Annotated in this window: 44 protein-coding genes and 1 pseudogene (1 of these 45 cut by a window edge); 21 read left to right on the top strand and 24 right to left on the bottom strand. The window is 44.4% G+C overall.

What is annotated here, in order from left to right:
• The 3 genes from AB4351_RS04270 to AB4351_RS04260 form a co-directional block, all read left to right on the top strand.
• On the top strand, positions 1 to 1,719 hold the 3' portion of the coding sequence (locus tag AB4351_RS04270; protein WP_372125149.1) for a PhnD/SsuA/transferrin family substrate-binding protein. The gene continues 153 nt to the left of window position 1, outside the view; only the last 1,719 of its 1,872 coding nucleotides appear in the window; the start codon falls outside the window, past its left edge; its stop codon occupies positions 1,717 to 1,719.
• An 11-nt stretch (positions 1,720 to 1,730) separates the two neighbouring features.
• Positions 1,731 to 2,333 (top strand): response regulator transcription factor, encoded by a 603-nt coding sequence (locus tag AB4351_RS04265; protein ID WP_372125147.1) that lies wholly within the window; start codon positions 1,731 to 1,733, stop codon positions 2,331 to 2,333.
• Positions 2,334 to 2,685: 352 nt separating this feature from the next.
• Positions 2,686 to 3,921: a tetratricopeptide repeat protein gene (locus AB4351_RS04260; RefSeq protein ID WP_372125161.1), complete on the top strand. Its 1,236-nt coding sequence runs from the start codon at positions 2,686 to 2,688 to the stop codon at positions 3,919 to 3,921.
• 204 nt (positions 3,922 to 4,125) lie between these two features.
• Here the strand turns inward: AB4351_RS04260 and sstT are convergent, their stop codons facing one another.
• Positions 4,126 to 5,340 carry a serine/threonine transporter SstT gene (sstT, locus tag AB4351_RS04255; RefSeq protein WP_372125145.1) on the bottom strand — a complete coding sequence of 405 codons (1,215 nt, stop codon included), beginning with the start codon at positions 5,338 to 5,340 and terminating at the stop codon, positions 4,126 to 4,128.
• A 636-nt stretch (positions 5,341 to 5,976) separates the two neighbouring features.
• On the opposite strand from sstT, the gene AB4351_RS04250 reads away from it, so the two are divergent.
• The 3 genes from AB4351_RS04250 to AB4351_RS04240 all read left to right on the top strand — a co-directional run bounded on the left by AB4351_RS04250 (position 5,977) and on the right by AB4351_RS04240 (position 8,372).
• Positions 5,977 to 6,297 (top strand): hypothetical protein, encoded by a 321-nt coding sequence (locus AB4351_RS04250; protein WP_017072398.1) that lies wholly within the window; start codon positions 5,977 to 5,979, stop codon positions 6,295 to 6,297.
• Positions 6,298 to 7,521 (top strand): HlyD family secretion protein, encoded by a 1,224-nt coding sequence (locus tag AB4351_RS04245; protein ID WP_017081815.1) that lies wholly within the window; start codon positions 6,298 to 6,300, stop codon positions 7,519 to 7,521.
• 188 nt (positions 7,522 to 7,709) lie between these two features.
• The gene (locus AB4351_RS04240; protein ID WP_170967992.1) at positions 7,710 to 8,372 is read left to right on the top strand and encodes an OmpA family protein; all 663 of its coding nucleotides are present in this window, start codon (positions 7,710 to 7,712) and stop codon (positions 8,370 to 8,372) included.
• 56 nt (positions 8,373 to 8,428) lie between these two features.
• On the opposite strand, the gene AB4351_RS04235 is transcribed toward AB4351_RS04240, so the two are convergent.
• Positions 8,429 to 9,436 carry an AraC family transcriptional regulator gene (locus AB4351_RS04235; RefSeq protein ID WP_017072401.1) on the bottom strand — a complete coding sequence of 336 codons (1,008 nt, stop codon included), beginning with the start codon at positions 9,434 to 9,436 and terminating at the stop codon, positions 8,429 to 8,431.
• A 284-nt stretch (positions 9,437 to 9,720) separates the two neighbouring features.
• Between AB4351_RS04235 and AB4351_RS04230 the strand changes: the two genes are divergently transcribed.
• On the top strand, positions 9,721 to 10,689 hold the full coding sequence (locus AB4351_RS04230; RefSeq protein WP_102394267.1) for an alpha/beta fold hydrolase: 969 nt from the start codon (positions 9,721 to 9,723) through the stop codon (positions 10,687 to 10,689).
• Between the two features lie 148 nt (positions 10,690 to 10,837).
• Positions 10,838 to 11,029: a hypothetical protein gene (locus AB4351_RS04225; protein WP_102394268.1), complete on the top strand. Its 192-nt coding sequence runs from the start codon at positions 10,838 to 10,840 to the stop codon at positions 11,027 to 11,029.
• Positions 11,030 to 11,361: 332 nt separating this feature from the next.
• Here the strand turns inward: AB4351_RS04225 and AB4351_RS04220 are convergent, their stop codons facing one another.
• From AB4351_RS04220 to malT, 7 genes are all read right to left on the bottom strand, one after another.
• Positions 11,362 to 11,895 carry a DUF4136 domain-containing protein gene (locus AB4351_RS04220; RefSeq protein WP_372125143.1) on the bottom strand — a complete coding sequence of 178 codons (534 nt, stop codon included), beginning with the start codon at positions 11,893 to 11,895 and terminating at the stop codon, positions 11,362 to 11,364.
• A 387-nt stretch (positions 11,896 to 12,282) separates the two neighbouring features.
• The gene (gene rsgA / locus AB4351_RS04215) at positions 12,283 to 13,347 is read right to left on the bottom strand and encodes a ribosome small subunit-dependent GTPase A (RefSeq protein WP_017072405.1); all 1,065 of its coding nucleotides are present in this window, start codon (positions 13,345 to 13,347) and stop codon (positions 12,283 to 12,285) included.
• Positions 13,348 to 13,856: 509 nt separating this feature from the next.
• A complete protein-coding gene (locus AB4351_RS04210) occupies positions 13,857 to 14,315 on the bottom strand; it encodes a copper chaperone PCu(A)C (RefSeq protein ID WP_017061862.1) in 459 nt (152 codons plus the stop codon).
• Positions 14,316 to 14,399: 84 nt separating this feature from the next.
• Entirely contained in the window at positions 14,400 to 14,996 is a 597-nt protein-coding gene (locus tag AB4351_RS04205; RefSeq protein WP_182796044.1) for an SCO family protein, read from the bottom strand.
• A complete protein-coding gene (locus AB4351_RS04200; RefSeq protein WP_372125141.1) occupies positions 14,993 to 15,433 on the bottom strand; it encodes a hypothetical protein in 441 nt (146 codons plus the stop codon). The genes AB4351_RS04205 and AB4351_RS04200 overlap by 4 nt, the downstream gene beginning before the upstream one ends.
• A 203-nt stretch (positions 15,434 to 15,636) precedes the next feature.
• Positions 15,637 to 16,557 carry a DUF368 domain-containing protein gene (locus AB4351_RS04195; RefSeq protein ID WP_372125139.1) on the bottom strand — a complete coding sequence of 307 codons (921 nt, stop codon included), beginning with the start codon at positions 16,555 to 16,557 and terminating at the stop codon, positions 15,637 to 15,639.
• A 560-nt stretch (positions 16,558 to 17,117) separates the two neighbouring features.
• A complete protein-coding gene (gene malT, locus AB4351_RS04190; protein WP_050620425.1) occupies positions 17,118 to 19,826 on the bottom strand; it encodes an HTH-type transcriptional regulator MalT in 2,709 nt (902 codons plus the stop codon).
• 567 nt (positions 19,827 to 20,393) lie between these two features.
• On the opposite strand from malT, the gene AB4351_RS04185 reads away from it, so the two are divergent.
• The 3 genes from AB4351_RS04185 (at position 20,394) to glgB (ending at position 27,568) form a co-directional block, all read left to right on the top strand.
• Complete coding sequence (locus tag AB4351_RS04185) at positions 20,394 to 22,847, top strand: glycogen/starch/alpha-glucan phosphorylase (protein WP_136973658.1); 2,454 nt, start codon at positions 20,394 to 20,396, stop codon at positions 22,845 to 22,847.
• Between the two features lie 185 nt (positions 22,848 to 23,032).
• Positions 23,033 to 25,213: a 4-alpha-glucanotransferase gene (malQ, locus tag AB4351_RS04180; RefSeq protein WP_017067441.1), complete on the top strand. Its 2,181-nt coding sequence runs from the start codon at positions 23,033 to 23,035 to the stop codon at positions 25,211 to 25,213.
• A gap of 174 nt (positions 25,214 to 25,387) precedes the next feature.
• Positions 25,388 to 27,568, top strand: coding sequence for a 1,4-alpha-glucan branching protein GlgB (gene glgB, locus AB4351_RS04175; protein ID WP_017064240.1), 2,181 nt, complete (start codon positions 25,388 to 25,390; stop codon positions 27,566 to 27,568).
• Positions 27,569 to 27,666: 98 nt separating this feature from the next.
• On the opposite strand, the gene AB4351_RS04170 is transcribed toward glgB, so the two are convergent.
• The 6 genes from AB4351_RS04170 to AB4351_RS04145 form a co-directional block, all read right to left on the bottom strand.
• Positions 27,667 to 28,131, bottom strand: coding sequence for a TetR/AcrR family transcriptional regulator (locus AB4351_RS04170; RefSeq protein ID WP_372125137.1), 465 nt, complete (start codon positions 28,129 to 28,131; stop codon positions 27,667 to 27,669).
• A 223-nt stretch (positions 28,132 to 28,354) separates the two neighbouring features.
• Complete coding sequence (locus tag AB4351_RS04165) at positions 28,355 to 29,194, bottom strand: energy-coupling factor transporter transmembrane protein EcfT (RefSeq protein ID WP_017066577.1); 840 nt, start codon at positions 29,192 to 29,194, stop codon at positions 28,355 to 28,357.
• Positions 29,191 to 30,885: an ABC transporter ATP-binding protein gene (locus AB4351_RS04160; protein WP_017061873.1), complete on the bottom strand. Its 1,695-nt coding sequence runs from the start codon at positions 30,883 to 30,885 to the stop codon at positions 29,191 to 29,193. The genes AB4351_RS04165 and AB4351_RS04160 overlap by 4 nt, the downstream gene beginning before the upstream one ends.
• Positions 30,886 to 30,891: 6 nt before the next feature.
• Positions 30,892 to 31,440: an ECF-type riboflavin transporter substrate-binding protein gene (locus tag AB4351_RS04155; protein ID WP_017072411.1), complete on the bottom strand. Its 549-nt coding sequence runs from the start codon at positions 31,438 to 31,440 to the stop codon at positions 30,892 to 30,894.
• A 302-nt stretch (positions 31,441 to 31,742) separates the two neighbouring features.
• On the bottom strand, positions 31,743 to 32,873 hold the full coding sequence (locus tag AB4351_RS04150; RefSeq protein WP_017061874.1) for an HlyD family secretion protein: 1,131 nt from the start codon (positions 32,871 to 32,873) through the stop codon (positions 31,743 to 31,745).
• Positions 32,873 to 33,268 (bottom strand): DUF3302 domain-containing protein, encoded by a 396-nt coding sequence (locus tag AB4351_RS04145; RefSeq protein ID WP_017061875.1) that lies wholly within the window; start codon positions 33,266 to 33,268, stop codon positions 32,873 to 32,875. Before AB4351_RS04145 ends, AB4351_RS04150 begins: the two co-directional genes overlap by 1 nt.
• A gap of 250 nt (positions 33,269 to 33,518) precedes the next feature.
• Between AB4351_RS04145 and AB4351_RS04140 the strand changes: the two genes are divergently transcribed.
• On the top strand, positions 33,519 to 34,421 hold the full coding sequence (locus AB4351_RS04140; RefSeq protein WP_017061876.1) for a DMT family transporter: 903 nt from the start codon (positions 33,519 to 33,521) through the stop codon (positions 34,419 to 34,421).
• Positions 34,422 to 34,452: 31 nt separating this feature from the next.
• Here AB4351_RS04140 and AB4351_RS04135 read toward each other — a convergent pair whose 3' ends face one another.
• The 4 genes from AB4351_RS04135 to deoD all read right to left on the bottom strand — a co-directional run bounded on the left by AB4351_RS04135 (position 34,453) and on the right by deoD (position 39,951).
• Positions 34,453 to 36,033, bottom strand: coding sequence for a GGDEF domain-containing protein (locus tag AB4351_RS04135; RefSeq protein ID WP_017072413.1), 1,581 nt, complete (start codon positions 36,031 to 36,033; stop codon positions 34,453 to 34,455).
• Positions 36,033 to 37,502 (bottom strand): hypothetical protein, encoded by a 1,470-nt coding sequence (locus AB4351_RS04130; protein ID WP_372111991.1) that lies wholly within the window; start codon positions 37,500 to 37,502, stop codon positions 36,033 to 36,035. Before AB4351_RS04130 ends, AB4351_RS04135 begins: the two co-directional genes overlap by 1 nt.
• Before the next feature lie 186 nt (positions 37,503 to 37,688).
• Positions 37,689 to 39,158, bottom strand: a complete 1,470-nt coding sequence (locus AB4351_RS04125; protein WP_017061879.1) for a lactate dehydrogenase — start codon at positions 39,156 to 39,158, stop codon at positions 37,689 to 37,691.
• An 82-nt stretch (positions 39,159 to 39,240) separates the two neighbouring features.
• Positions 39,241 to 39,951: a purine-nucleoside phosphorylase gene (deoD, locus tag AB4351_RS04120; protein WP_017061880.1), complete on the bottom strand. Its 711-nt coding sequence runs from the start codon at positions 39,949 to 39,951 to the stop codon at positions 39,241 to 39,243.
• Positions 39,952 to 40,297: 346 nt separating this feature from the next.
• Between deoD and AB4351_RS04115 the strand changes: the two genes are divergently transcribed.
• Entirely contained in the window at positions 40,298 to 41,272 is a 975-nt protein-coding gene (locus AB4351_RS04115; protein WP_372111989.1) for a L,D-transpeptidase family protein, read from the top strand.
• A gap of 157 nt (positions 41,273 to 41,429) precedes the next feature.
• Here the strand turns inward: AB4351_RS04115 and AB4351_RS04110 are convergent, their stop codons facing one another.
• Positions 41,430 to 41,696 carry an Lpp/OprI family alanine-zipper lipoprotein gene (locus AB4351_RS04110; RefSeq protein WP_017061882.1) on the bottom strand — a complete coding sequence of 89 codons (267 nt, stop codon included), beginning with the start codon at positions 41,694 to 41,696 and terminating at the stop codon, positions 41,430 to 41,432.
• A 361-nt stretch (positions 41,697 to 42,057) separates the two neighbouring features.
• Here AB4351_RS04110 and AB4351_RS04105 point away from each other — a divergent pair, with 361 nt between their 5' ends.
• Entirely contained in the window at positions 42,058 to 43,389 is a 1,332-nt protein-coding gene (locus AB4351_RS04105) for a DEAD/DEAH box helicase (protein WP_017061883.1), read from the top strand.
• 115 nt (positions 43,390 to 43,504) lie between these two features.
• Here AB4351_RS04105 and AB4351_RS04100 read toward each other — a convergent pair whose 3' ends face one another.
• Positions 43,505 to 44,752, bottom strand: coding sequence for an SGNH/GDSL hydrolase family protein (locus AB4351_RS04100; protein ID WP_372074510.1), 1,248 nt, complete (start codon positions 44,750 to 44,752; stop codon positions 43,505 to 43,507).
• Between the two features lie 473 nt (positions 44,753 to 45,225).
• On the opposite strand from AB4351_RS04100, the gene AB4351_RS04095 reads away from it, so the two are divergent.
• Both AB4351_RS04095 and AB4351_RS04090 read left to right on the top strand, forming a co-directional pair.
• A complete protein-coding gene (locus tag AB4351_RS04095; RefSeq protein ID WP_372125133.1) occupies positions 45,226 to 46,167 on the top strand; it encodes a lipase family alpha/beta hydrolase in 942 nt (313 codons plus the stop codon).
• 38 nt (positions 46,168 to 46,205) lie between these two features.
• Positions 46,206 to 47,093: a lipase secretion chaperone gene (locus AB4351_RS04090; RefSeq protein WP_372074472.1), complete on the top strand. Its 888-nt coding sequence runs from the start codon at positions 46,206 to 46,208 to the stop codon at positions 47,091 to 47,093.
• Between the two features lie 107 nt (positions 47,094 to 47,200).
• Here AB4351_RS04090 and AB4351_RS04085 read toward each other — a convergent pair whose 3' ends face one another.
• Positions 47,201 to 48,844, bottom strand: coding sequence for a methyl-accepting chemotaxis protein (locus AB4351_RS04085; RefSeq protein WP_372074474.1), 1,644 nt, complete (start codon positions 48,842 to 48,844; stop codon positions 47,201 to 47,203).
• 480 nt (positions 48,845 to 49,324) lie between these two features.
• On the opposite strand from AB4351_RS04085, the gene AB4351_RS04080 reads away from it, so the two are divergent.
• From AB4351_RS04080 to AB4351_RS04060, 5 genes are all read left to right on the top strand, one after another.
• Entirely contained in the window at positions 49,325 to 50,146 is an 822-nt protein-coding gene (locus AB4351_RS04080) for a phosphate ABC transporter substrate-binding protein (RefSeq protein ID WP_017064254.1), read from the top strand.
• Between the two features lie 111 nt (positions 50,147 to 50,257).
• Positions 50,258 to 51,187: a phosphate ABC transporter permease subunit PstC gene (gene pstC, locus AB4351_RS04075; RefSeq protein ID WP_017064255.1), complete on the top strand. Its 930-nt coding sequence runs from the start codon at positions 50,258 to 50,260 to the stop codon at positions 51,185 to 51,187.
• Positions 51,188 to 51,202: 15 nt separating this feature from the next.
• Positions 51,203 to 52,066 carry a phosphate ABC transporter permease PstA gene (gene pstA / locus AB4351_RS04070; RefSeq protein ID WP_017064256.1) on the top strand — a complete coding sequence of 288 codons (864 nt, stop codon included), beginning with the start codon at positions 51,203 to 51,205 and terminating at the stop codon, positions 52,064 to 52,066.
• A 90-nt stretch (positions 52,067 to 52,156) separates the two neighbouring features.
• On the top strand, positions 52,157 to 52,906 hold the full coding sequence (gene pstB / locus AB4351_RS04065; protein ID WP_004737715.1) for a phosphate ABC transporter ATP-binding protein PstB: 750 nt from the start codon (positions 52,157 to 52,159) through the stop codon (positions 52,904 to 52,906).
• A 336-nt stretch (positions 52,907 to 53,242) separates the two neighbouring features.
• The gene (locus AB4351_RS04060; protein WP_372125130.1) at positions 53,243 to 55,387 is read left to right on the top strand and encodes a diguanylate cyclase; all 2,145 of its coding nucleotides are present in this window, start codon (positions 53,243 to 53,245) and stop codon (positions 55,385 to 55,387) included.
• Positions 55,388 to 55,456: 69 nt separating this feature from the next.
• Here the strand turns inward: AB4351_RS04060 and AB4351_RS04055 are convergent, their stop codons facing one another.
• A complete protein-coding gene (locus tag AB4351_RS04055; RefSeq protein ID WP_372125128.1) occupies positions 55,457 to 57,136 on the bottom strand; it encodes a BatD family protein in 1,680 nt (559 codons plus the stop codon).
• A gap of 2 nt (positions 57,137 to 57,138) precedes the next feature.
• Positions 57,139 to 57,671 (bottom strand): annotated as a pseudogene (locus AB4351_RS04050) (hypothetical protein); the annotation flags it as partial.

The raw sequence follows: 57,671 nt of genomic DNA, 5'->3' as shown, positions 1-57,671 counted from the left end.
GGTAAGCTTTCCGCTCAGCAGCGTTGGCAGCCGACAATGGATTGGCTGTCTGAGCGCATTCCCGGAAAACACTTTGTTCTCAAGCCTTTCAACTTGGAAGAGATGGCCGAAGCGGTAAAAGATGTCACTGTTGATTTTGTTATCACCAACCCCGGTCAGGCGGTTCGATTAGGACGTCAATACGCGCTCTCTTGGATGGCGACCATGACCAGTCACAATTACGACGATCAAGGTGTGAGCAGCACGCGCAGTATCGGTTCTGCATTAGTGGTCAGAAGAATGTCACCGTATATCTCGTTTGAGCAACTTAGTGGAAAGCCGATTGCTGCTGTCTCTGAAAATGCGTTTGGCGGTTACTTGACTATGCGTTACCAAGTAATGCAAGAAGGGCTGAACCCCAACCACTTTTTCTCTAACACCCAATTTTTAGGTTTCCCGATCGACGCCAGCTTGTATCAACTACGTGAAGGGCACATTGAAGCGGCTGTCGTACCAAGCTGTTTAGTTGAGAACATGATCAGTGAAGGTTTGCTGGTGGCGGGGCAATATCGAATTATCGAGAATCAAGCGCCAGAAGGATTCCGATGCCAAGTGTCTACGCCGTTGTACCCCAACTGGTCGTTCGCCAAAACAGAGCGGGCTTCTTCGGCACTGGCCAAACAGATGAGTCAGGTATTATTTGCGATGCCTAAGAGCAGCGCACCGGCCATTGCAGCGAATGCATCGGGTTGGACGTCACCGACAAGCTTGCTGGCGATCGACAAGCTATATCAACAACTCGACATGCATCCACTGCAACAACCTTGGTGGAAAGAAGCGTTAATCTGGCTCAAGTACAATCAACAGTGGGCATGGGCGTTCTTTATTCTTGTCGTGTCTCTGAATGCTTACCACTTCTGGCTAGAATACAAATTCAGTCGCAGCAAAAAGCAACTAGAAGCGACGCTTTATAAGTTGAAAAGTAAGAGTGAACAGCTAGAACATTCACAGCGCATAGCTGTGGTTGGTGAACTTGGAAGCAGCTTAGCACACGAGATCAATCAGCCTTTGGCAGCGATTCGTAACTATAGCGAAGGTGGTTTACTGCGGATTTCGAAGAACAAACCGCTGACTGACATAGAGCCTGTATTTGAGAAGATCCAGTCGCAAGTGGACCGTGCTGATGCGATCATCCAGCGCTTAAGAAACATGATCAAAAAACGCTCATCAGATAAATCTCAAACTGATATAGAAGCTCTTCTTACAGATACCATCGAGCTACTGCAATTTCGATTACAGAAACACAAGATAACCATTGAACGTTATGTCGTGGGTAAACCTATCACGCTACATGTTGACCCCGTCGGATTGCAGCAGGTGGTTGTAAATTTGATCAACAATGCGACGGACGCGTGTAATGCTCAGATGCATCGCGAACAAAGCGCTACGTCTGATATTGGTAACAAAAACAACGAACCATCGACAATTAAAGTGATTACCGAGTATCAACCGGATAAAATAATGTTGTCGATTATCGATAACGGAACGGGCTTAGATTTCACTGAACAAGAAGTGACTCAAGCCTTTGTGAGCAGCAAAGAAAATGGCTTGGGGCTTGGGCTCGCGATTTGCCAAGATGTTATTGAAGATCACAGTGGTCAAATGACGATCACGTCACTCACCCCACATGGATGTCATGTTGCGGTGACACTGCCTTTCTCTCTTTCAAATGATTCATAAGGAATCTTGTTATGTCTGAACTTCATCAAAGGCTTCCTGTCTATGTGGTTGATGACGATGAGTCGATGCGCGATTCGTTGGTGTTCTTATTAGAAGAGCATGATTTCACTGTGTCAGCTTTTGAAGATGGCCCCAGTTTTTTAGACTCAGTGGACTTGAGTGCGCCGGGTTGTGTGGTTTTAGACAGCCGAATGCCAGAGATGAGAGGGCAGCAAGTTCATGAGTTGATGGTAAAAGCGCAGAGCCCACTGTCGGTGATTTACCTGACGGGGCACGGTGATGTGCCAATGGCGGTTGAAGCCTTACAAGCCGGCGCGGTGAATTTCTTTCAAAAGCCAGTTAAAGGCAATGAGTTAGCTGAGGCGATCAAGCAAGGTTTGGGCGCTTCAGAAAAGCACTTACACATGAATGTGTATCGCCAAGCGTACGCGTCGTTAACCGAGCGTGAGATAGACATCCTCAAACAAATTATCGACGGTAAGCGTAACCAGAAAATAGCCGATGAATTGTGCATTGCCATGAGAACAGTGGAAGTACACCGAGCAAGCTTGATGAAGAAATTCTCAGCGAAGACGGTTGCCGAGTTGGCTTACATATACGGTCAATTGACCTAGGTATAGAGCTATTCCTGTAAGAGAGTTGTACGGCAGTTGCACGAAATTGTTGATGGGAAAAACATCAATTTCGTCACCAAGCTTTAGGACTTTCCTGATGAAAGGCAGCCTTCATAATTTATCTATATTGAAGCAAGATCACACCGTCTATGGACTGCATACGGATTGAACCTCCTAGGCTTCTTATCGCAATGTAATCCTGAGATACTGAACTAAGTTCATTTTAAGGCGGAACGTGCCAGTAACTGCACTTTTCCCTGTAATTCGAAACATAACATTCACTATGGGTAGAACACACTCTCAACGTCGAGTCTTGTATCTGCCGAGTTAGGTTAAATATTTTATGAGTACAATGGGAATCGCAATTGGTGCGACCGCTCTTTCGTTAATACTTGTTGCTGTGTGGCTGATTTCTTTATCACTAAGAAAGCAGCGCTTGGAACAAGAACGTAAAGCGCGAGCTGTCGCTTACCGAAAGGCGATTGAAAAAGCACGTATCCAAGAGCAAAAAGAGCGCCACTTTAAAGCAGAAACAGGGCATGTCCCGTCGATTCTGTATTTGGCAAAAGAAGCTGAACGTAACAATATAAAGGAAGCTCTGTATTGGTACGACAAAGCAGCGCAACTCGATAATATCAATGGCATGTACGGCATTGTGCGCCTAAGCATGAAGCGTAAAGAAGACCTGATTTTAAGAGAAAAAGCCAACTTTTGGCAGCTTGCGATATCCGCATTGGACAATGACGTGTCTGCGAAATTTGAGATGGGCAAAGCGCTTGTCTTTGGTCGCGGAACCGATAAGAACATCCCTAAGGGTTATACCTATATTGAAGAGTCTGCGGCTGGTGGTAATACTGAAGCGATGCTGTTCATTGGTGACTGGTGTCTAGATAAAGAAAACCCAGACTACTCTGCCGAAAGCTCTGTCGAGTGGTACCAAAAGGCCGCGGAAAAGAATAGCTTAGACGGCAAGATCAAACTTGGTATGAGTTATTTGAACGGTGTGGGTGTTGAGCCTAACCATGGCGAGGCTGTTTACTGGTTTGAGACGGCCGCAGAAAAGAACAGTGCAGAAGCGATGTTTAGAGCAGGTGAAGCTTGGATTGACCATGGTGAACACGGTAATGCCATTGCTTATATCTGGCTATTTCTATCGGCTCATTTTGGTTACTCAGAAGCCAAGCACTTGAGGGATAAAGTCGGCGGGGAACTTGGTGTGGATGCTGTCGTAGGCTTACAGGCTCTGACTAAACCGATAATGACTAAGCTGACACAAGAAGCAATCACTAAGCACTCAATCATTAAGGCGCTCAACAAGCTCTACAAACGCAATGTCCCTGTCCCTAAGAAGGTTAAAGAAGCGTCCGATGAAGAAGGTGAGGAGTTAAATGTCGATGGTAGTCATTTAGAGACCAAAGCGTCGAGTGAGCAAGGTTCTAACGTCGATTACAGCCAGCAGGCGACGCCAAGCGGTGCTGCGAATCAAGGGTCACCCAGCGATCAAGCAACGCATAACAAAGAAGCAAGCCCTAACTCTCTAGACTTCAGTCAGGCAGCAGTGGATCCAAGCTGGAAAAGCAACCACTAAAACGTGTTGGTTAGCTTTGATGAGTTAGACAAGAATGACTGAAGCTATAAATCTATATAGCTTCTGACCGTAATCTAGAAAACCAAGACAACAAAAAAGGGAAGCGAATGCTTCCCTTTTTATTTGTGTGCTATTTGCTTTTAGAGCTTAGAGCTTAGAGCTTAGAGCTTAGAGCTTAGAGCTAAAGCCTAATACCAAGAGCTGTTAAGCTTTGTTTTGCTCAGCTTTACATACAGCCGCAGTGAACACTACGTCAGTTGAGCTGTTAAGCGCTGTTTCAGCAGAATCTTGAATCACACCAATGATGAAACCAACCGCTACAACCTGCATCGCTACATCGTTTGAGATACCGAATAGGCCACAAGCTAGAGGAATCAGTAGCAGTGAACCACCGGCAACGCCTGATGCGCCACATGCTGAAATTGCAGCAACAAGGCTTAGTAGAATCGCAGTGAAGATATCAATCTCAATACCCATTGTGTGTACAGCTGCAAGCGTTAACACAGTGATGGTGATTGCAGCACCCGCCATGTTGATGGTTGCGCCTAGAGGGATTGATACAGAGTAAGTATCTTCATCTAGATCTAGCTTCTTACAAAGGTTCATGTTCACTGGGATGTTTGCAGCGCTTGAACGAGTGAAGAATGCCGTTACACCAGATTCACGAATACATTGCAGTACAAGTGGGTATGGGTTCTGCTTTGTCTTTACAAAGACAAGCAGTGGGTTAACGACAAGAGCAATGATCAGCATTGAGCTTAGTAGAACCGCTAGTAGTTGACCGTAGCTTGCTAGTGCATCGAAGCCCGTTGTTGCGAATGTAGTCGAAACAAGGCCGAAGATACCGAATGGCGCAAGACGAATAATGAAGCGAACAATGTGTGAAACACTGTGGCTAAGGTCTTCGAAAACCGCTTTGGTTGTTGCAGATGCGTGGTGCAGTGCAAGACCAAGACCGATAGCCCAAGCAAGAATACCGATGTAGTTCGCGTTCATTAGTGCGCTAACTGGGTTATCTACAAGCTTGAATAGAAGCGTATGAAGAACTTCTGCAATACCTTGAGGAGGGTTAGCACCTTCAGCGCCAGCAACCAGTGTCAAAGTGGTTGGGAACATGAAGCTCAGTACTACAGCAGTTAGTGCTGCAGAGAACGTACCAATCAGGTAAAGCACAATGATTGGACGCATATGAGTATGCTGACCTTTCTTTTGGTTTGCGATAGAAGCTGCAACAAGAATGAATACTAAAATTGGGGCAACAGCTTTCAGAGCACCAACAAACAGACTACCTAATAGGCCTGCATCTTGAGCTGCTGAAGGAGAAACCATGGCGAGAACGACACCGAAAACAATACCAGCAAGGATCTGTAGAACGAGATTTCCACGAGCGATGCGGGCGAGCATGTTGTGATTTTGCATAAAATACCTGCAATTGTTAATTTATTATAGTGATGTATTTTTTTATAAAGTTGTACCAAATCCAACTATACACTAGTGGAATGGGCGGTCATATTAGCGGGATCTAAGAGGGTGTCTAGGAATAGTTTACTTTTAGGGTGATTGTTTGCGCCATGTGGTGCTTTTGGAGCTAAATGTTAAATCTTTGTGCTTTTGTTGAGGTATAAATCTGCTGAATAATGTTCCATTGGCTTAATGTTCTAGTATTTATGGTGTGTAAACCATTACTGATAAAAACATTGTGTTCGGAAATAGCTGCCTAAACTTGTATAGGTAAAAAAGCCACTTCAACAGACATCATAGACATCACCTGCTTTGCTTAATCTACGTTGGTGCATGACTTGCCATGTTTTGTCGTCATCTAATCTTTCTATCGGCATTCCCACCTACTTAAGCAGCGTTAGCTGTGAATCTCATCAGCTCTCCTTAATAGCGTCAGGCTACTGAACTTAATACCTTGCTACTTTGATATACCGCACACCTTATCTGATGACTTATATCAACATGTTATTTTATATGACGTAATTTATCTAAAATTGCCGTTGTAAGTGGGTGGCATATATCCTGTGTTGGTCTTAATTTACAAGAGTATGAGCAATGAGTTTAATCAGTATCCCTTATGTAGAGACCTCTGCAGATACCGTTTTACATATAGCAGCCGCTATCGTGCTGATCAGCACCATAGCGGCTGGCCTGTTCGGTTTTTGGAAGCTTCACGAGATCCCTATTCAAAAGGCTCATAAGACTGACCACCATCAGATAGGGTTGATTACCGCGCTCACTTGGATTGGCTTCATTTGGCACTGGGTGTGGGTGCTCGCCATTATCATTGCTTTTGTAGATTTTGAAAAAGCCATTATCCGACTGCGTGATTTATGGAATTCTCCGGCTCAAGTTAATCAATCAGAGGATGTCTAAATGTTAGAAGGTTTAGCGGTTTGGTGTTTGTTCATCTATTTATTAAGACTTGTTGGCATGCCTTGGAACACAGGGACTAAAGCATTCGCTTATCTAGGAGGCAGTGGTTGGTTGTTATTTGTGTGGGTAGGATTAATTAACTATACACCAATGGATTTGTCGGGAGGCTCTGTGGTGCAGTCTCCTCACATTCAGCTTCGCCCAACCTCAACCAATGTCTCGGGCAAGGTCGACCAGATTTATATCACCCCGAACCAACGCATTGAGAAAGGGCAGTTAATCTATGAGATTGAAAACGAGCCTTATCAAATTGCTTATGAACAAGCGAAGATTTCGCGCGACTCGGCAAACGTAGCGGTTAGCACTGCGGCTGAAGAAGTAAAAATCGCTGAATCCAGCTATCAGGCAGCGTTACATGATTTTGAAATGACACAAAGTGAGCTTTCAGCTGCTCAGTCAAATAGAGACTTACAGAAAAGAACGTTGAAGCGTTATCTTGAACAAAACCGAGTCGTGCGTAATACGATCACTGAAAGCATGATTGATAACCAGCAAACGGTCGCCGATTCTGCTGTGTACACTGTGGCCAAGCTTGAGTCACAGCTGAGCAAAAAGAAATCTGATGTAGAGAAAGCCAAGCTACAAATAACCAAAGCGGAACTCTCGGTTGAATCCCGTCAGTCAGACTTTAACGAAACAATTCAGAAGGTGAATAAAGCGAAATGGGATCTTGATAGCACCAAGATTTATGCACCCGCTGATGGCTTTGTGACTAACTTTATTCTTCGTGAAGGTCAGCTTGTTTCTAGAGTTCCACGATTGCAGATGTACACCAACGAGAAATACGTATTGATGAGAGTGAATCATCAAGCGATTAGAAATGTTAAACCGGGTCAATTGGCTGAATTTACAACGCCAGTTTATCCAGGGAAAGTATTCACGGCAGAGGTTGAAGGTATTATTGAAGCAACCGGCGAAGCGCAAAGTAACTTGCTTGGCTTTGACCAGAATGTTCGCTCTACGACAGGCAAGAACCTACAAAACAAACATCACTTTGTTAGGTTGAAAGTCTTTGAACCTGAAGGCTATAGCGTACCAGTCGGCTCGGTTGGTTTAGCTTGGATTAGCGGAGAAAAGCCAACAGAGCTTATGGCGTTTCTTGATGTAATACGTGGAATCATTTTACGTATGAAGTCGCAGCTCTACTACTTCTACTCTTTCTAGGTCTAGAACCAGAGTTAATTCGGTTATTTAATTCCGAATTATTCAAAATAAGATTATTAATGAAATTACGGGCCACAGTCGTGGTCTGTAATTTTAATATGTTTGCTATTCAGTGAATATTTAATCGAAAGTCTAAATTTAACTGGAATATATTTATGCTATTCATATCTTCTGAAATAAAAAGATGCATTAAACCTATTATCTCTCTGTTGCTATTAACGAGCTTGGTGGGCTGTCAGGCGACTCAACGTCAGGACGCAACGACTGGTGAGATGGAAACGAATTCCACAACAAAAGGGACTGCGATTGGTTCTTTGTCTGGTGCTGCGATTGGTCTCCTGTCTGGAGATAATTCAAAAGAACGGAAAAAGAGAGCGTTAATTGGGGCAACGGCTGGCGGTCTCATCGGTGGAGGAGTCGGCTACTCACTGGATAAGCAAGAGGACGCTTTGCGTCAGGAGTTGCTAGATTCAGGCGTTCAAGTAAAGCGTGTTGGTGAAAATGAGTTAGTGTTGGTGATGGAAAACGGCATCGGTTTTCGCTCTGGTGAATACCTACTTGAAGCGACGGTATACAATTCATTGAATGGTGTTGCGAGAATATTGGTCGAGTACCCAGATTCGTATTTGCAGATCAAAGGCTATACCGACAGTACTGGCAATGATGCTTCTAATCAGCAGTTGTCTGAGAAACGTGCTGATTCAGTAAAAGCTTACTTAGTGAATCAAAAAGTGAAAGGTGGACGAATCAGTACCAGCGGCCTTGGTGAACGTTACCCTATTTGTGACAATGCAACCGAAGACGGAAGAGCCTGCAATCGCCGTGTCGAGATCAGTATCCAAGCCATCTAGCGAGGTGATGCAACCTTTCTCATCCGCAAGTAGAGACACTCTGCGGATGTTTTATTTTATTCCAATGATTTGAGATATTGCTTGGGTGTCATGCCTCGATGCTTCTTAAACATATGCGTAAAGCTATCGAGATGGTTATACCCTAAACTGCTTGCAACTTCTTCGACTGGTATTGATTGGCTTAGCATTTTGACCGCTTTGTTGCTTAAGACAAAACCACACATTTCGGTAAAGTTGTGGCCATATTTATGGAATCTACGTTGAAACTGCTGAATTGATAGGCCCAACAGGTTCGATACTCTTTCGAGTGTCGGTAAACCAAAATGACATGAGTAGTTGATGGCTTCATAAACTAACTTAGTGTCATCGCTAGGATCGGGCATGTCTAAACATCGGTCCAAATCCTCAAAATTCAGCGAAAAGGTTTGCTTGGTATCTTGATTATCAGCCAGGTTTGCCAAGCGTAAGCTGGAATGAAACCAGATCTCTGTTTGATGATGATTCCACGCGACATCACAGCCAAAATAATCTTGATATAGTTTCTCATCCGCACGCTCTCCTGAAAGTAGTACGCGCATCGGAGCAAAGTCTGCCCCAAGGTATTTTTTCAATATTTTTGACATCAAAACAGCGACTCTAATACTGTCATGAACGTCTAAGTGTTCTGCATCATACTGATTGTTGTAAGTCCACTTGATGATAGACCCCGCAGGTGCAGCAACCCAAAAAGCACCGGATTGAATACACCCCATGCCGTAATTTACCTTTCTTATCGTCGACATTAAGTCATGACCAGAGAACATCCATTGGCCTAATCCGCCCAAGTCTTCGACCCGGAAATGGCGCACAGCCTCGAGCATAAAGTTTGGATTTTTTGTATAGCATTCGAGTTCTTCATAAAGCTGAAATACCTCAGAAATGGGCAACAGGTTCATTGTGTGATTAAACGCGGATTGGGGAATTGTCTGTGGGGAGATTGGATCTGAATAATATTGATTACATACGTTGTAATACAAATTCATCAGGCTATTTACCCTTATAAAGTAAGTTGTGTTGATAGTCATTGATCCATCCAAACCTCTGTGAATTAGGTCATAAACATAGCATAAATGACGTAATTTAACGAGTTTTAACAGACCCCAACGATGTTAGTTAACATCAAATATATCGGTAAAGTAGTGGCGATAATATTAGTAATAATGGTGTTAACTACAATTATTGATAGCTGTAAATACTGAGTTGAGTAAACCCCAATACTATTTTTGAGAACCAGAAATAAATTGGATGGAAATTTTTAATCATGGTTTCAGCGTCTTTTAACTTCAGAGAATTAAATAGAGATTAATTAATGACACATACTCCTAAGATAGAAAAAATTAGCGTGTTTGATCGTATTAACGCATCGGCACTGATGTTATTGACTTCTGAATATAAAAGCTTGGAGCAGTTGCGAAGAAAAAACGACTATCCAATGTTCCCAACATTTGAAACGACACCATCCATGCCAATAAAGCGAACCAAGATAAATGGTGTCGATATTCGATACGCACATTCTGAAGCGATTGGTAAACCGACTCTTGTGATGCTTTCCCCTTTTCCTCAAAGCATTCTTGCGTATGCCCCTATCTGGAGTGGGTTGGCTGAACACTACAACCTATATGCTTACGATATGCCTGGGTTCGGCGGCAGTGCGGGCGGGATTGAATACATGTCTTTCAAGGCTCAAGGCGACTTTTTAAAAGAATTCTTAAATCATTTGGATATTCAAGAACCACATTTATTGGGGCCTGACGTTGGTATGCCCGCGATCGTTTACTACGTGGGCACATATGACAATGATGTCAAAAGTTTATTGATAGGCGATGGTCCAGCAATTAATCCTTCGTCAAATGCAAGCGCCATCCGAAAAATGGTCGACTCATCGTTTTGGCGCACTGTTTTTAAAGTGACAGGGGCTGGCTCTTTAGTTCAAGGCTGTATCAAGGTTTGCTATACGAACTATCGCCCCAATCAAGAAGAGATTTCCGACTATATTGCTTCTTATCGCAATCGAATTCCTGCCGTCATGCAATGGTTTAAAGACTACCCAAAAAGTCTAGCAACGGTTGATCCATTGCTCGATAAAATAGAGTTACCCACTCAGATATTTTGGGGAGAAAACGATGCAATTCTTTACGTCGATAATGGAGAACGTTTAGCTAAACGTATGTCGAATGCTGAGTTAACAGTATTCAAAGGCAGTGGTCATTTTTGTTATCAAGATAGGTATCAAGAGTTTTCGGTAATGGTGAAATATTGGATTGATAAGACGCAATAACAGTTAAATGACTGAGTAAATATGATTGAAATGGAACTACGAGAAGGTTCATGCTCAATAAAAGTGAATGTCGATTTATTGAGCGCCTTTCGAGCTTTTTACCACTTCTATCCTCATCCCTTATCTAAAACTAATCAAGGCATGGTAAATGCAGAAGCTAACCCTTTTAGCGCTAAGTTGTATTCTATTATTAGGTTGTTCTATCAATAAGGTAGCCGAAGAAAAAGACCACTTCGTTGATGATTATATCGAAATTAACAAACACAATATTAAAGACTTACCTCAGTTGTTAAATGCTATCGCGTTTGAATATTCTAGGTTTGCCAATCAAGCTGAATAGCCGCTTTTTGCCCTCGCTAACAATTATGTTTCACGATCCTGTTTTAGAGTCGAGCCTGGTACATAAAGAGCATTTGAGTACGTTAGGCATGCCCTTAAACGTCTCGCTATATATAGACGAAAATGGAGATCCTAACGTGATTGGAGTGAAACTCGTCACTCGGACGTGAGTTACAGCGTTAGCTTTAAGGTTGAGGGTATATAACAATATGATGCAGCTTTGATCTATTGCATTAGTGGCTTTGGTGCCTTCTTCCTCTAATGCCTAGGCTTCCTCTATCTGTACACTCAATGGCCAATATTTGAAGAAGTTATCACCTAGAAGTTTTAAAATCATTTGTACGAAGGGTACTGTTGAAACATTTCAGCGATCTCCTCGTAAATCAGCTCTTCACGTTCCTTAGAACTCATTGAGCGAGTCAATTTCCGGCTTGAATTCTCGGTCCATACAACGATGTTGGTTTTATCATCGATCAGTTCTACAACCAATTGTCCGTACGTCTGTTGGTGATAATTTTGTGGAGTGGACATTCCCCCACGGAAATTGTTCCAACCATAGCCAATACCAAATGACGAGCCGGAAGACACAAGTTCAGATGCTTGCTGAAGTTGGTAGCGGACGTATAGGTCGCCTCCGTCCTCTACAAATGAAACCCCTGTGCGGCTCATTTCTTTAATGATCGCACTTTCAATCCTGATTGAGTCGATACTAATCGGTATTTTGTTCTTCTCTTCTTTCGCAGTCCCGGGCGAGCTGAAATCATAGGTTTTATACATTGAGAAATCGGTTTGCTTTTCGAAGTCAGTATTTATTGTAGAGCAGGCAGCTAGAGGAAGCGTTAATAATATGGTGGTTAGACGAAGCATTTTCTATCTCCTTGGAAGGTGGTTTGAAATGAAATTTTCTTCTGAAGGTGATTATACTTGTCCGGTAATCGATACTTTATGTTCGTTATATTCAGTCAATCTGGTAGTAAAAGTGACGCGATTAATCGTATTTTAACTTTATTGTTCAAGGGGGAATTATATTGAACTGGATAAAGAGAAACATTAACGTGATGATTAACTCGCTAAGAAAAATTCCAACTATTATAAATGGTGAATTTTTACTTTCGGAAGCAGACGATATCTTAATATCCCTTGTTGATGAGGAAGGGAATTTGTAGATAAAGCCCCACGCGATTGACACGTGGGGCTCGGTGTTTCAGCTCAGCGTTGAGCGATTAACTCAGATTACCGTCAATATCCAACTGCTTAAGCTGAGCCTTTCTTAATATTGCGGCTTTCTGACTGTACGTTTCGGTACATTTTGGAAAGCTGCTTATTGTTAGCGCGTTGCTCTGCAAGAGAAGCGCCGTTTCTTGCTTGCTCTCTCAGTAGCTTTTGATAGTTAGTAAATCGTCTTTCAGACAGTTCACCACTCTCAATGGCAGCCCTTATCTTGCATCCCGGCTCTGATTCATGATGACAATCAGAGAAGCGGCAGTGCATTGCTAACTCTTCGACGTCTGAAAAAGTTTCACTCACGCCTTCAGCGCAGTCTGCAAGTTGTAGCTCTCGCATTCCTGGAGTGTCGAGAAGCAAGCCACCTGATGCGAGCAAGTGGAGTGATCGTGATGTGGTTGTATGACGACCTTTACTGTCGTCTTCACGAATACCACCAGTTGCCTGCGATGCTTCACCTAGCAATGAGTTAACCAAAGTCGACTTACCCACACCAGAAGAGCCCATTAGCGCGACGGTCTTGCCGATTTTACACCAAGGTGAAAGTACTTGGGTTGAGTCTTGATCTAGGCTGTTGACCGCTTCGATCATCAGCATCGGGTCTAAGCTTTGTACCTGTTGTACTTTGTCTTCGTAGTCGTCACACAAGTCTTTCTTCGTCAGGACGATAACCGCTTCAACTTGTGCTTCATTTGCGAGTGCCAGGTAGCGTTCAATGCGACTCAGATTAAAGTCGTTGTTCAATGAAACCACGATAAACACTGTGTCGATATTGGCTGAAATATATTGTTCAGCCACACGACTGCCCGCAGCTTTTCGGCTAAAGAGCGATTGGCGTTCTAGTAAGCGATCGAATTGCAGTTCAGAGTTCAATATTACCCAGTCGCCAACGGTCATTGCCGGTTGGTTTTGGTGGATGGGTAGAACAATTTCACCTTGCTCTGACGCTAATGTATAGCCATTGCGGTGATGTGCGACGATACGAGCAATGACGGAGTGATCATAGTCTTCGAGTGTCAGTTGTTGTTGGAATACAGGTTGCCATCCAAGTTGTTGAAGTGACATTGGATGAGAAAATGCGTTTTGTGAATTCATGTCTATTTACCCAGACGTGCGAGCTTTCTTTTCTTGTGAGAGCATTAACGTCTTGTAAGATCTCAGGTTGTCGATGAGATCGAAAAGCGTTGGTCAGTTCAAAAAGCGTCGAGACGTCAAAAATGTTTGAGCTTGGGTCGAATTCAAAATCGATAGGACCCCGGATTTGAGTCATGCTTTACAGGCATGCAGATATTGATCACTTACGATCAACAGTAAACCGGGTAAAAGTGTGCGGTAGCCAGCTGATGGCTTAATGTTGGTAGTTCGAGATTAAAGTTTGATTAACCAAACAAATTAACGCGTTACTTTTACTGCCAGTTTTAGTGTTTTCATTACAATCATCTTCTATTCTCCTTGGTTATTAATATGGTTAGGCTTTGCATAAAAAGCGAGTGCAGTTTAACAAAAAGCCACGATGGCGAGAAGTCATCGTGGCTTATTTTGTCTAATTTTTCACTGATGTGCTTTGGCTCTTGATAAGCCTCATTGAGCATCAGTTTCTAGAATTAGTGATGATCGTGATTCATCTTTTTCATGCCGCTCATCACTTTCTTCACTGGTGCGTCGAAGGTCTGCGTTTCACCATTGGCGAAAGTCAGTGTCATCTCGATTTGCTCACCTTCTTTTAGGCTGCTTGCTAGGTCGAACAACATGATGTGTAGGCTACCCGGTTTAAGTACCGCTTCACCGTTTGCAGGGATGGTGATCTCTTGAACTTGGCGCATTTTCATAACATCGCCATCCATGATTACATCATGAAGTTCTACTTTACCTGCTGCAGGTGTTGTTGCAGAAACAATAGCGCGATCTTTATCGCTGTGGTTCATCAGAGTCGTGAACACCGCGCTGTTCACTGCTGAAGGCGGGGTTGCACGAGCGTACGCGTCATGAACCATAATATCGCTACTAGCCTGAGCAAAAGGGGTGAGCAATAAGCCTGCTAGAGCAAGTGCTTTTAACTTCATGTTGTTGTCCTTAATTTTTATGTTTTGGTCTGGGACCTGACTTTATGTTTGAACTTTATTGGTTAAGTTCTTTGTTTTTACGTTTTACTGCGTCAGCTTGTTGATAGCCTCAACAATTGGTGCTGGCGTTAACGTATGCGGTACTTTGGTAATCAAAGTACCGTCGGGCTTTAAAAAATAAAAATATGAGCTGTGGTCTAGGGTGTATTCCAACTCTGAACCTTCAAGCTTGGTCTTTCTGAAAATAACGCCGTAGTTATGAGCCAGAGTCGTTGTGATATCCAATGGACCACTTAGTCCTTCCATCATCGGGTGGAAGTATTGCGCGTATTCATACGAGGCTTCAGCGGCATCACGTTCAGGATCGAGAGAAACAAACATTGGGCGAATCTTGGCTTTTGCTTCATCAGAAACTTGGTTAAGTGCTCCGGCCAACATAGCCAAAGAAGTAGGGCATACATCTGGGCAACGTGTGAAACCGAAGTAAACGATACGAATTCTGTCATCGGTTTGGTCAAAGATTTCCGTTGGTTGGTTGTCTTTGCCGAAAAGAGTCGTTGCGGAGAACTCTTGTTTTGCAGCGTGTTGTTCTTGAACTTCGTTTTGCCCATCAAGATAGCTTTTGACACCAAAGCCAAGTACAAAAGCGACAACCAACGCTAACGACCAATTTCTACTCATCTTGCCATCCTTATTGCAGGGTTTACAGTATCGACACCATCAGTGAGTTCACCGATCCATGTCATTTTATCTAAAGTACATACAGGTAAAATCACATCACCTTCATAGGTATTGTTGCCAATGCTCTTTAATTGAAAACGCGCTGATCCCATTTCCATTTCTAAACCGGTGAGCGATAACATCAGTGTCTCAGATGCAGCACCTTCCCAAACGACCTTTATCTTTGTGGGTAGAAGAGGTTGCGCGGTTTCGCGATCAAGCGACATTGAAATGGATTCCTGCTCACACGATATGGTTGAAAGCATGCAGTAGTCATCCAAGTTGACTTCGGCAGTTGAGTGCTCAATGACCGACTTAAATTTTTGAAATACTTGCGGCCCATAAAAACCTGCCACGAGAGCAATGCCAAGAGCCACCACCTTTAATGCAGAGTGCATGTCGTGTTCTCATCTAATTTTATAAGAGCGGCGATATTATCATACCCCTCAATACGTGCTTGTATCAAAAAGCAATTTTGTGCGTATGGTAGAACTAAAAAAGCGAAGCCATTGGCTTCGCTTTTGTCTGTTTAATAGATATGTGAGCTTAGTATTTCTAAGTTCTATCCATTCTGAACATGTTCCAGAAATACGTTGAATGATTAGTCAGCGTTACGCTCTGCGAACTTCTCCAGTCCTAAAACCAATGCAATCGCAGCAAACATCATCACAATCGCCATGACCAACTGAGAAGGCTGAGAGGTTACCGCTTCAAAATCAAACGGTGATAGGTTTTCTTGAATCAGAGGAACTTGTTCACCTTTTGAGTTTGTGCGCCAGCTGATGGTCTCTTTCCAAGGCCAGATCTTAGGCAGCGTACCGATCATCAAACCGGTTAAGAATACCAATGTGAAGTCGCGGAATGAACGCAATAGCCAAGACAGTACATGTGAGAAAGTCAGCAGTCCGATCACACAGCCCGCAAGGAATAGCGCAAGTACATCGACTTGAAATGATTTAACGGCGCCAAGCACGGGGCCATACATACCAATCAATAGCAGAATGAAGCTTCCCGAGATACCCGGCAAAATCATCGCACAGATAGCAATCGCACCCGCAATGAGGATATTGATACTGGTAGGCTCCATTTGCAGCGGCTTAAGCACGGTAATGCTATAGGCGAAAGCAACGCCAAGCAGCAAAAACACGAATCGAATCATATCGCGCTTCTCTACTTGCTTAAGAATATGGAAAACCGACACCAAGATCAGGCCAAAGAAGAAAGACCACAGTGGAACGGGGTGGGTGACTAATAACCAAGAAATCAGTTTTGCAAATGTCGCAATGCTCGTGAATACGCCTGCGAACAGTGAAATCAGGAAGAAACCATTGATGTGGTTAAACGCGGCTTTGAAGCCTTCGCGTTTCCATAAGCCAAGTACGCTAGGGTTAATCCTGCGAATGCTTTCTAGCAGCGTATCGTAGATACCAGTGATGAATGCGATGGTTCCGCCCGACACGCCAGGAACAACGTCTGCTGCGCCCATAGCCATGCCTTTGAAAAAAGTACTTAAGTAGTTCATTGCTTCATAGAGTTGAGGATGATTTTGTGCAGTATACAAACTTTAGTGTAAAAAAAGTATGAATATGCTTTTGGGGAAAGGCTTTTATTACTCTATTAATTGTAACGCAATAAGTTGAAGTGAATATTTGCCTAACATTTAGATAACAACCACTTAGTGATTTGTCATTAACAGCAGCGATGAAACTGATCTCTTATCGATATTGCATCTTGGTTGCATTATGCAAATGCACTTTGCAATTCGCATGATAAATTCATGGTTTTTATGCGATGCAGGGCTTATAAAACGTCGAATAAAAGTTGGCACGCTAACTGCATTATATACATTGACCCTTCTTAAGCCGAGGGTCACCTAGCCAACTGACGTTGTTAGTGAACTTATGATTTGTTCACAAATATATAGAGCCAATCGCGATTATTGCGGTTGGCTATTTTTTTGCCTGTCGTTTGGCTATCTGCTATTTCCCCCATGTTCCAAGCAAAAAAAAGCCAGCCACCACCGGTGACTAGCTTATGTTTTTCTCGAATCTCGAATCTCGAATCTCGAATCTCGAACCCGCTTTAATATCCCATCAACTGCAGCAAGTTCTCCGCTGTGCTGATTGCTTCTTTACGGTTAGCAATGTTGAGTTTTTGGTAAAGGTTACGGATGTGAGTCTTGATCGTGGTACCCGCTACATCGAGTTCTTGAGCGATCTGCTCATTACTGAATCCTGAATAGATCAGACCAAGCACTTGCCATTCACGCTGGGTGAGTGGGCTAGTACGCACCAGCTCAGGAATATTCGGGTGATTAACCAAGTTCTCAACAAAGTCTTCATCGAAATGCACCGAACGACTGCGTTGCGTAGTTGAAATATCCTTCATGATTTGTTGCGCGCGGTGACGTTCTAAATCACCCAGACCAGGCTTGTTGCTCAACTTATCTAAGATATGCCCGATAGTCCCACCGTCTACTAAGAAGTTACCGACCATACCGGTTTGGTTAGTCATATGAAGCGCTTCTTCAAGCAGTACTCGTGCGCTGTCTTCATCGTTAATTTGTGTGCGTAACACGGCTTCAACGATCAAGTTGCGGTTGGTGTCTGTAATCAGGTGCGAACGCTGGGCTTCACTCTTAAGGAAAGTCAGCGCTTCTTCAGCTTCTTCGTATTGCTCAAGGATGATGTGAGCACGAACGATGTTTCGCCACTGAAGTTGGCAGAAGTGGTTACTTGCCGATTCAGGTCGAACAGCCACACTCAACCAATCACGTATCGCTTCTTTATCGCCTTTTACTTGCCAGAAAAGAATCAAAGAAAGAGAAGCGTTCGCCGTCCAATCTACGTGGTAAGTCGATTGACGTAATAAGTGCTGAATCTGGTCAATAAACTTCGACGCTTTATCAATCTCGCCGCGGCTCAATGAAATACGAGCCAACATAGAATAGCTGTGCAGGTGTTTACTCGGAGAGTGGTGGCCAAGGATATCTAATCCTTTGTAGCAACACTCTTCCGCTTCATCTAGTCGGTTCCAACACCAGAATATTTGAGCGCGAACACGCAGTAAGAACTCATGCAGAGGTACGTACTGAAGTTGGTGCTCTTCAATCAATTTGAATGCACTGTCTTGTAGTTCAAATGCAGCTTGAACATAACCTTGAGCAATCAAGATTTCGCTTTGTTGCAGAATCGCCCACAGAGCTTGATGATAAACTTGATACTGGCGTGCCAGTTTTTCTGTTTGTTGCATCATCGGTAGCGCACGGCTTAGGTTACCCATTACGTGATTCACTTCGCCCACAACCGAGGTGGCGACAATGCGGCTACGATAAACGGTGGTGTTCAACTGACTCAACGAAAGCTCAGCCAATTCCAATGCTTTCTCAGGCTCATTGCTGTTAATGGCAACTTGTGCACGTAAGGCGTTGTATTGGCCTTGCTGCTGAGTATCGAGTTCAATGTTTCGAGCTTGATATTGAGTCTCAGCCTCTTCCAACAAAGTACCCACTTGGTCATAACGGTGCTGACTTTGTGCCAACCACGCGCGTAGCATCGAAAGCTTTGGCTCGCTGTAGAGTTGATCGGTAGTCAGTTGCTTGATCGCCATCTCTAGTGACGACAGCTCACCTTGGTTGAACATCGGCCAACCGTGTTCAGTCAGGATTTGAATGATCAGTTCTGGATCTTCAGCGCGCTGCGCGTGACGTAGTGCTTGGTGTGGTGTGTTTTGCTTGATCCACGCTTTTGCAGCACTTCGATGCAGTTCTGCTTCTTGCTGAGGAATTCGAGCTTGGCGCTCATGTGCGAGGAACTCACCAAACAAGTTATGGAAGCGATACCAGTTCTTTTCACCTTCAAGAGGGTAAATGAACAAACCAAAACGGTTGAGTGATTCGATCATACCTAACGCATCTTCACGCTGTGTAAGTGCACACACAAGTTCATCGTTGAAGTGATCAAGCACAGAACATTGCATCAAGAACTGTCGGGTTTCTTTGTCTAGTAGGTCGAATACTTCTTCAACCAAGTAGTCCCAAAGATGGGCGTGGTTAAAGTGAGAGAATGACTCTGCGGACTGTGCAAGAGTGCGTTTTTGGTGTTGTGCTTGTAGCGCGATAAGTTGCAGTGCAGAAGGCCAACCTTCTACATAACTACAAATGCTATCTGCCGTGGTGTCATCAATGCCGTCGGCTACGCGTTGGTTGAAAAAGCGTGTGGTTTCTTCGGTATCAAACGCCAACGAGTCATTACCTAATTCGATCATTAAGTCACGAACGCGCAGGTTTGCTGTACCAAGTGGTGGCGTACCACGACTGGTGACAACCAACGTTAGGTTATCGGGCATGTGTTTGAGGAAGAAGCGCATGGCTTCGTGGATGTCGTCATTGTTGACCAAGTGATAGTCATCCAACACCAGAAAGCACTCGTGATGGAATTCCGACATCTCGGCAAATACTTCACTTAATAAAGAATGCAGCGATGAAAACTGTCGCTTTTCTGCCAGTTTTTGGGCATTCGGACAGGCATTTTGAGTCGCTTTATTAAGTGATTGAAGTAGGTAGTTGATAAAGCGGAAGGCATCATTGTCGCTATCATCAATGCTGTACCAACCCACATTAGGTTTATCTACCAACCATTGTGCAGCCATGGTGGTTTTGCCGTAGCCCGCTGGAGAGCGGAACAACACAAGCTTATAGCAATCTGCATTGTGAAGCAGATCGAGAACCCTAGGTCGTAGGATTGCATTATGTAAGCGGCCGGGACGAGTCAGTTTCGAAGGGATCCACATATCGAAGTTTTACACCTATTCCGTGGCTATGTTCTGGAATATCCCAATCTATCGTTGAGTGCACTCCAATGACATGAGCCTAATTACTTAAGTCTTTACTCATATTACGTGAAGCCAAACGTTACCGACTACGATCCTCCTCAGAAACCTTGCACTCCTGCATGTTTTTGGGTGTCTACGCCCTTTATTTGAGACTTTGCTCACGTTGCGGGTTGGTTTGTGAATGTGACTTCGTTCATCCCTACACGGGAATCAATGCAAAAGATGAGAGTTGGAAATTATTTTCGTGATCTGAAACTCAGATTTGGCAATGACTTTAAATGGGTTAAATAAAAGTCACATCAATTGAAGTTAAGTTATCGAACGGGAGCTTGTGATCTTAGTCACTCCAAGTTTTTGTTCGCAGTCAGAACATGAGAGTCAGATCACTAACCCTAAGTCGGTACGCCCCCTACGCCCTCCCATCTACTCCTAGGCAGTTGCATTAGCGGGAGGATGTTTAGTTTATGGTGACCATGCACGATATGTCACAGATGAATTAGAACTATTAAAAGCGAGATTTCTGAAATGAAACCAACTCAGCAAAAAACTTTCGATAAAGTGTCATTCCAAGAGAGTGTTAAGAAACATTTATCTGCAACCTACGCAACAACGATTGAAAACGCAGATAGCCGCGCATGGTACCTAGCAATGGGGCGTGCGCTAGCAGAACTCACAACATTTGATCTGTTAGAAACTGAAAATGACGAAAAAATTAAGAACGCGAAGAGCGTAAACTACCTTTCATTAGAGTTTTTGATTGGTCGTTTAACCGGTAATAACCTGATCAGCATGGGTCTGTATGAACAGATCACTCATGCAATGGAAGAGCTAGGTCAAAACCTAACTGATCTTCTAGAAGAAGAGCGCGACCCATCACTAGGTAATGGTGGTCTTGGTCGTCTAGCCGCTTGTTTTATGGATTCTTGTGCCGCTCAAGAATACCCAACAGTAGGCTACGGTCTTCACTACGAATACGGTCTATTCAAACAGTCTTTCCAAGACGGTCGTCAGCAAGAAGCACCTGACGCATGGCGTGGTGTTGAAGGTTACCCATGGGAAGTAGCTCGTCCAGAACTAGCACAACACATTGGTTTTTACGGTCATGTAGACGTTGAATTCATCGACGGTAAAGAAGTACGTACTTGGGTTCCAGGTATGGAAGTAAAAGCAATGCCTTGGGATCTACCAATCGTAGGTTACGAGTCAAGCACGGTTTACCCGCTGCGTCTTTGGGAATGTCAGGCAATTGCACCATTCTCACTAGCAAGCTTCAACAACGGTGATTACTTCGAAGCGCAACACTCGCTAATCGATGCAGGTAACATCACTAAGGTTCTTTACCCGAACGATAACCACGAGAAAGGTAAGACACTGCGTCTAATGCAGCAGTACTTCCATTCAGCAGCATCGGTTCGCGATATTCTACGTCGCCACGAAGCAGCAGGTTTCTCTCTAGAAGATCTGCCTAAGCAAGAAACGATTCAGCTGAACGATACACACCCAACGATCGCGATTCCTGAGCTAATGCGCATCCTGATTGACGAGAAAGGTCTATCTTGGGATCAAGCATGGGAAATCAGTGCTCATACGTTCGCCTACACGAACCACACACTACTTCCTGAAGCGCTAGAGACTTGGTCTGAATCACTGATTAACCGTCTTCTTCCACGTCACATGGAAATCATTTTTGAAATCAACCACCGCTTCATGCAAGAAGTTCGCAAGATGTGGCCTGGTGACGGTGAGAAGCAAGCGAAGCTTTCTATCATCCAAGAAGGTTTCCACCGCATGGTTCGCATGGCAAACCTATGTGTGATTGGTTCTTACAAAGTAAACGGCGTAGCTGCGCTTCACTCTCAACTGGTTAAGAAAGACTTGTTCCCTGAGTTCAACGAGATCTTCCCAGGCAAACTGACTAACGTAACGAACGGCATCACGCCACGTCGTTGGTTGAAGTTCTGTAACCCAGGTCTATCTACGCTAATTACAGGTAAGATCGGTACTGAGTGGCCTGCAAAACTTGAGCAGCTAGAGGGCATCGCTAAGTTTGCAACAGACGCGAAATTCCAAAAAGAATTCATGGCTGTTAAGAAAGAAAACAAACAGCGCCTTGCTGATTGGGTTCAAGAGAACATGGGTATCGAGCTAGATACTAACGCTATCTTCGACGTTCAAATCAAGCGTCTACACGAATACAAGCGTCAGCACCTAGACTTGCTACACATTCTATCTCTGTACCACCGCATTCTTAACGAACCTGGTTTCGAGTGTGAGCCACGCGTATGTTTCTTCGCAGCGAAAGCAGCTCCGGGTTACCACCTAGCGAAAGAAATCATCTTCGCAGTTAACAAGATTGCAGAGAAGATCAACAACGATCCTCGCATCGGTAACAAGCTTAAAGTGGTATTCATCCCTGACTACCGTGTAAGCATGGCTGAAATCATCATCCCTGCAGCAGACGTTTCTCAGCAAATCTCACTGGCTGGTAAAGAAGCATCAGGTACGGGCAACATGAAGATGGCTCTAAACGGCGCTCTAACTATCGGTACGATGGATGGCGCGAACGTTGAGATTCGTGAAGAAGTGGGCGATGAGAACATCTACATCTTCGGCCTAGACGTTGATGGTGTTCAAGCACTGAAAGCTCAGGGCTACAACCCATACGACTACTACAATGCAGACCCACTACTGAAAGCATCTCTAGATCTATTGACTGGCGATGAGTTCACTCCAGGTCAACCTGGTCTTCTGCGTGCAACGTTTGATAGCCTGCTAGACGGTGGTGACCCTTACCTATGTCTTGCTGACTTCGCATCTTACGTGAAAGCGCACGAAGACATGGGCACGCAATACAAAGACCAAGCAGGTTGGGCTAAGAAAGCAATTCTTAACACAGCATTGGTTGGTAAGTTCACATCAGACCGCTCTATCCGCGACTACGTGAACAACATCTGGAAACTTGAAGCGGTTAACCGTTAATACTTCCAAAGTAGCCAAGGCAGTTTCTGCCTTGGCTCAATTAGCTTGTGAGCAAACGAAAGGCTTAAAGGTTTCGTTTATAAACAAGCTGCTTACAAACCGATTGTCACAAGCTAATTGATTAGTAAAAATTAAATTAACAACCCTACAAAATAGAAAGCGTCAGAACGTTTTCGGAGAGAGCGATGAAAGAACAGACCGTATTAAAACAAGTCGCAGAAATGGCAAACATTGCCGACAGTTACGTTAGTGCGTGGGGCGATGAAGCACAAGTATCAGACGAGACGATCACGTCTCTATTGGCTTCGTTGGGCTACGATACAAGCAGCGATGATGCACTGCTTAAGTCAGCAGAAAGAAAACACAAAAAAGATGTACTAGACCCAGTTCTTGTCTTGCGTGACGGTGAGCCAGTAGAAGTGGCGCTTAATCTAGGTGTAAGTGCTCGTGAAAGTGAGTTCAGCTGGCGCTTAGAAACCGAGCAAGGAGAGGTACTTGAAGGCTATCTTCAATCTCAAGTCATTCGTGACGAGCGTGCCGAGGGTGGCCCTTTAGTGTTTGCATTGCCAAGTGATTTGGCATGGGGTTATCACAAGCTCATTGTGAGCCGTAAGCGCCGTAAGAAGCCTTACGAGATGACACTGATTATTACGCCAAAAGCGTGTTTCAAGCAGTCACCAATCGAGCAAGGCAAAAAGCTTTGGGGACCCAGTGTTCAACTTTATACCCTAAGAACTCAGCATAACTGGGGTATTGGTGATTTCGGAGACCTAAAACAGCTTGTTGCGGATATCGCTTCTCGTGGTGGTGACTTCGTTGGTCTAAACCCAATTCACTCATTGTTCCCTGCGAACCCTGAAGGTGCGAGCCCATATAGCCCATCTTCTCGTCGCTGGTTGAACATCTTATACATTGATGTGAGTTCAGTTCCTGAATTTGCACTAAGTGCAGAAGCACAACAAACAGTCGGCAGCGCAGAGTTCCAACAGCGTCTACAAAAAGCGCGTGAAGCACACTGGGTAAACTACACCGAAGTGTCTGAGCTTAAGATGAGCATCTTGCCTCTGCTATTCGCAGAATTTAAGACTCGTCATCTAGACAAAAACAGCGACCGTGCACAAGCGTTCTTAGCCTTCGTAGAAGAGGGTGGCGATAGCCTGATGCATCAAGCGGCGTTTGATGCTCTACATGGTGAACTGCATGCAGAAGATTCTGGCATGTGGGGATGGCCGGTATTCCCTGAAAAGTACCGTACATTCGACAGCCCAGCGACACAGAAATACATCAAAGAGAACTTAGAAAACGTTCATCTGTACATGTACCTGCAATGGCTAGCAGATTGCCAGATCAACGATGCACAGTCTCTTGCAGAAGAGAAGGGCATGGCTGTTGGCCTGTACCGTGACTTAGCGGTAGGTGTTGCAGATTCAGGCAGCGAGACTTGGGCTGACGAAGGCAACCTAGTGATGGATGCGAGCATTGGTGCTCCACCTGATATTCTTGGTCCTTTGGGTCAGAACTGGGGTCTACCTCCGTTAAACCCAGAAGTGCTTCAAGAAACAAGCTACGACGCTTACATCAAGCTACTTCGTGCGAACATGAAGCACTGTGGTGCACTGCGTATCGACCACGTTTTAGGTCTACTGCGCTTGTGGTGGATTCCAAAGGGTGAGAACGCAACTAAGGGCGCGTACATCTACTACCCAGTACAAGATATGCTGTCTATTCTGGCGCTTGAATCTCACCGTTACCAATGTAGCGTTATCGGTGAAGATTTAGGAACGGTACCGGATGAGATTGTCGACATCCTTGCAGATGCTGGCGTGCACTCTTACAAAGTGTTCTTCTTCGAAACATCAGAAGATGACGGTGGTTTCATCTCACCAAAACACTACGCATCACAATCGATGGCGGCACTGTGTACTCACGATATGCCAACGCTTCGTGGCTTCTGGCACTGTGATGACCTGAAAATGGGCCAAGAGATTGGCTTATACCCAGATGCAGAACAATTAGAAACCTTGTTCGATGACCGCCTAGAGTGCAAGCAAGGTATCTTAGATTCAGTAGCATGGCATGGTTTCCTACCAGAAGGTGTGGGCCGCGATGCGAGCCAAGTACCGATGGACTCTTACCTTGCTGAGGCACTTCAACTGCACGTAGCGGCTGGTGGTTCAACACTACTGAGCGTTCAGCTAGAAGATTGGCTAGAGATGGACAAGCCAGTAAACATTCCTGGCACGGTTGATGAATACCCTAACTGGCGTCGTAAACTATCAATGAACTTGGACGAAATATTTGCTCACGAAGGCGTTAATCGTATCGCTTCTAAGCTGACTGACGTTCGAGAAAAAGCCGGTAAGTAATGACGTGAGTGACTTGAAATTAGGTGGTTTTTTGCTTACGCCGTACGAAACTACAACCTCGGTCACTCAATAATGAATGCTCATCTGGTAGAATAAACCGTCGTTATATTGCCCGCACTAATAGCGGGCATTTTTGTATTATGTTTTTTGGATGTTTGGTTAGGGAGAAACGTTTTGGAACTAAGTTCGATTTCAAAGCAAAAACAAATATATACCCAACTATCACAGGCTTGTTTCACAGACCCATTCGCGTTTTTAGGGCCATACCTACCTTCTGAGCAAGGTGCATTACGTGTGTGGATTCCTGGGGCAGATAAAGTCGAGTTGATTGTTGGAAAGGAACCTCGTATTGAGTTAGCGCGAGAGGGTGAAAGTGGTTTCATTCTTAAGCAAGAGAGAGACTTACGTTTTACTCACTATAAGCTTGCGGTTGATTGGGCTGGCGTAGAACAGATCATCGATGATCCTTACCAGTACCACGATCTGTACGCGAGTTATGAAGATCTTCATACACCGAAAGATATGTATCATCACATGGGGGCTCAGTTTATTACGCTAGAGCGTGATGGACAGACGATTTCAGGTACGCGTTTCTTGGTGTACGCACCGCATGCAACTGCGGTAAGCTTGGTGGGTAACTTCAACGCTTGGGATGGTCGCCGCCACCCAATGCAACGCCTAGATTACGGTATGTGGGGCTTATTCATTCCTGAACTGGAAGAAGGCGCTCAATACAAGTTTGAATTAAAAGGACCAAATGGCGAAGGCTTACCACACAAAGCTGACCCATGGGGTTTCTACTCTGAGCAATACCCATCGTTCTCATCTGTAACTTACGATCACGCTCGTTACCAGTGGCAAGATACTCAATGGCAAAATCGCCCGGTAACGCAAAAGCGCAAAGAAGCGCTTTCGTTCTATGAATTGCATGCAGGTTCTTGGAAGCGTAACGCTGAAGGTGAATTCTTAAATTACCGTGAGCTAGCGGCAGAGCTAATCCCATACCTAACGGATCTTGGCTACACGCACGTTGAACTAATGCCAGTTTCAGAACATCCATTCTACGGTTCTTGGGGCTATCAGCCTGTTGGTCTTTTTGCACCGACTAGCCGTTTTGGCTCTCCAGATGATTTCAAATACTTCGTCGATCAATGTCACCAAGCGGGTCTTGGCGTTGTTCTGGACTGGGTTCCTGCTCACTTCCCAAGTGATGATCACGGCCTAGCAAACTTCGATGGTACGCCATTATTCCATGATCCAGATCCACGTCGTGGTTGGCATCAAGATTGGAACTCGTACATTTACGATTTAGGCAAAGAGCATGTTCGTCGTTTCTTAGTTTCTAATGCACTGTACTGGTTCGAGCAATTCCACATTGATGGCATCCGTGTTGATGCGGTTGCTTCGATGTTGTACCTCGACTATTCGCGTAGCCATGACCAATGGATCCCGAATGCGGATGGCGGCAACGAAAACTACGACGCTATCGCAACCCTTAAGTGGATGAACGAAGAAGTGTACAAGCACTTCCCGAATGCGATGACCATTGCGGAAGAATCGACGGCGTTCCCTGGTGTTTCAGCACCGACCTTTATGGGCGGCTTAGGCTTCGGCTTTAAGTGGAACATGGGTTGGATGCACGATAGCCTGTCTTACATTCAAGAAGATCCAATCAACCGTAAGTACCACCACGATACGATTACGTTCCCGCTGGTTTACGCACACAGTGAGAACTATGTATTGTCTCTGTCTCACGATGAGGTGGTTTACGGTAAAGGTTCTATCCACAACAAGATGCCTGGTGATGAATGGCAGCAAACGGCAAACCTACGTGCTTATATGGGTTACATGTATGCGCAACCAGGTAAGAAGCTGAACTTCATGGGTGCAGAATTTGGTCAGACGGCTGAATGGAACCATGACGACCAGCTGCAATGGTTTTTGCTGGATTACGAGCGTCATCAAGGTGTTCAGCGTTTAACGAAAGACCTGAACAATCTGTACCGCTCTGAAGCTGCAATGCACGATCTTGATTTTGATCCGAAAGGCTTTGAATGGCGTCTACAGGACTCTGCTGAAGCTAGCATTCTTGCGCACGAGCGCATCAGTGAATCTGGTGAGCGAGTATTGATAGTGTCTAACTTTACGCCAGTGCCTCACGAGCATTTCCGCTTAGGTGTTCCTGCAAAAGGTGAATACGCATTGTTGTTGAATACAGACTCTGTCGACTATGCAGGCAGCGGTTTTGAAGTGAAGCAGACTGCTGAGATTGAATCTGTAGAAAGCGAAGGGCTAGACACATCGATTGAGCTGCGTTTGCCGCCGTTATCGACCGTTTTTTACAAGCTAAATTAGGTCTATAAGTTGAGCAGGTCATCGCTGCTCACTTTTCTGAAAGTCTAAAAAAGGGAACCCTAGGGTTCCCTTTTTCTATTTCAGTAAGCTGGTTAGCGTTACTTGAAGTTGGTGAGATAGAACATTGAGCGTCCGACTACCATTTCAAGGATTCGAACTGAGTTGTTGCCGAAACTGTCCAACATCTTTTCAGGAAATTCGCCGTTCGAGCTGAGGTTAAATTGCTCAGGATTCTTGATTTGCGAAGCATGGAAAAACATCAATTTAATCACGTATCGAAACTGCTCATTATCTAGAGCGGCTTGCCAAGATTGGATAAAAAGCGCTTCCGATGAAAAGTCTAGACTGTCTATAACGATCGATAGCATGTGTTCGTGAAGTACTGAGCGAATAGCGCGGGTCGACGGATAATAGCCCTGAAGCGTCGTTAAACTAATGCCAATCTCTTGAGCAATCCTTGCATAAGTTAGTGCTTCATGTCCTTCAGCCAGAAAAAGGTTTAGTACGATCTCATCGTAGTTTTTTTGATTTTCTAGTTTCTGTACTTGAGTAATTCGAGCCATTACAAATCTCTATTGAGTGTAACATTCTGTAAACGAGTATATTAAGAGCTTATGAATTAAATCTCAAACTCCAAGGGTAAATAACTGGTCAATTTATCGTTAAATATAGTCAGTATTGTGTCATTGGTTCAATTATCAATCAGATTTTGGCATAAACAAAAACACCGCCCTATTGAGCGGTGTGTTATTTAAAGTCTTTGTTTATCTATGCTAATTCAGATGACTAGAACGGATACCAAAATAACTGCGGCTCTAGAATGCGTTTCGCAATGGCTAACACCACGATAAAAGCGATGACACCTAAACAAACAAAGTCGATACGTTTCAAAGGTGCATAGCTATACCAAGTGCGAGCTTTGTGTCGGCCAAAACCTCGTAACGTCATTGCGTTAGAGATCTCGTCTGCTCGGTCCAAGCTAGAGAAAATGAGCGGGCCTAGAACCTTAGCCACATTTTTGATTCGAGTAATTAGAGGCGCTTTCTTTGAGAGCTCTACACCACGAGCCTGTTGAGCATGCATGATATTGATGAAGTCTTTCTTAACTTCTGGCAAGTAACGCAGTGTTAAGCTGACCGCATAGGCGATCTTGTAGGGAACACCGATACGGTTGAGGCTCGCAGCAAACTCCGTTGGATGCGTTGTGAAGACAAAAATCAACGCTATCGGGAACATGCTCATGTATTTGAGCGTAACAGTGACTAAGTAAAACAGAGTCTCTTGGCTCAACGAGTAGTTACCCGGCAATGTCAGCAATAAGGTCTCGCTGCCGATGAGCTCAGTACCTTGCTGTGGAGCCAGTAGGTACATGAACAGAGCATTTAGGCTTAATACACTCGCCGTTCCTAATAACAAAGGCTTGTACACGCGTACAGGCACATTGGTCAGCTTTAGCAGGTATAAACCAGTCACAATAAGCAGTGCAATCAATCTTAGGTCGAACGTAGTTAAGACCACGGTTACCCAAGCTAAGAAGAGCGCAAATTTGGTGATGCCGTTAAGTGCATGAAGCGGTGATTTTGTATCAATGTAATTGATGCCGAATTTTACTTTTGATGCGTTCATTGAGCGCTTCTCTCGTAGTCGATGAAGTACTGCATAAACGCATTGGTGTCGTCGATTTTCATCATAGTCGCGAGTTCATAAATGCTGGTGGTACAAAGATTTGCACGTTCTAGAAGTGATGGTTGGCTAAATACTTCCGTCATCGCGGCATTGGCAATCAACTTGCTGTCTGCGATTACGATTGAACGTGTGGTGTACTCGAGAACGAGGTGCATGTCGTGTGAGATGATCACAACGGTAATACCCAAATCACGATTAAGCTTTTGGATGAATGCCAGCATGGATGTGTAGTTACGGTAGTCTTGACCTGCTGTCGGCTCATCCAAGATAAGAAGCTCAGGCTCCAGCACCAAAATAGAAGCGATGGTTACTCGTTTTTTCTGACCGTAGCTCAGTGCTTCGATCGGCCAGTGGCGGAACTTACTCAGCCCACACAACTCAAGAGCATGCTCTACTTTTTCTGTGATCAGCTCTTCTGCAATGTTGCGGTTACGAAGACCAAAAGCAATCTCATCAAAAATCATATGATGCGAGATCATATGATTTGGGTTCTGCATCACGACACCGACTTTCTGGCTTCTTTCAAAGATAGAAAGCTCAGATAGGTCTTCACCATTTAGATAGGAAGAGCCTGAATCGGCATCGATCACACCCATGATGAGTTTAGTGATGGTAGATTTGCCTGAACCGTTTTTGCCTAAGATTGAAACGAACTCACCCTTACCAATCTTAAAGCTGACATCTTCGAGAGCGTTCTTTTCACCATCGTAAGAGTAAGTCAGGCCGTGGACCTCAAGCAAAGGTTGGTACTGCTTCTCGGCAACTGGAGTCGGGCGCTCTGCAAACCAAGCCTGAACCGCAGGGCGGAATCTTTTGTAATCGAGAGCTTTGAGGTTTGATAGCTTATCTTCACTGGTCAAAGGTGCTTTCGCTGCCTTCAGAGCAGATAAATAAAGTGGTTCACGAATACCGTGTGTTTCAAGCAGTTCAGAAGCTAAGATTTCATCGGGTGTCATGTCCGCGACAATTTCACCGCGCTCCATCAAGATCACTCGATCGATATCGCGATGTAGTACATCTTCAAGGCGATGCTCGATGATGACTATAGTCTTGTTGGTTTCTTTATGAAGTTGGTCGATGATTTCGATAGTCGCTTTACCCGTTTTCGGGTCAAGGCTAGCCAAAGGTTCATCAAACAACAGGATGTCAACGTCATCAACTAAGATGCCCGCTAATGACACGCGTTGTTTCTGGCCGCCGGATAAATCATGTGGCGAGCGATCAAGCATATCTGCTAAGTCGACCATTTTTGCTGTCGACTTAACCAGAGGGTACATATCAATGTTCGACACTAACTGATTTTCCAGTGCGAATGCGATGTCTTCGCCAATACTCAAACCGACAAATTGGCTATCAGTATCTTGTAATACTGTGCCAACCTGCTCGGTATAGTCGTGCATAGAAAAATCAGAAATGTTCTTACCGTTGATCTCTAGAGAGCCAGTCACCTCACCTTTGATAGCATGAGGAATCAGACCGTTAAGGCATTGACCTAGGGTAGATTTACCACTACCGCTTGGTCCAATAATGACGATTTTCTCTCCTTTCTCTATCCTTAGATTGATATTTTTTAGCGTCGGTTTATCCAGCGACTCATATCTAAAAGAGAAGTTCGAAAATGCTATAGTCATTATCGCTTATGCCTCAGTCAGGTTACGGCTTTGTTTGTTGCGTTTAGCGACTGATTTTAGGATCAGTAAGCCAACAACAGCGATCAGAACGGTGTTACCCGCAGCAATGATAGAGAGTTGAGTGAAGACTTTAGTAAACGGTTCTGCATAAAGGATGGTATCTAGGAATGCAGAGCAGCCGTAACCAACCACATTACCGGCAAGGGCAAGTATCACAAACAGCGCGAAGTCCTTCATAGGCAACTCACCTTGCTGAAGGCGGTTCTTGGTCAACATCGGGAATAAGCCGATAACCATGCCTACGATACCTGAGCCTAAAACCCAAGTTAACCACACCCCCCAGCCTGCGAACAGATCCGTTACCCAGTGACCGATAAAGCCAACTAAGAAGCCAACAATAGGGCCGAACAAAACAGAAAACAGTGCTAGAACTGCCATTGCTGGTTTCAATGTCGTGTTAGCAAACACTGGGACACCAAACATAGGTAAACCACCAATGCCGTACAGTGCCGCGCCAATGGCGATAACGACCACTGTTTTAGCTGAAAAGTTCATAGATAACCTCGAATTCTGAAAAATAAAGCAAAATAAAGAATAAATATTCGCCATTATTAATATGCGTCTCAATGAGAACGTTTTTTGGGCAAATATAAAAAATAAGGCGCGCATTATACAGTAGAACCCTTCCATAAGGGAAGGTAAGTGTCTAGATGTCTAAAATTCCATCTGAACACCTAAATATCGTGTAAAAAGCGTAATTTTACGGTTAATCCAGCAACAAAAAAGCCAGAGCGAGTCTGACTTTTTCATTCGTCTTAACAATGTGTTAAGCGGGTTCGTCACGTACCTTTGACCGTTTAGTGGTCTAGGTATAGATAGTTTTGCCAACTCTTCATGCGAATAAGGACCTTGCGCATGATTGAAACGTGGGTGAAGCTGTCAGAATAAACGGCAACTTCAACCGCGGTACCCATAGGTAAATGGTAGTCAGACAGGTCATCAGTGATGGTCATTTTAGCAAATACGCGTCCATTAGTACGAAGTGCATTGGTACCAATAAGTGTCCCGCGCGCTTGAATTTGACTCTCACCAATAGCTGGGATTATTTCATCAATGCGTCCTTTGAAAATCTTGCCTGGTAGTGCTCTGAATAAAAATTCAGCTTCGAAACCAGGATGCAGTCGTTGCAATGAGTTTTGTCTGAATGCTGCGATGTAGTATTTTTCTTCCGTATGGACAAATGTCATGACAGGAGCAAGAGGTAGCGGTACAGCCATTACGCCTGGACGCAGTGCTAGTTGTGTAACATATCCATCCGTTGGTGCTCTCACGACCGTTTGGTCAAGGTTGAATTGAGCCTTACGTAAGTCTGCAAGTAATCCTGCCACTGCGGTGTTCTCGCCACCAATTTCAGAATTTAGAGCGATCTGAGCTTGTTGTTGACTTGCTTCTGCTACTTTTACTGCTGCTTCCGATGCCTTATAAGCTTGTCTACGAGTATCCAATTGTTGTTCGGTAAACGCACCACTTTCAAAGCCACGCTTATAACGAGAAAATTCGCGTTGCGCTTTGTCTCTTTCTGCAATCGCTTTGATTTTAGCAGCTTCAGCTTCAGCAACTTGAGATTCAAGCCCAAGTGCTCCTTGGCTTGCTTCTTTTACTTTCGCTTCGAGCTTAGCGACTTCTGCTTCAAAAGGGATAGGGTCAATTTTAAAGAGGATGTCTCCTTTCTTTAAAGGAGAATTCGCCTCAACAGGAACCTCAATGACTTTACCTCTAACGCCTGAAACAATTGGAGTCGTTGAGTAAACTTGGTTGCCAAGTTGTGTGAAAGGATGGTTGTAGTTCATTAATAGGATCAATGTTCCTACGATGACCACACCACCGAGCACTGCGGTAGGCACTGTCCATTTGTTTAGTGGGATATTAAATACTTTGAAAATAGTGATACAAAGTGCCGCGTAGGTCATTATCAGTAGTAAATCCATTACTTAGCCTCCTGATCTTGAACGTTGTTTGACTCTTTTTTTGTGCTGCTTTGTTTAGTATTTGCTTGTTTGAGCTGTGCGATCTCTTCTTGAAGGGTGCTAACTTGATCGATTAAAACATCCACTCGGTGATGAATATCGTGCTGCTCTTCTTCGAGTTTTTCGAAGCCCCAGCCTCGGTCTTTCCGCCATAATGTTGCCCAAATCCATAGAAAGGGCCAAATTGTGTGCAAAGTGAATAGGCTAACCCAGCCTGAGACGTGAATTGCGTCTTGGTGAGGATGATTACGTTCTTTGGCTATTTCATAAGGGATATCGTGAATAACGATGATGCCGTAAAAGATGACTAGAGCAACGAAAATGAGTAAGCCGAGTGCAAAGTAGTCTAAAAACATAACAGATCCTTGTAATGTTAGATGTTAGTTATAAATATAGTACGCTATCATCCAAGTAATTGTTATAAAAATGATTTACTGAGTTATAAATAATGAGTGTTCGCTTCTAATGTGAGCAAAATCATTGACGAATCTTATAAAATCTCATCGCGTTTGAAGAGGCTATTTCGGCTTTCTGGTTGGTATTTTAGCTGAAATGATGACAGCTACGATTCTAAATGACGTGCACAACCACAAAGGATAAACACGGATGTATATAGGTGAATTGGCGGCTATTGGTGCTGCGATTGTGTGGGCGTGTGCGACATGGATTTATGGACAGTTTGGTCATCGCTTCTCTGCGATGCAATTGAACATTGTTAAGGGTGTAGTGGCGTCAGGGATGATGTTGCTGGTGATGCCTCTTATTCCGATGCCGGAGTTTGAACTGAGTACCAACCATTTTCTGATATTGGCAATTTCAGGTGTGATTGGCATTGCGATTGGAGATAGCGCCTATTTTGCGGCGTTGAAAAGAATCGGTGCCAATAAGACGCTGTTACTGGAATCTTTAGCCCCGCCTCTTTCTGGTGTGCTGGCATTAATGTTCCTGGGCGCTGTATTGACAGTGCAAAGTTGGCTCGGTGTCGTGATTACAACACTAGCGGTGACCTTCGTTGTCTTCCAGCCATCAAAATCGGCGAGCGGTGAATCGAATAACAAAGCGCAGTGGGGTGGCATTGGTTATGGGCTTGTGGCGAGTGTCTGTCAGGCATCTGGTGTGGTTATTTCTCATTACGCGTTAGTGGCGGGTGATATCCCACCATTGTTAGGTGCTTTGATTCGCCTGACGATTGGCGTGTTTGCTGTGATGCTGATTATCCCTTTCGTTGAAAAGAAGCCGTATTCATCGATAAAAAGAGATTTATGGGAAATGACCAAGCTCGATAAACTGTGGTTACTAGGAGCAATCTTTGTCGGGACGTTTCTCGCTCTATGGCTTCAACAAGTGGCGTTGAAGAATGCTAACCCTGCGATTGCACAAACGTTGATAGCGACCAGCCCGGTCTTTATTTTGGTGATTTATGCGCTGAAAGGGGAGAAGGTGTCAAAGCAAAGTATCATAGGCACACTTGCCGCCCTTGCTGGTATTTCTCTGTTCTTTTATCAATAAGCAGTTGGCTAAGCTACAGAGCTATATGCCACTACTCTGTACACACTTGATTACGGCCGTTGGCTTTAGCTCGGTATAGCGCTTTATCCGCACGGTAGAAGGTGCGTTGAGTATTCTCTCCGTCACGATGCAAAGTGATACCAATACTCACGGTCAAACCACGCTCCCCAAGTATTTCATGCCATCCAAATTGGAAGATGCGCTCTCGATAATTTTCAGAGTGCATTTCTGCCTTCGGAAGATCAGTGTTCTCTAGAATGACGAGGAACTCTTCTCCACCAAATCTGACACATGACGCGCCTCTAAACTTAAAGTATGAACGTAGCTCTTGAGACACACTAACAATCGCTTTATCGCCCACTAAGTGACTCAGTTCATCATTGATAGACTTGAAGTGGTCAATATCAATAACCATAAGTGCGAAAGAGGTATCGTGCAACAGCATGTCTTTCAATTTCACATCTAACCAGCGACGGTTGTGTAACCCTGTCAATGGATCGGTGAATACGTCTTGTTGAAGCTGAGCAACCGCATTCTTGTGTTGTTCCGTTGTCTCTTTCAGCTCTTTGTTCTCTTGTTCAGAGAGAATGAGTTTAAGTTGTAATTCAAAACGGGACAGGCGGCGTAGCTGGCTTGCACCGAGTTCACTGATCGGGATCTGCTTCATCAGATCGGTTTCAATTCGGTAGCCTTTTTTCTCATAGCTTAGCGCTTCTTGAAAACGCCCTTGATTCATACACACATCACTCAGCGAATCGTAGAATCGTTTTGCAAGTACTGGCGACGAGTAGGCTTTCACGCGTTTGTCTGTGCTCGACAAAATCATGCTCGCGTAGTCTTGCTTGCCGGTTGCACTTAGGCAATGTGCGAGCTCTAGACGAGTCATGGTTGCAAGCCAGCTTGCTTGAGTGCTGTTGGCTGGGTATTGAACCTTAGACAGACAGCGTAGCGCTTCATGGTGTTTTTTCTTAGCGCGCAGCACCTTTGCTTGGTAAAGCAGTATTTGAGCTGTGAGCAACTTGTCACTGACCAAAATACTCAGTTCTTCGCACTCATTCAGTAAATCGCTGGCTGCTGTAATGCGATTGAGTAGAAGTAGGCTTGCTACCATATGCAGCTTGAATTTGAGGCGAAGTGAGCGACTGCTTATCGCATGGTCTATGCTGCTGATTTTTTGGTAGTAACGAAGTGCTCTGTTGTGATCGCCATAGGAATCACACAGGTTGCCCATGCCTAAAATAGCTAATACATACTCATCGATATGACCGTGTTCAACCGCGATAGTCGATGAACTGACGAATTCATTGAGTGCTGAGGTGTAATCACCAGTTTCAACTAAGCGGTCACTTAAACTGGTTTTGACTGTCAGAATATCTTCGATATCGGCAGGAAGGTGGAGCAGATCGAGTGCTCGTCTCAACTCTTCGATACTGGTTTGATTTTGTTGTAACTCGGCACGGTATTCAGAGCTAATGATATAGCAGTGCGCTTGCTCTGTTTGCGTCGTCGAAACGTGCTGACGAATGTGGTTCCAGAAGATGATCGCTTCTTCACCTGATACTGATGAAGGGTCTAAACCGGCGTCTGTGATCTTGCTTAATAGAGTTTCCATTATTCTATTACCTCAGCATCGTCTTCTTCGAGTTGTTCAAGCGTGAACGGGAACGTCAAAATATCATTGAGGCTGACGCTTGGTTTCGAACCTTTTAATCCTTTTCTATGCCATGGATAGATATCGAGCATGGTGCTGAGAGTTTGGAAGGTTTGTTCTGCGGCTTCTCCTTTCTCGGAAAGCATAAGAGCCACACGTTCAGAACTTAGCCTTGCGATGAAGTCATTCTGGTTACATAAAGCATGAGCAATCTCGGTACAGATATCTAAATAATTAGTATCGACATGATGGAACATAATGATGCTGTGGTTCGAGCGTTTAAGCTCTGTCTTGAACAGCACCAATTTTTCCCACCAAAAGGTTTCAGAGACAACATAAGAGAGGTGCTTCTCAGGGTCGTACTCGTGTTGACCGCGAATACGGTTAATCAGTTTTCGTGCTCTCTGTTCAAGCTGGCGTTTTGAACTGCGTGCTTTGTCCAAACCGACACGTGTCGTTTGCTCTTTGAGCATGCCGATAGAATATTGACGGTACTTTTTAAAGGCGACGAGCGCGGCTTGGAAGTCTTGGTTTTCTTCCGCCACCAAGGATTGTTGGTAACAGATTTGGCTCAGCAACTCGCCATTATCGAACTCGTTTGCGGATTGTTCTGCGAGCCTCAGTAATTCCGCCGCTTGTTCTGGTCTTTTTCTCAGGAGCTCCAATCTAGCTCGGCTGATGTATGAGTGCGCCTTCATCCAAACTAGGTTGTGTTCAACTGCCAGATTGTGCGCTTTGGCCGTGGCGCGCTCCGCGTCATCTAAGCGTTCAAGACCAAGTAGGGCAAGGCCTCGAAAGTCCCATACCTCTGCATGCCAAGTGTTATCTTTATGGTCTTTTAATGCTTCTTCTGCACCGTCCAATACCGACAGCATTTCAACATAGTTGTTGAGCAGGTAGTAATCCCACGCAAGCAGTATTCTGGCTTTACCCTCTAACCAACCAATGCGGCTGTTGTTAGCAACTTTAACGGCAAGCTGGTGGGTAGAACGTGCAAGTTTATATTCGTGGGTCATCCGCCAAATATTGCCAAGGCCAATGAGGCATTCAATTTGAATTTCGACTTCATCAACCAACGCGGACTGCTCTAAAGCATTGATCCAGAACTGTTGGGCGGAATAGTACTTGGCTTGTCCCCAGAACTGGAGCGCGTGTAAATGGAGGATTTCAGGGAGAAAAAGGTCGGTATCTAATCGGCTTTGGCGCTTGTAGGCTTCCTTGATGTATTTTAAACCTTTTTGGTAATCCATCAGGTTCCAGCTACATCTTGCCATTAACATTAATGACTGGATGGAACCCTCTTCAAACAGAACTTGCTCTGATCGGACTAGGCACTGTTGGGCAATCTCTAGGATCACCGATGGCTCAGAGTCGACACGAGTTTTGAGTTTTTCTAATTCTGTTTCAAGAAGGTACTGATTTTTGTCCAAGACTTACATCCATGATTATCGAACATATTGATAACACAATCATTATAAGAGTGTAATTTGAGATAAGCACCAATTATCTTTCGTAGAGCGTCAAAGGAACATCGATCTTTTCTAATTATGGGTGTTACCTCATGTTGTCGCTTTAAAATCAATGAGTTCCCGAATAATTACCTAGAGGCTTTGTTGCTATGAAAGTAGTTGCTTTAGAGTTAATGGCAGCTCCCCTACGCCTAAGCGTTGTGCTGCCGTGAGCCCTTGCTTATCTTGGTAGCACAGATTGTGCCAAGCTCTAAATATGTCGAGCAATGGAAGAATGCCCCCAGGACGAAGCTTACGTCTGGGCTCATTAATAAAGCTATCAAATAACAACTGAAAGCGCTGTTGATAGAACTTAGTTTGTTGAATTGAGGCTGTGTTAAACCACTGTTTTGGTTCTGGATTGTTACCGGTTAGGTAGCAGATACCTTTCTGGTTATCACCCTGATTGGCAATAGCCCAGCGATCTCGCCACCAACTCATGTGAACGATGTCGATCTTTTCAAAACTTTGGTCGTCTTGCCAGCCTGAATCTTCTTCGACATACATGAGGTCAATATTTTGACTCTGAATGCGCGGCAAACATACACTTAAAGCGGCAGATCTTAGTAATGGATCTTGTGGCATATAGATGGCGACATGCTTGTCTTCGTTACACATATCCAACACATGTAAGAAGTGAGCATAAGAGGTATAAGGCGGTCGAATGAGAGCGCCTTTTGAAGGGTAACTAAATGTGGTGAGGTTACCCATAGGGTCCTCAACGTTACCTCTCGCAAGAATCACTTGGTACTGCTGTTCAATGCGCTCTTTTAGTTTGTCAGAGGGCTGAGGCAGTTCGAGATTTGCTTCTGAAGAGTGCTCTTTGGATACAAATCGTGCCACATCATCATAAGGGTTATGGTCGACGTTTCCTGATGGTTCTTCATTTTGAGAGTAGTTAACGTGTTGGCAAAGTATATAGCCAGAATGCGCCTCGCCCGTCGCTATCCACACCACACCGTTGTTACTTTGTGGTTGCAGACGCTGGTAGTGAGATGCGAACTCGTAATCTTTCGCATGGTTAACCCATCGTGCATCGATCATCGCTAATTTACGACGACAACGGCTCGCGATATGGTCAACATGATCATAGAAAGTCTTTGGGTTGATCTCTAATTTTCGGCAGATTTCACGTACGGAATAGCCCATGAACAGTAAGCCCATGAGGTTCTCTTGAAATTGGAGTTTTTTATTGGATCCAGACCATTTATCAACGAAGGTTGTTTGGCAGTCTTTGCATCGATAACGCTGCCTGTCGCCACTGTAGCCGAAGGCATGATAAAGATGTTTATGGGTATGAACCGATAAGCCGAAGTTATCGCAATCATCATTACGACAAGCAGGGAGCCCGTCGCTGTGAAGTTGTCTTAGGCGATGAAGTTCGCTTAACACTTCACGATTGTTAAGTAAGGGGGGGAAAGCTCCACATTCACGACAAACCATCGCTGGACGCTTAGGGTTCGCGTGTTGCAAAACATACCGTTTTGCATCGCTCAAGCCAAAGTTGTCACACGCCAATGTTTTACAAAAGTTGAGTTGCAAACCATCCGCATCTTTTGGCAGCTTGTCGTTAGACACGATCTCCCCCTCGGGATTATTTGAGCAGCCAAGCGAGCCTGGCTGCGGGGTAACGCTTTTCAATGTATCTTTTATCAAATCGTTAGATGTTGATTGCTGTCTCTAGAGCAACTTTCATCATGTCGTTGAAAGACTTTTGACGCTCTTCAGAACTTAGTTTTTCACCACGGATGATGTGGTCAGATACTGTTAGGATAGTTAGTGCTTTAGCACCAAGGTCTGCAGCAACGCCGTAGATACCAGCCGCTTCCATATCAACACCTAGGATGCCTAGCTTTTCCATTTTTTCGAAAAGGTCAGCTTCTGGAGTGTAGAAAAGGTCTGCAGAGAATACGTTACCAACTTTAACTGGAACTTCTTGTGCACGAGCTTGGTTTACTGCTTCTTCTAGAAGACCGAAATCAGCGATAGCAGCGAAGTCGTGGTTGTTGAAACGAATGCGGTTTACTTTTGAGTCAGTAGATGCACCCATGCCGATAACAACGTCCATTAGTTTAACGTCGTCACGTACCGCGCCACAGCTACCTACACGAATAACGTTTTTCACGCCGAACTCAGCGATTAGCTCGTGTACGTAGATGCAGCATGATGGGATACCCATACCGTGGCCCATTACAGAAACTTTCTTACCTTTGTAAGTGCCTGTGTAGCCAAACATGTTGCGAACGTCACAAACTTGCTTCACGTCATCAAGGAATGTTTCTGCAATGTATTTTGCGCGAAGCGGGTCGCCCGGCATAAGTACTGTTTCTGCGAAATCACCAGCTTGAGCATTAATATGAGGTGTAGCCATGGTCGTTCTCCAAAGTTTAAACGGTAATTATAGGAACAGGATTTAATCAATTACCGATTCTGTTGAATTGAATTCGTTTTGTTGAGGCAATATTAGCGAGTTAGAACATGGCTCCATGAGACTTTAGTCACAAAATAGGTCTGTCATTATAGTTTTATTAATATTGATAACCAAATATGTTGAAAGCGTAAAGGCAATCGATTTTGTATGGGTAAATTGCAAGTGAATGAGAAGAAAAGGCTTACATATAAACTTGTTGCCTATTAGTTTCGAGACAACAATACGTTGTAGAGACGTTTGATCAGAGATAATCTAAACTTTGATAAAAGACAAACCAAGGATTTGTATGTCGTATTGCGTTAACTCGACGCCTTTGCAGTCAATGAAAACACGACTCCACAGGGCGGCGTCGTTTGTTGTAAGAACTACTTTGCTTGCCAGCGGGATAGCTTCATCGTGGGTGTCTGCTGCAACCTTTGAATTGCCACCAACGGAAAGCCGCATTGTGGGCAGAATCCAGCAGCATGAAGTGGCGGCGGGCGAAACCTTGGCCATCATTGCCAAGCAATACGATATTGGTTTTCTCTCTTTAATGGCAGCCAACAAAGGGGTGGATCCTTTTCTTCCCGCGGAAGGCTATGTGTTAAGCATTCCAAGCCGCTTGATTTTGCCTGACACCCCAAGAAAGGGGATTGTCATCAATCTTGCTGAGTTAAGGTTGTATTACTTTGAGCCTGAGAAAAATCAGGTGCATGTTTTCCCTGTCGGCATCGGTCGAGTGGGGCGTGATACTCCCGAGATGATCACCAAGATAAGCCAAAAAAGACCGAATCCAACATGGACGCCACCAAATTCAATCCGCAACGAGTATCTTGAAAAGGGCATTGAATTACCGAGAGTGGTTCCTGCCGGGCCGGAAAATCCATTGGGAGAGTACGCTTTGAGGCTTGCTTATGGCGCTGGCGACTATTTGATCCATGGTACAAACAAAGATTTCGGGATAGGTTTACGAGTTAGCTCTGGTTGTATCCGAATGGAACCTAAAGACATTGAGTGGCTGTTTGAGCAAGTGAACCGTGGTGAACAGGTCACCATTATCAATGAGCCGATTAAGGTGTCATTAGAGCCTGATAGAAGTGTGTTTGTAGAAGCGCACGAGCCATTAACTCGAAGTGATGGTTCAAAGAAATCATTACAGATCCCTGTGGAACTAAAATGGTGGCTTGAAGACGCAGAACTGCCAAATTCAAAGGCGAAAGCGGTTATCTTTGCTCAAAACGGCGTACCTGTAGAGATAGCACCACCTGTGATTGAGTTTTAATTCGATTGCCTCTTCTGCAACAAGGGGCGGTTTTATCTTGTTTACTCGCATTAGTGTCACCCAAAAAAAGCACCACATCCGATAAGAAGTGGTGCTGTCTATATACTGCTTTTTGCGACTTATTTAATCTACAGCTTAATCGCGATTAGATCTCAAACTACTTAGTGTAAGACTCAGCGATGTTGTCGATGCGTTCGTTAGCACGATCCGCTTCTTCTTTCGCTGCCATAGCGGCTGCTTCTGCTTCTTGAGCCTTCATTTCTGCGGCTGCTTTGTCACTCTTAAGTGCTTCAACTTCGCTTGTAAGTTGAGCCACTTGGTTAGTTAGTTGATCCATTTCTGACACTGCAGCTTCTTCTGGTTCTGAAGAACAACCGGCTAAAATGAAAACTGATGCTGCAGCTGCGATTAACGTCTTATTCATAAGAACTCCTTGCTTATTTATCATCAAAAGATGCGCTATACATTCTTTATCATATAGTCGCTTCATTAATGATTGTAGCGACTAATTTTTTAACTGCAAAAACAATAACTAAAGAAATTGCTAAATTTTTGAGTTAATTAGCTAAGTATCACGTTGTGTCTCATTTATGAGATGAAGGATTTAGAGACGACTTGAAGGTGTTTTTGGAGAGCTATCCCTTTGCTAGCAATGCATACGTTGTTCTAGCTAAAGATAGATAAAGGGATAAATTTACTGTGATCTCTATCCTTATAAAGTACTTTCGCGGTATCATGTCACGTTAAATTAATTTTATTCAATACCATCATGACTGGAGAGTCCTTTGCACTTTAAAGATTTAGGCTTAGATAACCGCTTACTGAAGAACTTAAAACATTACGACTTCAAGAAGGCGACAGAGATCCAATCAAAAGCGATCCCTGTTGCTATTGCTGGTAAGGATCTATTGGCTTCATCAAAAACGGGATCAGGAAAAACATTGGCGTTTGTGTTGCCAATGATACATAAAGCATTAAAAACAAAAGCGTTTTCTGCTAAAGATCCTCGTGGTGTAATTTTGGCTCCTACTCGTGAGCTAGCGAAGCAAGTTTACGGCGAACTGCGTAGCATGCTTGGTGGTCTGTCTTATGAAGCGGCGCTTATCTTAGGTGGTGAGAACTTTAACGACCAAGTTAAAGCACTGCGTAAGTACCCTCGTTTTATCGTTGCGACTCCAGGCCGTCTTGCTGACCACCTAGAACATCGTTCATTGTTCCTAGATGGTGTTGAAACGCTAATCCTTGATGAAGCGGACCGTATGCTTGATCTGGGTTTCGCTCCAGAACTTCGTCGCATTGCCAATGCAGCTAAACACCGTCGTCGTCAAACGTTGATGTTCTCTGCAACGTTAGATCACGCTGAAGTAAATGGCATTGCAAATGAAATGCTAGACGCACCTAAGCGTATCTCTGTTGGTGTTTCTAACGAGCAACACTTAGATATCACACAGAAATTCTACTTATGTGATCACCTAGATCACAAAGAAGCGATTTTAGACCGTGTACTGGAAGAAGCTGAATACCGTCAGGTAATGATCTTCACAGCAACACGCGCTGATACTGACCGTTTAACAGATAAGTTGAACGAGAAGAAGCTTAAAGCGGTAGCACTGAGTGGTAACCTAAACCAAACGCAACGTAATGCTATTATGAGCCAGTTCGAGCGTGCGGTTTACAAGATCTTGGTAACTACCGATGTTGCTTCACGTGGTATTGATATTCCAAACGTGAGCCACGTTATCAACTTTGATATGCCTAAGCATACGGAAGAGTACGTGCACCGTGTAGGTCGTACTGGCCGTGCGGGTAACAAAGGCGATGCGATTTCTTTGGTTGGTCCAAAAGACTGGGACAGCTTCAAGCGTGTTGAACTTTACCTTCAACAAGATTTGACCTTCTCTGTACTTGAAGGCCTAAAAGGTAAATTCAAAGGCATTAAGCCACGTAAACCTGCGTTTGCTAAAGGCGGTCCTGCTAAGAAGAAGACCAACACTCAAGCGAAGAAAACGCCGAAGAAACCAGTTAAGCGCGATAAGAGCTTCCACCAAAATGTGGCAGTGGGTGATACCGTGTTTATCCCTAAGAAGAAAGTCGCACCAAAAGTGGACGACGAGTAATCACCAGCCAGTTTTAAAGCGTTTGCTAGTAAAACTGACATAAATAAAAACCGCCAATATTAGGCGGTTTTTTTGTATCTCGACCTTGGCTCAGCCATTACTTTTCGATATTTAGTTAGAAATTGAACGTCGAGAACGAATACGCCAAGATGTGGTCGGCAATGTATTTATGAGTAGCTGTAGTTGGGTGTGTCACGCCCCAAAATACATAACTGTCTGAACCATAGGTGGCACAGTCATTGGTTAAGCTGTGGCTTCGCAAGTAGTCCGCGGCTGAGCTTCGATTGATATTAAGACAAGCATCACTCGCGTTTCGAAAGCCATGTTGTTCTGGGTTATCGGTAATGCTGGCGAACAACGCACTTGCATCGAACAACACCACGTTTTTCCCCATACCTTGGTAATACTCGGCTTGAGCTTTGATGAACTGGTTGAATTCTAAGATCTTGCCACGAACTTTTATTATCTCTTGTTCGGTAGAGTATTTGAATTGAGGGGCTTTGGTTGCATCGGGTAAGGTGAACAGCAGGATATTGTTCGCACCAGATTCTGTTAAGCGGATCAGCGCGCTGCTAAAGTCAGCCTTTACATCGGCGACTTCTCGGTTGTAATTCATGAAGTCATTGAGGCCAAACTCTAAAGTAAACAGTGAGTTTTCCGGACGATAGTTTTTGGCGACTTTCATGTAGGTCAGATAAGAGGTGACTTGATCATAAACACCAGTCAATGCCACGTATTGGTTGGTACCTGCGGCGCCACCCACAGCCCAGTTATACAGAGGGACATCTTTCGCTTTTGCTAAATACTCCGTCCAGACTAAACCATTCGAAAAGTGCCCTAAAAACCACGAATCTGCGTTCGGAAAAACCCATTGTGAGCCATTAAATAGATTACCAGTGTCGGACAGGCTATCACCAAAGGTGACAATACGATTGATGCTACTGGCTTGAAAAGCGTTGTCGTTGGTCCAGATTGAGTGGTTGTAAGAGAAGCGATTATCTGCGGCAAAGTAGGTGATGTCAGCGGCGTCATGTTGGATGTCGAGCGTCTGTTCGCAACGTTGTTTAATTTCCGATTGCGGGGCATCGCTGTAGAACATGTTTTTGAATGAAACGGAAGACCACCAATATCCGTTGATCGTGTAGTAATCACCATTCTCTTTCTTTGCCCACTTCCAGTCGGTGGCTGGGGAGTCATGAGAGGCATCGGTTCGATACCAACATCTAACATATGAATAGGTCTCTGAGCCTTGTGCACTGAGTACTTGTGCAGATGTAATCGATTCAGGTGTTGGTATTGAGTCTTCAGCGGCATAAGCGCCAAAAGGCAGGGCTAACGTGAGTATTAAAGCCGTATTTTTCATCACTGTATTCTCTTTTATATTTAGATGAGCCAAACAGAAACGCTGTTGCTTGATAAGTGGATAAGTGGATAAGTAAATAACTGGTACGACCTATATCTAAAGTCAATAATTAGCGTCAATACATTCAGGGTTGTGGTGTGTCGTTAATGGAATAAGCATCAAGTTATCAACGAGTTTTGGTTGAAAAACACCTGTTTCCAAACGGTTATTTGTCGAATAATTTTGGTTTATTGAGAATGTTGAATTGATATTTGAGTCGGGATATTGAAAGAATAATCTCATCAACCTTAGTTAAATGTTAATTTAATCAATTGCTTATGTTTTTTCTCCTGATTCTGTTTGCCTGATGTTCATCGCACCTGTTTAATTCAAGTTCGCCATCACAAATATGAAGTCGTTACTTTCTGTTTTATAAAATCATCATCTACGGTTCTTTTACTCATCAGAGGTCTAATCTGTTTAAGGAAAGAGCATTGAAAAAGATATTAATTTGGACGATAGCCTGCCTATCCAGTTTTGGCGTATATGCCGGAACGAGCGCATCAGCATTAGAAGCCAGGGGATACACTGAAACGAAATACCCCATTATGTTGGTACATGGTCTGTTTGGTTTCGATACATTAGCGGGCGTTGACTATTTCTATGGCGTACCTGAATCCCTAACCAAAGATGGCGCGAACGTATATGTCGCTCAGGTCTCTGCAACCAACAGTTCAGAGGTCCGTGGTGAACAGTTACTCAGCCAAGTTGAAACGCTGTTAGCTGCAACAGGAGCAAGTAAGGTGAATCTGGTTGGTCATAGCCACGGTGGGCCTACGGCTCGTTATGTTGCGTCAGTTCGACCTGATCTTGTTGCTTCAGTGACCAGTATTGGCGGTGTACATAAAGGTTCTAAGGTCGCTGATCTCGTTCGAGGGAACGTATCTGAAGGCTCTGTCACAGAAGGTATCGCGGTTAAATTAGCAGGTGGATTAACGACACTGATTAACCTTTTATCTGGTGGATCGGATCTCGACCAAGACGGCCTCGCTTCTCTTGAAGCATTGACCACAGAAGGCTCGCTAGCCTTCAACCAGTTTTACCCTGAGGGCGTTCCGACGTCTGAGTGTGGCGATGGTGAGTGGCAAGCAAGTAACGGCGTTTATTACTATTCATGGACAGGGTCTTCCACTTTTACCAACCTTCTTGATCCTACCGACGGAGCGATGACAATCCTAGGCTTAGCCTTCAACGAACCTAATGATGGCTTAGTAGGAGCATGCAGCGCGCATTTGGGCAAAGTGATTGGTGATGATTACAAAATGAACCACCTAGATGAGATTAATGGGTTATTGGGAATTCACCACTTGTTTGAGACAGATCCTGTAACTCTATATCGTCAGCATGCCAATCGATTGAAGTTGGCTGGCTTGTAGTCTGCAAAGCCGTTTAACAAGAAAACAAGGGAAGTATGATGAAAAAGACCGCCATTTTGTCGATAATCACGATAGCCCTGATGAGCACAGCGGCGGTCTTTTTATATCTAAATAATCAAGATACACATACTGACGACGAACAACGCGTCTCCTCATTGAAAGTCACCTCTCAGCAAGATACCGACATCGATAACGCATCAGCAAAAGACATGATGGAATATTTCGTGTCAGGTAATACAGAATTAACCCTTGAAGATATTCGAGACAACGTGGCGAAACACCACGAACAAGCATCAACAACCGTGGTTGATGAAGCACTGTTTGCCAAATATCTTGAGTATAAGTCGGCACTGACATCGTTGGACGTGCAGTTCGGTACCACATCCATTTCCGCTGATGATCTACGTGCACTCAATCAAGCGCTCCTTGACCTCCAAGCTCAGTTTTTCAGTGAGAGCGAGATAAGTATTCTGTTTACGCACGACAACAGAATGAGAGAAATCGCCTTAGAAAAGTTACTTCTGAAACAGGAGGGATTAGAGGATGAAGAATACCAACAAAGACTCGAATCCTATCTATCTGAGCAACCTGATTATGTTCAGTCGAGTCACCAGAATCAGGTGTTACTCCAACAGCTCTCTAGCTCTGAAGGTCTCGATGAACAGGGTAAATACTTAAAGAGAAGCGAACTTGTCGGTGAAGAAGCAACCCAGAGACTTGAAGCACTTGATAAACAAAGAGCGGCCTTTGAAGACTCGTTAGAGGTCTACTTCGCAGAACGAAATGATGTCTTGAAAGATTCATTCCTATCAAAAACCGAACAACAAGAGAAGATTGCGCAACTTAGGACTGAACATTTCCTACCAGAACAGCTTAGAAGGGTAGAAGCGATTGAAAGAATTCGAGCGGCTGAATCTCGTCAGTAGTGTCTAAAAGCGAAAAACCAGCCATGATGGCTGGCTTTTTGTTTATCGGCGAGTTCTAAAGAGCATACAGCCTGAATCTGTTTGCCTTGAACTTCGTACCTTGAAGCCTATACCTTAAAGTAATCCAACTGCTGCTTCTGTTGTTCTGCTAGGTTAGAAAGCTCGTGGCTTGCTGCAGCGGCTTGAGTAATGCCGGTAACGTTTTGGCTTACTAGGCTGTAGATGTTTGAGATGTTACGGTTGATGTCTGAGGTTACTTGGCTTTGCTCTTCGGCGGCAGAGGCAACCTGAGTGTTAATCTCAGTCATGTCCGTTACCGAGTTAGCAATGCCTGAAAGCGCCGCGCTTACTTCACCTGCAAGAGTTTGGTTGTGTTCCAGCATAGATAATGAGCTGCTCATGCTTTCATTCGCGTTACCGGATTGAACCTGCAAACCTTCAATGATGGTTTGGATCTCTTTGGTTGAATCTTGTGTACGTGCCGCTAGCATTCGAACTTCATCAGCAACCACTGCGAAACCACGACCGCTTTCACCTGCACGAGCGGCTTCGATTGCTGCGTTAAGCGCAAGCAGGTTAGTTTGTTCAGAGATACTTTGAATCACCTCAATCACTTTACCAATCTGTTCAGAGTGCTCTTTTAGCGTGCCCACAACATTTGCAGCTTCGCTTAGCTGAATCGCCATCTGTTCGTTAGCTTTGTTGCTTTCATTAAACAAGCTCATGCTGTGTGTCGCCATTTCGTCAGCTTGCTTAGACGCTGAGTCGGCTTGTACTGCGTTCTCGTTAACGTGTGCTGCTGTGCTTTCTAATTGGTTTACAGCAGAAGCAACTTGTTCTACTTCTTGTTTCTCTTGGTCTGAGTTAACGCTGGACTGTGTCATTACAGCCGCTAGCTCTGTCGACGCAGAAGCCACTTCGATACTGATTCGAGACAGCGAGCTTACCGTGTCACGCAGCTGTTCAACAGACTGGTTTACGTCTTGCGCTAGGCGTGAGATTTCGTTGTCGCCATACTCTTCTGCTTTAACTAACAAGTTACCTTTTGCCACTTCGCGCATGGTTGCTTGAATATTGCTGATCGGCTTAACAATGATGCCAGCCAGCGTCCAACTGATAATTAGAGCTACAGATAGGATCACTAGAAGCGCAATGGTTGCGGTATCGAGTGTGCTGGTGTGTTGCTGACCATTGATGTCGACTTCTTGAGTCGCAAGCAGATTCAACTTTTTAGAAAGCGTGTTGATCGCTTGCACCATGTCATTACCCGCGTGTCGGTATTGGTCGATTGCGATCTGGTAGCGGTTTTCAAAATCTGAAGAGAGTGATGTATCGCCGTGTTTCGCTCTTAATAGAGGAAGCATGGTGGTGCGAGAAAAGTCGACATAGTGATTCATCGCTTTGTTCATCGCCGCTACTTCATCTTGCATGCCTGGCACTGTGTCTAATGAATTCAGTAGGCGAGTATTCTGATCACGTTTTTGGTTTAGTGTTTCAACCAGTGTTTTTACGTCATCAGCATTGAATAGACTGTAAATCGCTTTGATACGCATGCCATAGCTGTTGTCGACGATTTCGCTGAGTTCTTCTTTATGTAAGATTAATTGGTCGGTTGCTACTGACACATCTTTGAATGCACTTTCTAGCTTTTCACCACCGATAATGACACCGGCTAAAAGTAAAACGACGGAAAATAGTACGGGTATAAGAATTTGTATTTTGATTGATAAGCCACTGAGAAGTTGGCGCATGTAATGTCCTTTTTTGAATAAAATAAATAGATGAGAATTATTATTATTAGAATTAATTGGCGATTCTAACTAATGAGACTGACAATTCAATCAATAAAGGCTTTGATTTCGTTATATGCGATAGGTATTTGATATGGATGGTTGTTTATTGTTCGAAATGGCGATAAAGGTGCATCTTTTTATCCATCGTCTTAGGGCCACTTGATTGATAAATAGAGAAATATATTGGTTAGTGTTGGATATAAATAGAGAGGGAAATCTAGTTTTTTGGTGCTAAAACGATGGTGAGACCTGCATTCAATAACTGCATCTGATGGGCGCGCGACTATCAATTAGTCGAGTAGGAGAGAAATTAGCCATTAATTTGTAGTTGTCATATAGGCTTCAATTAAGTGAAACACAACTGTCACATTCGGATTCTAAAGTAGGCCTCGTTCAAGCAAAACATTACGGCAATAACGCCACTAAAGGAAATTTGTGATGAAAAAGACAGTTATCGGTGCAATCGCACTACTAGGCGCTCTAACAGTGAATACAGCTTCAGCTAAAGAAACTATCTCTGTAGTTGGCTCTAACAGTGCTTCTCCACTGGTTGAAGTTTTTGCAGAAACCTACATGAATAAAGGCGAACCAGTGTTCATCGAAATTCAAGCACCAGGTTCTTCTGCAGGCATCAAAGCAGCAAAAAATGGAAGTGCTGACCTTGGTATCTCTTCTCGTGACCTAAAAGAAGAAGAGAAAACAGCTGACCTGAAAGAGCTAGTTATCGCTCGTGACGGTATCGCAGTTGTTGTTAACCCGAACAACGAAGTATCTGCTCTTACTGCTGAGCAAATCACTTCAATCTACAAAGGCGACATCACTAACTGGAAAGATGTTGGCGGTGCTGACAAGCCAATCGTAGCAATCACTCGTGATACTGCATCAGGTACACGTGGTGCATTCGAAGACATCATGAAGCTTAAGAAGAAGATTGGCGATAAGAAAGTATCGGCTATCTCTCAACGTGCACAAGTTGCAAACGGTAACGGCGCACTTAAAGTTTCTGTAGCAAGCAACCCATACGCTATCGGCTTTATCTCTCTAGGTACAGTTGACGAATCTGTTCAAGCTCTAACTATCGACGGCGCTGCTGCGACTGTAGACAACGTTAAGAACGGTTCTTACAAAGTTGCTCGTCCATTCCTAGTTCTTTACAAAGCAGGCGCTCCAACAGCTGAAACTCAACAATTCCTAGATTGGATGGTTGCAGATGAAGCTCAAGCTATCGCTGGTAAGAAAGGCTACATCACAGTTAACTAATCTTAACTGACTCAATCTTAATTATTGCTCAGCCTGCTTTAGGCTGAGCCTTTTCTTTCAACTTTGTTTATTTCGAGCTCTTATTGAGCCACAAAGTTTGAGATTTTATATATGACCATCGCAAATAGTGAAAAGCTTATGAATACTGAAGCGACTCAAATCAACAAGCCAAGTCTACGTGCTAAGAAGCGCATCGACTGGAGAGAAAGAATCTTCCACGGCTTGTTCTTATCGAGTGCTGTAATCGGCATCGTATCACTAGCCGTTATCGCTTACTTTATCGTTGCAGAGAGTATCCCTGCATTCCAAGAGGCCGGTGTTTCTGGCATCGTTCTGGGTGTTGACTGGTTACCTCCAGCTCTATTCGGTGTTGCAACCATGATTGTTGCATCGATTGTTTCGACACTTGGAGCTGTAGTTGTTGGTGTGCCAGTTGGTGTATTAACCGCTATTTTTATTGCTGAGATTGCTCCAAAGCGTCTTGCAGATATTATTCGACCAGCAGTTGAGCTTCTAGCGGGTATCCCGTCGGTAGTTTACGGCTTCTTCGGTCTAGTAATTATCGTTCCAATGATTCAAAACGTTTTCCAAGTACCAGCGGGTAACACTATCCTGGCGGGTATCATTGTTCTGGGTATCATGATTCTTCCTACCGTTATCACGGTTTCTGAAACTTCGATTCGTGCGGTACCTCGTACATACAAAGAAGGTTCACTTGCACTGGGTGCTTCGAAAATCTACACGATTTTTAAGCTACTCGTTCCTGCTGCACGTTCAGGCATTATGACTGGTGTGATTTTGGGTATCGGCCGCGCACTTGGCGAAACGATGGCAATCATCATGGTTATGGGTAACGCGCCAGCAATGCCAGAAGGCATTTTGGACTCTGCTCGTACGCTAACAGCAAACATTGCAATTGAAATGTCTTACGCAAGTGGCGTTCACGCTAACGCACTGTACGCAACAGGTGTTGTACTTCTAGTGTTCATCATGATGTTAAATGGTGCTCTACTTTATCTTAACCGTGAAAAAGCGAAGTAGGCGAGGATAAGTAATATGGATCGCGTAAAACTAAAACAAGCACGTCAAACCAAAGATAACATCCTAAAAGGTTTTATCTGGGCAGCTGCAGCTGTAACCGTTGGTTTCTTATTCTGGATTATTTGGTACATCCTATCGAACGGTCTGCAATACGTAGATTGGAACTTCATCACTGACGATTACACTCGTACTGGTGAAGAACGTGGTATTTTCCCAATGATCATTGCCACGATCTACATGGTAATCGCATCGATTGCGGTAGCCGCGCCACTGGGCATCATGACGGCGATATACTTAACTGAATATGCGAAAGTAGGTAGCCGATTGGTGAAAGTGATTCGATTCTGTACTGAGTCGTTAGCTGGTATCCCATCGATCATCTTTGGTCTGTTCGGTATGACCTTCTTTGTTTCGATTCTTGGTCTTGGCTTCTCGATTCTGTCGGGTGCACTAACGCTAAGTATCCTGATTCTTCCTGTAATCATTCGTACTACAGAAGAAGCATTGATGGCAGTGCCACAAACTTACCGCGAAGGCTCATACGGCCTTGGCGCTTCAAAAATCTACACTATCTGGCGTTTGATCTTACCAAGCGCAATGCCAGGTATCTTAACTTCGGTCATTCTTAGTATTGGTCGTGTAATTGGCGAATCAGCACCTGTATTTTTAACAGCAGGTATGGTGGCACGTGTTCCTGAGTCGGTATTCGATTCTGGCCGTACACTAACGGTTCACCTATATAAGCTGACAACAGAGCTATTTACTATCGATGAGTGGAACCAAGCCTACGGCACGGCGACAGTCCTAATCGTACTGGTTCTCTTGATCAACATGGTTACAAAACTGATTGCGAGACGCTTCAACACGGCAACTTACTAAGCTCATTAGCTGGCTCATAAATAAAGCGAGCCCCCGTGATAAAGAAAGCATCAAGTTAGACACGAATTTAAGAATTTAGAGATTACGAACATGAATAAATTTGATATTGAGAACCTAGATCTGTTTTACGGCGACAACCAAGCGCTTAAATCTATCAACCTGCCAATTCCAACTCGCCAGGTTACTGCTCTGATTGGCCCGTCTGGCTGTGGTAAATCAACACTATTGCGTTGTTTGAACCGCATGAATGACCTAATTGAAGGCGTTACGATTAAGGGTAAGCTGGATATGGATGGCACTGACATCTACGGTAATATCGATGTCGCTGACCTACGTATCCGCGTAGGCATGGTATTCCAAAAGCCAAACCCGTTCCCAATGAGCATCTACGAGAACGTGGCATACGGCCTACGTGCTCAAGGTATCAAAGACAAAAAACACATCGATGAAGTGGTTGAGCGCTCGCTACGCAGTGCTGCACTGTGGGATGAAGTAAAAGACCGTCTTAAAGCGCATGCATTTGGTCTGTCTGGTGGTCAACAACAGCGTCTATGTATCGCACGTACCATTGCAATGGAACCAGATGTAATCCTGATGGATGAACCAACATCGGCTCTAGACCCAATCGCGACACACAAGATTGAAGAATTGATGGAAGATCTGAAGAAAGACTTCACTATCGTTATCGTAACGCACTCAATGCAGCAAGCGCGTCGTATCTCAGACCGCACGGCTTTCTTCCTAATGGGAGAGCTTGTAGAGCATAACGAAACCAGCGTTATCTTCAGTGAACCAAAAGATGATCGTACTAAAGGTTACGTAAACGGTGACTTCGGTTAATCGACGATTTACGTGTGGTATTTAAGCGATTAGATACCTTTACACACTAACTGAAACGCAGGTTAGATAATCGAATAGAACAACAGAATTATCACTATAACTATAAGCGATGGAAGTTTTGCCCCACTATAGGTGGGGCTTTTTTATGTGTCTAAAAAATCCCCAATGTCGATGTGATTTTGGGCAGAGAATCCCATTTTTGTCGTCCTTCTCATGCTTGTGATAATGTTAAAGGTGAAACTGCGACCCGCTTAACATCTCATTTTTACTTACATTGATTGCATATCAAGCCTTCTGTATTTTTGCTTTATTCTTAATCGCCAATGGAAGGAAGCTGTGCCTGTTAAAGCCTTTGCAAAACAAATATCTGCGACACGCGACCATCGTCTGTTGGCTGAGTCTCTTTTTGACTATCTGGTTAAGGTACTTACTCCAAAAGGGATAGGAATATTTGCTGAACCGACGCCGGAGAGCGACGCATTACCGCTTTTTTCTTATGGCGACCTAACCTCATTGGCGAGCTACCCCTCTACATTTTGGCCGTGGGTCTCACAGTTTGATACCGCAGACGGGGTTTTGCCAATGGCTATCAACACCTGCAAGTGGGAACACATGAAAGTGCTTGGTGGGGAGTCGTTTATCATGATGCTCGACAACGCACCTGCCTCCAGAACTTATTTAATTGTTCAAAATTGCAATGCTGAGAAGGTTAATCAAACCTTTGACCAAGATCTTGATGTGTTACAGCTCGCGGCTGCCCGTTGGCAATGTATTCGTGCCGAAAAGAACGCGGCGCTAGAAATCAAACACAGAGACACACGTGAAGCTCAATACTTAGATGAGATAAAGTTACGTGAGCTGTTTGTAGAGAACATGAAGCTGGTTCATCAGGTCGCGCTTGAGCTTTCTAACCCTGAGTCACTCGATGCTTTGTATAAAGCATCGGTTGAGGCTGTGCGAGACAGGTTAGGGTTTGATCGTGCGATCTTCATGTTGCTTGATATGAAAAAGCGTTGTTTCAGCGGAAATTATGGCACTGACGAAGCGGGTAAAACCAACAGTGAACACCACACTCAATACGATTTGCACCAACTTGAAGCGGAATACATTGAAGCGCTGTCTGATAACCATACTAATCTAGTCATCATCGATAATGCGCCCCTGTATACAGAAGGTAAGGTGGTCGGGCAGGGGTGGAATGGCATGCTTATCTTGCGTGAAGGCGACAAACCTGTCGGCTGGATCGCCATGGATAACTACATTCATCGCTCACCCATAACCAATTATCAAAAGCAGATGCTTGAGTCTTTTGGCTCTTTGCTTTCTCAAATCTATATTCGCAAGCGCCAAGAGCAGAACATACGTATGTTGCACTCGAGTATGGTTGAGCTGTCTCGATGCGATAGCGTCAGTGAAGTCTGTAAGTCCGCGGTTAGTTTTGCGATTCAACATCTAGGTATCGATCGACTGGCTGTTTTCCTAACAGACAAAAAGTGCAGTTACATGCAAGGTACTTGGGGCACTGACATCAAAGGCGATATTGTCGATGAGTCCTATTATCGCTCTGAGCTGGTGGAACGTGACATTGTAGCCGCAGCTCGTGCTTGCCCTAATCAAGTTGCCTTTGAAGAATCAGTTCCTATCTATCACGATTTCAATATTGTGGGAGTCGGTTGGACGGCAATGACCATGCTCACCACCAATACGGGTGAGCCGATTGCGTTTATCGCTGCTGATAACCTATTAACTCGCAGTCCTTTAACCTCACAGCTTCGTGAGGTAATACGTATCTTTGCTTCGAGCCTTGCTGAGGTGCTGCAAAGAACCATGGCGCAAGAGGAGCTTAAAAAGCTCAATGAAACGCTTGAGCAAGAGGTTAGTAAGCGCACTCAAGAGCTTGAAAGAGCCAACGAACAGTTGGATATCATTTCTAAATTAGACCCGCTGACGCGCCTTGGAAACCGCCGTATGTTGTCGCAAGTGTTAGAAGATTTGAACTGCGACGATCAAGGAGCGTTTGCCACACAATATGAAGTCACATTTGGATTGATCCTTGTCGACCTCGACCACTTTGGTTTGTACAACAGTGTTTATGGCCATACCGAAGGTGACGCTGCTTTACGCTCGATAGGTAAGATACTAAATAACCATGTTTACAATGAACAAGAGACTTTCTGTCGTATTGGGGGAGAGGAGTTTATGTTGTTGATGATCGGCACTAATCACTCTGAAACGAAGCAGCGTGCCGAGTCGATTAGAAAGTGCATTGAAGAGGCGAAGATCCTCCATTGTGAAAGTAGTACCAGCCCATATTTAACGGCATCCGTTGGCTATGCCTCGATAACGTCTGACCAGCATCAGTTCGATTTTGATTTGTTGTATGGCAAGGCAGATAAAGCCTTGTATCAAGCCAAAGACTCTGGGAGAAATCGAATCGTTTCTGCCTTAAAACGTAAAAAAGTCACAGCCTCTCTTTCTTAAAATAAAGGCCGTTGATCTCAAGATGATCAACGGCCTTTGTGTTTTACTGTTCTTGATGAACAGCGTCGACTAAAGATTTTCTAGCGAACTATTATGCTTTTTACTCGCAACTCTCTTGGGCTTCTTCACCGTTTTGATTGCCAGCTCAGGGCTCCATGTTTGGGCTGGTGAACCGGCTTCACCATAAAGGCTTTGGTTTAGCTTGGTGAGTTCGGCTTCAACGGTTTGTAACGTCTCATCACTTAGATCTGTATTTTCAGATTTCCATTGCTCAAATAAGGTTCTGGTCATCACGCCATCTTTCGTTCTTAGAGCTTCAATAAGCGCTTCTGCGGTATCTGATTGACGTTCAACAGTGTGTGTTGGTTTTGTCGTTACACCGCGGCGTGACCAGAAGTAGAATGCCAATGCTGAGCTGATTAGCCACAAAGCTGCAAATAGGGCGGTGAGATAAGGCCAGATCCCTGGGCTATCCACAGTAACAACCGTCGGGCTTACTTGTTGGGCGGGCGTAGCAGTAACTGGTGGAGTGCTTGACGCTGCGCGATCACTTGCTTTTACCGCTAACTCTAGCCCCTGCGCTTTGCTGGTTTGTTCTGATTGCAAATCGGTGTTAAACCAAGCTTGAGACACATCAGGAAGCGAGATGTTTCCTGCCTCTTTCGGAATCAAGACTTGCTTGTAAACAACGACAGAATCACCTGACTGAGTTGTGCCAAATTGCGGCTTCTCTTCATAAACACGTACCGAATTAGGGTAGGTGATATTCAGTTTTGGCAGCTGGCGTTGCGTTAAGTTGCTAGCCGTCATCGTGATGGTACGAGTTAACGAATCACCCGCTTCCATTTCAATGGTTTGGTTGTCGCCTTCTAAACCATTACTATTTCCCAGTTGATTGCCTTGGCTATCTGACCATTGTTGAATCAGTTTGAAGTTTGATGTTGGTAACCACTCACCTTGGTAGCCTTTTGGTACGTCCTTTACGGTGACATCTAAGGTTTCAACGGGTGTGTCGAGTTGGAACAAACGTGTTGTACTAGAGTTATTGGTTGAGTAGACAACAGCTCCTGTTAGCTTCGGCCCGTTCAGCTTAAATTGACCTGCTTTTTGTGACGAGATACGGAATGACTGTTGAACTACCGTCACCTCCTTTCCATTGAGAACGTCTTGAAATTGCTTCGATTCCCCAATAGGTTCCACATCTAAGCCTGAAGAGCTCGGTGGCGCGATTTTCGGATCTTGAAGCCTTCTTGGATCCGCTTTAATGATCAGCTTTACATCAAGCTCTGCGGTCTCTTGTGGGTATAGTGAGTTCTTGCTGAGATTAAGTTGAAACTCAGCCATGTCATGTTGAGTTGGCGCCGCTTTATTAACGGCGACATTGATGGTGATAGGCTTGGTTTTAGCCCCTTCAATGTCAAAGCTAGGGATCTGTATCCGGCCCAAACGCAGTGGAGCAAGGCTGATGTTCCATTCACTTGACACCGAACGGCTGCCATTGACGATTTGCATCGACGAGCCAAAGCTTGGTGTACCGACATAGAAGTCCTGTTGGAGCGCCGTTAGATCTAAAGCATCAGAAGAGACCTTTTCATCGGTCGCGACTCTAAGTAGGAATACTTCATCTTTGGTGACACTGTTATGTGAAACACTCGCCACGGCGTTTGCAGCCAATGCTGAGCAGGACGAGAAAGCTCCCAACAACAATGTTAGGAGTACGGATAAAAATGGCTTGTTTAGAAATCGCATGGTTACCACTTTTTGTTCTGGTTGTTAGGAGCACTTTTTTGTCGTGCTTGTAAAATCATTTGCGCTTTAAGCAGTTGGCTCGGGTCACGGGCGCTTTCTACTTGCTCAAGTTTTCGCATGTCAGGGTCGCTCGACAGAGGTTGATCTGAGGTTTGTGCTACAGCTTGCTGACTACTTTGCTCACCATCTTCTTTTGAAGCTTGTTGTGCGCTAGCACTTTGAGGTGTAGCGCCTTCTTGGTCACTCTGTTTCGGCTGATCACTGTTACTTTGTTGCGTGGCTTGCTTGTCGTCTTGTTTAGACTTTTCAGAGTCAGAGTGATTTTCAGGTTGGCCTTGAGATGAGTTTTGGTCTTGGCTACCGCGTTGATCTTGGTTACTGCTTTGATCTTGCGACTTGCCACTGGAGCTTTGTTGTTGATCCTGAGAGCTTTGCGAAGAATCATTTTGCTGACCTTGCTGACCTTGCTGACCTTGCTGATTTTGGTCATTCTGGTCTTTGGAGTCAGAATCGCCTTGCTGTTGCTGTTGCTGTT

Source organism: Vibrio sp. 10N.261.51.F11, from assembly GCF_041471665.1.
In the GTDB taxonomy this organism is placed as follows: domain Bacteria; phylum Pseudomonadota; class Gammaproteobacteria; order Enterobacterales; family Vibrionaceae; genus Vibrio; species Vibrio crassostreae_C.
The sequence above is the reverse complement of the archived record's forward strand: the minus strand, read 5'-3'. Positions and strand labels throughout refer to the sequence as shown.

Bases quoted from the DNA above. Each gene is read 5' to 3' on its own strand.
- AB4351_RS04245 (WP_017081815.1), top strand. From the start codon at position 6,298: ATGTTAGAAGGTTTAGCGGTTTGGTGTTTGTTCATCTATTTATTAAGA.
- pstC (WP_017064255.1), top strand. From the start codon at position 50,258: ATGACCATCGCAAATAGTGAAAAGCTTATGAATACTGAAGCGACTCAA.
- AB4351_RS04195 (WP_372125139.1), bottom strand. From the start codon at position 16,557: ATGAACTACTTAAGTACTTTTTTCAAAGGCATGGCTATGGGCGCAGCA.
- deoD (WP_017061880.1), bottom strand. From the start codon at position 39,951: ATGGCTACACCTCATATTAATGCTCAAGCTGGTGATTTCGCAGAAACA.
- AB4351_RS04225 (WP_102394268.1), top strand. From the start codon at position 10,838: ATGCAGAAGCTAACCCTTTTAGCGCTAAGTTGTATTCTATTATTAGGT.
- AB4351_RS04220 (WP_372125143.1), bottom strand. From the start codon at position 11,895: ATGCTTCGTCTAACCACCATATTATTAACGCTTCCTCTAGCTGCCTGC.
- AB4351_RS04080 (WP_017064254.1), top strand. From the start codon at position 49,325: ATGAAAAAGACAGTTATCGGTGCAATCGCACTACTAGGCGCTCTAACA.
- AB4351_RS04100 (WP_372074510.1), bottom strand. From the start codon at position 44,752: ATGAAAAATACGGCTTTAATACTCACGTTAGCCCTGCCTTTTGGCGCT.
- AB4351_RS04085 (WP_372074474.1), bottom strand. From the start codon at position 48,844: ATGCGCCAACTTCTCAGTGGCTTATCAATCAAAATACAAATTCTTATA.
- pstB (WP_004737715.1), top strand. From the start codon at position 52,157: ATGAATAAATTTGATATTGAGAACCTAGATCTGTTTTACGGCGACAAC.
- AB4351_RS04115 (WP_372111989.1), top strand. From the start codon at position 40,298: ATGTCGTATTGCGTTAACTCGACGCCTTTGCAGTCAATGAAAACACGA.
- AB4351_RS04210 (WP_017061862.1), bottom strand. From the start codon at position 14,315: ATGAAGTTAAAAGCACTTGCTCTAGCAGGCTTATTGCTCACCCCTTTT.
- AB4351_RS04265 (WP_372125147.1), top strand. From the start codon at position 1,731: ATGTCTGAACTTCATCAAAGGCTTCCTGTCTATGTGGTTGATGACGAT.
- AB4351_RS04110 (WP_017061882.1), bottom strand. From the start codon at position 41,696: ATGAATAAGACGTTAATCGCAGCTGCAGCATCAGTTTTCATTTTAGCC.
- rsgA (WP_017072405.1), bottom strand. From the start codon at position 13,347: ATGAATTCACAAAACGCATTTTCTCATCCAATGTCACTTCAACAACTT.
- AB4351_RS04230 (WP_102394267.1), top strand. From the start codon at position 9,721: ATGACACATACTCCTAAGATAGAAAAAATTAGCGTGTTTGATCGTATT.
- AB4351_RS04145 (WP_017061875.1), bottom strand. From the start codon at position 33,268: ATGTTTTTAGACTACTTTGCACTCGGCTTACTCATTTTCGTTGCTCTA.
- AB4351_RS04165 (WP_017066577.1), bottom strand. From the start codon at position 29,194: ATGAACGCATCAAAAGTAAAATTCGGCATCAATTACATTGATACAAAA.
- AB4351_RS04155 (WP_017072411.1), bottom strand. From the start codon at position 31,440: ATGAACTTTTCAGCTAAAACAGTGGTCGTTATCGCCATTGGCGCGGCA.
- AB4351_RS04150 (WP_017061874.1), bottom strand. From the start codon at position 32,873: ATGGATTTACTACTGATAATGACCTACGCGGCACTTTGTATCACTATT.
- sstT (WP_372125145.1), bottom strand. From the start codon at position 5,340: ATGCAAAATCACAACATGCTCGCCCGCATCGCTCGTGGAAATCTCGTT.
- AB4351_RS04235 (WP_017072401.1), bottom strand. From the start codon at position 9,436: ATGACTATCAACACAACTTACTTTATAAGGGTAAATAGCCTGATGAAT.
- AB4351_RS04205 (WP_182796044.1), bottom strand. From the start codon at position 14,996: ATGAGTAGAAATTGGTCGTTAGCGTTGGTTGTCGCTTTTGTACTTGGC.
- malT (WP_050620425.1), bottom strand. From the start codon at position 19,826: ATGTGGATCCCTTCGAAACTGACTCGTCCCGGCCGCTTACATAATGCA.
- AB4351_RS04170 (WP_372125137.1), bottom strand. From the start codon at position 28,131: ATGGCTCGAATTACTCAAGTACAGAAACTAGAAAATCAAAAAAACTAC.
- AB4351_RS04185 (WP_136973658.1), top strand. From the start codon at position 20,394: ATGAAACCAACTCAGCAAAAAACTTTCGATAAAGTGTCATTCCAAGAG.
- AB4351_RS04250 (WP_017072398.1), top strand. From the start codon at position 5,977: ATGAGTTTAATCAGTATCCCTTATGTAGAGACCTCTGCAGATACCGTT.
- malQ (WP_017067441.1), top strand. From the start codon at position 23,033: ATGAAAGAACAGACCGTATTAAAACAAGTCGCAGAAATGGCAAACATT.
- AB4351_RS04140 (WP_017061876.1), top strand. From the start codon at position 33,519: ATGTATATAGGTGAATTGGCGGCTATTGGTGCTGCGATTGTGTGGGCG.
- AB4351_RS04260 (WP_372125161.1), top strand. From the start codon at position 2,686: ATGGGAATCGCAATTGGTGCGACCGCTCTTTCGTTAATACTTGTTGCT.
- AB4351_RS04200 (WP_372125141.1), bottom strand. From the start codon at position 15,433: ATGCACTCTGCATTAAAGGTGGTGGCTCTTGGCATTGCTCTCGTGGCA.
- AB4351_RS04135 (WP_017072413.1), bottom strand. From the start codon at position 36,033: ATGGAAACTCTATTAAGCAAGATCACAGACGCCGGTTTAGACCCTTCA.
- AB4351_RS04055 (WP_372125128.1), bottom strand. From the start codon at position 57,136: ATGCGATTTCTAAACAAGCCATTTTTATCCGTACTCCTAACATTGTTG.
- AB4351_RS04090 (WP_372074472.1), top strand. From the start codon at position 46,206: ATGAAAAAGACCGCCATTTTGTCGATAATCACGATAGCCCTGATGAGC.
- pstA (WP_017064256.1), top strand. From the start codon at position 51,203: ATGGATCGCGTAAAACTAAAACAAGCACGTCAAACCAAAGATAACATC.
- AB4351_RS04160 (WP_017061873.1), bottom strand. From the start codon at position 30,885: ATGACTATAGCATTTTCGAACTTCTCTTTTAGATATGAGTCGCTGGAT.